Below are 57,671 nucleotides of genomic sequence, written 5' to 3' on the forward strand. Positions count from 1 at the left end.
CATTTTATTTTTGCTAAATAAGCTTTACAGGCATCATCATTGGGTAGTTCTTTTATAAAGTTTAATATATCTTGACCCTCTATTTGCTGCATATACTATGTTTTAAAGGCGTTAATATACGGCAATTAAATGACTAACTCAAAAAAATAATTTTTAATAAGCTACAGTATAAGATTTTACATTTAATTTAAACAGAATTATGAGAACTCTATTTTGAATAAAATGATCTACATAAATTACTAAATCTCCTAAAATAATACTTAATCCACAAATATTGATTCACTTCACAAACCATTAAAAACTAAAAAAGAGCTAACTCATTTATTAAAATGAATTAACTCTTTTATTGTGACCTCGAAGGGACAGAGTTCAAACTTTTTGAAGGAGGATATTGGGTTAATAATCTCTAAATCAAACCATTTGAGAATTTAGGTTTTAATTCACTATTTCAATTCCATCAACTGCCTTTAGGAATTTCACTACAGCATTAGCAAATTCTTTTTGATTTTCTTCTTCGTTGATAAATGTCCAAGCATTAGGCAGACGAGTATTCATTCTCATAACAACTGTATTGTGATGGTCATTCTTTGCTATTCCGTGATTGAAATCATAGTATTCAGGAAGTTCTTTATCTAATTGTTCCAAATTTGCTAAAGTTGAATTGAAGCGCTCTCTTGCTTTTATCGCTAATGCATCAGGTTCATTTAAGTTAGAATCAAAACTTTTATGTGGAGCTTTTATAAAATACCAACATTCATATCTAGTTTCAATACGGTAATCTTTTGCTCCTGGATGAATAGAAAAATCTAGTCTATATCTGTGCTTTGGCTTTTGTATGATGTAAGTCAAATTAGACTGAACTCTCTTTTGATTGTATTGAAGTTCAATCCCAGACTCTTTAGCTAATGCTATTAAAGATTTTGAAACTCGATTATTTAAACCTTTTAAGAAATGTGACTTGTGAATTTCTTTAGGTTTTACTTCTTCAATCGTGTCATCATAGCTAGTGACCGAGGCTACATCTATGGCATTACTCATTATATCTCCAACGGAAGAATCTTCTGAACTTCCAAGCGCTTCTTTTGCATTATCTTCTATCAGAGATTTAAGTGTATTAAGCAAACGTGAGATTTGCATAGCTCTAGTGCTCAAATAACTTTCTCTTTGACAAAGTTGATATAGAACCTGCTCCCATTCTTCATCAAAATATTCATTCTTACTAAGCTGTTCTTTTAACTCTTCATCTAACTTATCAATCTTAAAAGTATCTAGTAACTGCTCATCCCAATTTTCAAAATCAGGATAACGTTCTAAAGCACGATATATAAAAGGATAAGATATCTGTATACTAAAAACACCTATGTTTATGAGTTGCTGAAAATCGGATGGTTTGTTTTCCTGTTCCACCGCATACATTACATTCTTGACTAGCGATAAACTATTCAATAATCGTTTTATAGCTCTTGGATTAGAGCCTACTGTTTGGTGACTTATTTCAACAATAGATTTCCCTGTAGCTTCATCAATTTCTTTAGATTCAAAATAATTTATCTTTTGAAGCCCCTCTAAAATCAACTTATCAATTTTATATTGGCCAACTGGCATAGTAAAAGGTAACTGGATGATCTTTTCAAAGAATGACCTAAATTCTCTTTCATTTTGAGAAGTCTTTTTTCCAAACTTTGGTTCCAATCCTTTTACAACTACATCATAATCTATTGCTAAAATAAAAATACAATTCTCTAGGTCAAAGATATTTTTAAGTAACTCTAATATTTGTACAGCTACTGGCGGATTTATTCTGTCCAAGTCATCTATAAAAAACAAGAAGCCTTTTGTCTTTTCATCTTTATTTACACACGTATTTATTTGTTCTTGTAACTCTGCGTGTAAATCTCTTAATGAAGATTGTCCTGGGCTTTCTTCCCAAAGGGCATCTACTGCGTCTCCAGCAATTCCTGCTGTCGCCATATTTGTACCAGTCTTTATAAGACTTTTTGTGGCTGACATTAAGAATCGAGAAGCTTTCTTTTTTAATGCTTGTACATTTTGATTTTTATCTTTTTCTAAAATCGAAATAACAGAACCTATAACTCCTTGAATAATATTAGTCATCGTGGTGTATTCATCACTTAATAGTGAATACTCCCAAGTATTAACCCATATAGCCTGAAAGTTCTCTGAACTATCACACAAGTCGTGCTTAACAGAGTTCATCAAGGATGTCTTTCCACTTCCCCATTCGCCTTGAATAGCAATAGTTAAAGGGGTTTGTGCTGTATTTATAAAATTAGTTAAGCCATTTTTATAGGCATCTATCCCAAGCTGATCTGGCAATCCTGCTTTTTTAGGAACATCTATGATGCTTGAAGTAATCATTAGGCTACTTTACGGCTTATACGTTTACCTTTTTTATCATAGGTTTCGGCATAGTTTCCATCTTGTACAGAAAAAGTTTCACCAGAGGCTCCTAAAAAACGGTCAAAATCATTCACAAATCTTGATAAGCGCTTTAGGTTTTCATCTAGGACTTCTGTGTAATTTCCCTTCTGTAAAACTACTATCTCACTTGAATTACCTAAAAATTCGCCTTGAAAAACTGCTCTTTTTATGCGCTTTCCTTTTTCATCTAAGGTTTCAATGTAATTCCCTTTTATGCCAACACGTGCAATCATATATTTTTAATTAAATGGTTATCAGTTTTAATACGTTCACAAAATAAGAATTTTATATCGCCATTTTGTGTCGTTTTATTTTTAAATTTATATCGACATACTTTGGCGAGGTACATTTATAAATTTGAAGTATAAATAAAATGGCAAATTATAAACTATTGAAACGATTGTCCTGCATAATGCATCTTGTAACGAGTAAAAGTGGTATTTCAAAAACTGAAATGATCGACAGGTTATTTGCAGATTTTGATATTGACACAACACCTCGTACACTAGAAAGGGACTTGAAAAATTTGAAAGATGATTTTGGTATTGAGATTAATTACAGCAGATCCATACGTGGTTATGTCTTAGAAGAAGACGAGCGTCAGATAAGTAGTTTTTTGAAGTTTGCTGAGTTTTCTTCCTTAGCAGAAATGTATGAAGAAGGAATTAAAGATTATAAATCTTTTAATAAATACATCATTCCAGATGATAGTTCAGATTTCACAGGGTTGCATAATATGGCTAGGATAGTTAAGGGAATTACGCTTTCGCGAAAGCTAAAATTTACCAAAGAGAATTATTACAAAGAAACTAGAAAGACATATACAGTTACTCCATTGCGTTTAAAAGAATATTTAAACAGGTGGTACTTAATTGCAGTTCCTGAAGGAGAGAACGAGATCCGAAACTTTGGTATTGATAGAATATCAGATTTAAAATTGACAGATACTCCAAGCGATTTATCTCAAGACTTTGAAGCTCAAATTAAGCTGTATGAAGATATTGTCGGTCTTAATTACAACGAATCCAAGAAAGTTGAAAAGATAATTTTAAGTGCTGATAATAAACAATTAAAGTATTTAAGGAGTTTACCGCTTCATAAATCACAAGTTTGTGTAGACGGATTAGATGGTAAATGGGGAGAAGCAATTTTTCATATTAAGTCCAACTATGAATTTGAAACGCAAGTCTTGAAAATGGCAGGAATGGTAGCTATTAAAGAACCTATATGGCTGAGAGAAAAAATGAAAAACTACATAAAACAAATGATGCATAACTATGAATAAAACTCCTAACTTATTTCAATGGGCAACTTCTGAATTGTCTCAAGATGCTTTTTTATGTTGGTTTATAGATTGGACGCATCCAGCCTATAAAGGAGTTAATACTCTTCTGACTGATTCTGCGACAAACTTTATCAACCTAATGACTAATGGCGAAATCAAATCAATAGATAGTTTGACTATAAAACGTCAGTTCAAGAGTATTGATATTGTAATTGTAATTAACGACGAGCACGTAATCCTTATTGAAGATAAAGTTCATAGTAATGAACACGGTAATCAGTTATCCAGATATAAGAAACTCTTAGAGAATGAATATGCAGATAAAACAATTTACCCTATTTATCTTAAGACTGGAGATCAAAGTAGATACAAAAGTGCAAACGACAATGGATATAAAATTATAAGACGAAAAGACTTATTGGATGTTTTAGAGAAAGGTATTCAATCTGGTATTGATAATAATATTTATGTAGACTTCACAAACTTTTTAAAAAGGAGAAGAAGTTCTGTTCAAAGTTACTTGAAGCTTCCTTTTGCAGATTGGCATTGGGATTCTTGGAAAGGTTTTTATCAAAATATCCAAAAGGAATTTAATGACGGAACCTGGGATTATGTACCACAAAGAAATGGTGGGTTTTTAGGTTACTGGTGGCATTGGAACTCTGGAAAGATTGATGATATCTATTTTGAATATTATCTACAACTTGAACATACTAAACTATGTATTAAAATATATGTAGAAGGAACTAAGGAGAATAAGTATCACGTAAGAAATCAATTTAGACAAAAGCTATACCCATTAGCTGAAGAGCATAAAATTGACATTCATCAAAATGGACGAATAGGAAAATGGATGACAGTAGCAGCTTTGTCAAATGAGTATAGAGTAAAGAATAGCAGCGACTTTATTGATATGAGCGCAACGATAGAAAACCTTAAAAGAATTAATAATTTAATGAACGACTTAAAGTTTGACTAAACCACGCTACCTAACTAAATCCAGATTTAAGTTGGCACTTGATTGTCCAACTAAACTGTTCTATACTAGAAAGAAAGAATATGAAGATTCTAGCGAAACTGACACTTTTTTAGAAGCACTTGCGCAAGGAGGTTTTCAAGTGGAAGAATTAGCTCGTATGGAATACCCAGGTGGCATTGCTATTCTTGGTGAGGATTCGAATTATCAAAAACTTGCAGATAAAACAAGTGAGTTATTACACAATGAGAATGTTGTAATCTTTGAAGCAGCATTCTTATTTGAAGGGCTATTCATTAGAACAGATATACTTGTAAAGCAGGGCAATAAAATCAAATTAATTGAGGTGAAAGCTAAATCTATAGATAGTGCTCATCACGATAGTTTTATCAATTCAAGAGGTGGTTTAGGTTGGTCTGATTATTTATATGATGTCGCATTTCAGAAATATGTAACCCAAAGTTGTCATCCTGAATGGAACATTACACCCTATCTTAATCTTGTAGATAAATCCAAAAAGACTACTGTTGATGGCTTAAATCAACATTTCAAAATAGCTCAAAATAGCGATTTAAGAACAGGAATAATAACAACACCTGGTCTTACTAAACAGCACATAGGTGATTCAATTCTTTGTAACATTAATGTGGATACCGAAGTGAATTTAATTCACAATGAGAATCCACTTTTTGAAGCCCAATCATTTGAAGATTGTGTTTTGTTTTTTAGAGATAGCTATAAAAATGACATCCGCTTGGACACGCCTATCGGCAGGCATTGCAAAGGCTGTGAATACAGAGTTGATGATACTGATTCAGACGTTAAAAGTGGATATCACGAATGTTGGACAAATCAGTTATCGCTTTCGCGAAAGCGTATATCTGAACCTAAAAGTTATGATGTTTGGAACTTTAGAGGTAGCGGAAATTTGTTTGAACAAGGAATTGTGTTTATGGATCAAATAGAACTGGAGCATATCAATATTCAATTAGAAGCAGATGCCATAAGTAATTCCGAAAGACGCTGGTTACAAATAGAGAAGACTAAACAAAGCGACAATACACCGCAGATCGAAATTGATGGGCTTCGTAAGGAAATGAGTAATTGGAAGTTTCCACTAAATTTTATTGATTTTGAAACTACTGCGGTGGCCATACCATTTACTGCAGGCAGGAAACCATACGAGCAACTAGCATTTCAATATAGCCATCACATTGTTTTTGAAGACGGTACTATTGAGCATTATTCAGAACACCTTGACACAAAAATCGGTCATTTCCCAAATTTCGATTTTGTGAGAGCTTTGCGAGATTCTTTATCTAAAAACGAAGGTTCAATATTTAGATACCACAATCACGAAAACACGATACTTAATAAAATCTATGGACAGTTACTAGAATCATCAGAGGACGATAAAGACGCTCTTATTTCATTCATTGAATCTATTAGTCATAACACAGGAAGTTCCGCAACTACTTGGTCTGGACCAAGAGATATGATCGACCTCTTCCAAGTAGTGAAAAATTATTATTTCCATCCAGAAATGAACGGAAGCTTATCTATAAAAGCAGTACTTCCAGCAGTCTTAAATACTAGTGAAGTGATAAAGAGAAAATATGTAAAACCAATAAGTGATATCAACCTAACCTCTAAAAACTTCCCACAAGAATATGTATTTCTTCAGTTTGAAGATAGAAAAGCGATTAGTCCATATAAGGCATTACCATCTGTTTATGAAAATTGGTCACAAGAACAATTAGATAATGCATTAGCAAACATAGGAGACATTGCAGATGGAGGAACGGCTCTAACAGCATACGCAAAATTGCAGTTTGAAGATGTGACAGAAGAGGAACGTGATGCACTTGAAAGTGCGCTACTTAGATATTGCGAGCTAGACACGCTTGCGATGGTAATGATATATGAGCATTTTAAAGAATTAATAGAATCATAATTGAATGTTTGAAATAGAAGACATTAAAAATATATTAAAAGATTCGCCGAGCATAAACTTACTTAAGTTAAGAAAGTTAGATGTAGTCGTAGCGTTTTTATATACTGCATTTAGTCAAGATAGAAGTTCTATACTTTCTGATGATTTTCATAGAAGGCTTGAAGATTATTTAGATCATTTTGAAGTTGATTTCGATGAAGAAAGTGACATACAACAAACATTTGACACTAATGAAGTAAAGGCTAAGAGGTCTATCAAAAAATGGACTGATAGCGGGTTTTTAAGTAATTATTATAACGAGAATGGAGATATCGTGTATCAATTATCTCCTTATACTATTAAAACCCTAAACTGGATAGAAACGCTTAAGAAGAAAGATTTTATAGGTGCGGAATCTAAATTTAAGGATATCTTCAATCAATTGCAAGAGCTAGTTGAGCATACAAATGAAGACGTAAATAAGAGAATTAAGAATCTGGAACGAAAAAAAGCAGAGCTTGATGAACAGATTCAGGATTTAAAAATGGGTAAAGAAGTAGAAATACTTGAAGATTTCCAGATAATACCAAGATTTGAAAGACTTAACACTACTGCAAGAGAATTGCTTTCAGATTTTAAAGAGGTAGAAGATAACTTCAAAAAAATTACAAATGAAATTTATCAAAAACACCTCGATAAATCTTTATCAAAGAGCGATGTCTTAGATTTTACTTTTGATGCACTTGATAAACTAAAAGAAAGTCATCAAGGAAAAAGTTTCTATGCATTTTGGGAGTTTTTGATGGATCGTTCGCTTCAAGATCAATGGAAAGAACTTACAGAAGAACTTTACAGTAAACTAGATGAAAAAGGGATAAAGAATGATGATACTTTTCTAAAAGGGATAAAACGATATCTTTTTAAATCAGGAAAAAGGGTTTATGAAGCCAATGATAAAATGGCTGAGAAGCTAAGTAGAATAATAAGAGAAGGGAATGCAGTTGACAAAGTATTAGTCAAAAATCTCATTCAAGATATCAAGAAGAGTTTATCCATAATAAGTCAAGATAGAATTAGTCCAGACCTATCTATGCAACTTGAAACTGGAATAGATTTTAATGTTCCATTTGAACGAAGACTAACTTACGAAAAGAAAGAAAATCACGTATATCAAGTTAAACCTGAGCGAGCAGATAATGACTTTACCCAAGCTGATGACTTTAAAGATGTTGTCACTCGAAAAACAATAAACAAAAAGAAGCTCAAGTCTAATATCAAAAGTATTTTGATTAATAAAAATCAAACAACACTAATAGAAGTAATTAACGAAACTGGTGGTATTTCTGAAGGCTTACCAGAACTCTTTGGTTACTTTGAAGTTTTGCAAGATTTCACCCACGAGTTTAATGATAAACAGTTAGATACCGTATTCTTTGATAAGAAGCAGAGTAAATCAATACAAATACCAGAAATTATAATAATAAAATGAGTTTAATAGAAAAAATACAGCCTTATTCCAAAGCAGTTGTGAGACTTCTGAAAGGCACGGTAAATAAAAAGGATAGTACCTGGCAAGATACATTACTTTATAAAAAAGAGATTGCTGAATATATTAGTGTAATAGGTTTAGAATTAATAATTCAAGAAGAAGATGGTTATGCATTTGTCAAGCAGTTCATAATAGATGAAGATGATAATACTTTAGGCTTAGTAAGCAGACGAGCTATAGGTTTTGAAGTTTCAGTTGTGTTGGTCATACTTCGACAAATGCTCGAAGAATTTGAAAACAATCCTATTGAAATTCAAGGGACAATTAAATACATTCTTAAGGAAGATCTTAAGGCTGAAATAGAACGCTTCTTACCTCAAAAATATAACACGGTTCAGTTTTTAAAAGACCTAGATTCTCATATTAATAAAATTATAGATTTGCGTTATTTAAAAGAGGTAAGCGAGAACGACGAAGAACCAAAATACATTATTCATAAAATCATTAAAGACAAGGTTTCTCTTGACATATTAAATGATTTCAAAAATCAATTAGAAGCCTATGTCGAGTCTATTTAGCACAGTGTCAGGAGAAGCAGGATTCAGGCTTCAATATATGGAAGTTCTTAACTGGGGAACATTTGATGAAAATGTTTTTAGAATAGATCCAAAAGGAAACAATTCTTTGCTTACTGGCGCAAATGGTTCTGGTAAAACCACCTTTATAGATGCGCTACTAACATTAATTGTACCTCTTAAAAACAGTCGTTTTTATAATCAATCTTCCGGTGTAGAGAAAAAAGGAGATCGTACGGAGCTTAGCTATGTTTTAGGTCACTATGGCGATATTCAAAAAGATGGAGAGTTAAGTACTACCACTCAAAGTTTAAGAGATAAAAGTTGTTACTCAATACTGTTAGCTAATTTTGAAAATAAAGATGGAAAGTCAATTACATTATTTCAGGTAAGATGGTTTTCAGGTAATGAGATGAAGCGAACCTTTGGACTGGCTTACCAACCTCTTGAAATTGAGAAAGATTTTACATTATTTGATGGTGGTGGAGTTTGGAAAAAATTGTTAGAAACTAAATACAATCAAAATAGTACAAGACGTAAAATTGAATTTTTTGAAGGGCCGACTAAATACGCAGAACGTATCACCAAATTATTTGGAATGCGCTCTGTAAAAGCATTAAACCTTTTCAATCAACTAGTAGGAATAAAAGTATTAGGAGATCTTGATGCATTTATTAGAAATGAAATGTTAGAGTTTAAGGAAGCAGAAGATGAATACAAGGCTTTAGAAGAGAGCTTCGTTACCTTAATGGACGCTAAGAATAATATTGAGAAGGCTAAAGAACAAATTGAACAATTAGAACCAATTAATAAGTTAGCAGATCAATTAAATGCCGCAAAAGAAGACTTAAAAAAACTAGAATACAATAGAGATACTGCTCTTTATTGGTTTGCTGAAAAAGGTAAAGAGCTTTCAGGTTTAGAGAAAAATCGATTAAACGGTATAATAGAGGCCAGCAATGCTAGAATTAAAGTTTTAAAAACAGATGAAGGTAATCTAAGAGACAAAATCTCTACAGTTAAGACTCAAATAGAGAATGATGAAGTAGGAAAACAAATTGAAGATTTAAAAACAGAAAAAGCTCAAGTTGATGTAGATACGACTAATAGAAAAACTAGATTAGAGGCATACAACGGAACTGCCTCTTCTACAGGTTTAGCTAAAGATCCTTCAAAAAAAATATTCCAAGAATCTTTTGAAAAGGCAGGCAAAGAAATTAAATCAATAGATTTAAAACTCCCTAGTGAAAGGCAAAAATTCTATAGCATAGAGTCTGAAATCACAGGAAAAGGTAAACAAATAATTGAAGGAGTTGAAACTGTAAAAAGCTTAATCAATAACGGAAATAATATTACTGGTAGAGTTTCAGAGATACGAGATGAATTGATTGAGGCAATTGGAGCGACAAAAGAAGATATCCCTTTTGTTGGAGAATTAATTGCTATTAAAGAGACCGAAACAGCTTGGGAACTGGCTATTGAAAAAGCATTGCATAGTTTTGGATTAAAACTATTAGTACCTGATGAGTACTATGATGCTGTTAATGAATATGTCAATAAAACGCGATTAAATGGGAGAATATCTTATGAGCGTATTAGATCTTCTTTTTCTATAAAGGCATTGTCTCAACAAGGCTTCGATGACAATTACCTAGTAAGCAAACTGGATTTTAAAACCACAAGTCAATACCAAGAATGGGTAGAACAAAATGTTACATCACGATTTAACTTCCTTTGTACAGATGATATGTCTGCTTTCGCGAAAGCAGAGAAAGCAATTACAACTAAAGGATTAACAAAATTTGGTAAAGGTAGACACGAAAAAGATGATAGAAAGTTCTCGCTTTCTAAGGAACGATATGTGCTTGGATGGGATAATTCTTCTAAAATTAGTTATTGGAAAAATCAAGTCCAAGAACTTAGAAAAGATAAAGAATCCTTAGAATCTCAATACAATGTAATTGAGATTAATATACAAGAACTAGATACCCAAAAAAACAACTTAAATGATTTAATAAAGTTGTTTCCTTCATTTGATTTAATAGACTGGAGTTCATCTGCTAAAAAATCTGAAGCTCTTAAAAAACGAATAGAAAATTTAAAAGATTCTAACGATAAAATAAAAGCGCTGGAAGAAGAAAAAGATATTCTTGATGGCAAGCTAAACTCTAATACCGAAGAACGTGACAAAGTATTAATTCAAATTGGTAAAATTGAAGCTAATGTTGATGATGCCAACAAAATATATAACGAAAATTCTATATTATTAGAATCAATACCCAATCATCAGATAGACATATCTAGTTTCGGAATAACTAATAGTAATTTAGAAAATATTTCATATACCAATTTCGCATCAAATAAAGAGTCTTTTCAAAAAGAAAATAATCTTGAAATTTCAAAATTAACAGAATCACTGAATAGGCTAAAAAAGTCATTAGGAGATAAAATGAGGGCTTTTAAAATCCCATCAGAAAAGATAAGAGAACGATTCCCTTCTTGGGAATCAGAGGTGAGTAATTTGAGCTTAAACGTTGATTTAGCATCTGCTTTTCAAGAAAAATACATCTCATTAACCAAAGACGATCTGCCTAAGTACAAAAAGCGCTTTGATAATTATCTGGAAGAGACATTGACAAATAAAGTTGGAGAGTTTAATGAGTTCTTTGATTCTTGGTCTGAGGAAATCAAGGAAAACGTATCAGCCTTAAATGAATCTTTAAAGAAAATAGATTTTGAGACTGTACCACAAACGACATACATCCAGTTAATTGCTAAATCCAAAAAGAATGAATTAATTAATGAATTCAAAGAATACCTCTTACAAGCTATTCCAAATTTTAAAGAAATGCATAGTACAGTTGACGGTAAACGTGTTCATTTTGAAAATGCAATAGAACCATTTATTAAAAAGCTTCGTGATTTCGAATGGAGAAATAAAGTGATGGATGTACGTACTTGGTATGAATACAAGGCAGAAGAGTTCTATAAAGAAGATGATTCAAAAAAGAAGACCTATGAAGGTATGGGGCAACTCTCTGGAGGAGAAAAAGCGCAGTTGACTTATACTGTATTAGGATCTGCAATTGCATACCAGTTCGGCTTAACAAAAACAGGAACCGAAAGCGATTCATTTAGATTTATTGCTATTGATGAAGCATTCAAAGCACAAGATAGTAAGAAGGCAAATTATCTAATTAACCTCTGTAAACAGTTACATCTTCAACTACTTGTTGTTACTCCTAGTGATAATATTGATATTGTTGAAGACCATATCTCATTCGTGCATTTTGCTTCAAGAAAAAATGACCGCAATAGTTGGTTATATGATATGACTATAGAACAATTTCAAGAAGAACGTGAAAAATATGTTACTGAAGAAGTATGATTGCACCAGAAGAAATTTTTAAAAAGGCCAATAAAAAATACATCTCTTACTTACAAAGTAAAAAAAATGGAGATGTGTTTTTTCCATTGACTATACCAGGGAATAAAATACCTAGCAAAAACACTTCAGGTTATAGTCAAGAGATTAAAAGACTCTATCTCGATTCAAAAGAGAAAAAGGGATATGGTTATGAGATTGTCTATACGCAAAAACGAAAAAAAGGTTTAGGTCTACAAAGTATTCCCTCGCAATTTGTTTTCGACAATGAGCTCGATTTTCTAAAATATCTTCATAAAGAAAAAGAAGTTATCCAATTTGATAATGCTTGTGAAGTCACTTTTGAAATTTTTCCAGAACTGAAGGAAGTCATTTTTAATAAGCCGGCTATTTTATTAAGTAACTTGGGCAAGTGGGAAGACCTATTGAAAGTATGTACATATTTTAAAAGCAACCCTCAACCTGATTTATACATAAGAGAATTGCCTATTAATGTGCATACCAAGTTTGTAGAAAAGAATCAATCCGTATTAACTACACTTCTTGAAACTATTTTAAATTCAGAAGATATTTTGTCAGATAAAAGATTTGAAAAAAAGTTTGGTTTAAAATATTCAGAACCTCTAGTCCGATTCAAAATACTCGATCAAGATATTGCAGATATTTCGTTTTCGGGAATCAGTGATTTAGCATTACCACTAAGTCATTTTAATCAGCTTAATCTTAATATTTCAAAAGTAATTATTGTTGAAAATAAGACATCCCTTTACACGACGTTAACTCTTCCAAATATGACTAATACTATAGCTGTTTTTGGTCAAGGATTTGGGGTGTCTAATCTTAAAAACATAGAATGGCTCAGCACTAAAGAGATACTATATTGGGGAGATTTCGACGCTCACGGTTTTGAAATTCTATCTCAAGTAAGAGGATATTACCCTCAAACTAAAAGCGTACTAATGGATAAAAACACCTTTAATAAGTTCTTTGAGAATGACAATGGAGCTGAATCTAAAGTGTCTCAATTAGATAATCTCACGGAAGCTGAAACTGAATTACATAGATTCTTATTGGAGAATAATTACAGGCTTGAACAAGAGAAGATTCCTAATGATTTTGTTATCAAGTACTTTGTTTCATAGCTTCAGAAAATATAATATTCTGTAATATATTATAAAAAATATAATATATTGTCTTCTTTAATTAAATTGAAACTTACAACCTACTGGCTTTTAGCACTTCTTTTTTGTGGCATTTAATTGGCTTATCAGCTTATTAAATAACAAAAAATGAAAATACTAAACTATCAATTAACGTCGCACTTTGAAGAACGAATGAAAATAAGACATATACCAGAGTTCTTAATTTCACTTTGCCTTGTAAAAGGAGAAATTAAAACTACTACTAAAAACAAAAAAGAATATAGCTTGAATCAAAATTACATTTTAGAGGCTGTTAGTCAAGGTTACTTGACTATAGCAGAATGCCTTTGTATAAAGAAGATTGTTGTTGTAGCAAAAAAGAACATTCTTATTACCACGTATGCTACTTATGGAGATACAGGAATAAACTATAGCAACTAAACTATGAGATCTGAACCAAAAAGAACTCTTAGGCAACTTAATGCTTTTAACAGAGAACATCAAGACGAGTACCGAGTTAATAAACTTTTAGATGGCGTTTTTCACGGTATTAGGGATTCTCAAGATTATTTAAGAAGTGCGAAAGAAGTTATCCAAAATCAAAATGCAGTAGCCATACCAGTTCAATTAGAAACTTTTGAGGAAGAAATTGAAAAAGGTAAAAAAGGAAAAACTATTCTATGGAGATATCATCTACTTAAAATGGATAAGATGAGAGATAAAGAATCTTCTGTAATAACCAATTACCTCTTTAAAAATGAACAAGAAATAATCTATTCGGTTAAGCCTACTGGAAATCATAAATCAGATAGAGCAAATGAAATTAAAATAAGTGACCGCAGCGAGGAAGAACTATACTTAGACTTTGATAAAGATCCTCAAATTGATAACACAATATATCTAAAAGCAAATGATTATCAAATCAGAATGCAAGAAAAAGCATTGATAACATTAAATAAGAACCCTGAAAGCCATCACACACCACTTTTGAGATTATTTGATTTACCCATTAAAAGTAACAGGTATTTTGAAGAGAATTACGACTTAAACTTAGCGGAGAACATTGATTTTAAAATCCTAAATAACACCAATATTGATGGCGCAACAGAACAACAAGAATTTGTTAAAAAAGCTTTAGCATCTAGAGACTTTGCCCTTTTAGAAGGTCCGCCAGGTTCTGGCAAGACCACAGCTATTATAGAATTAATCATTCAATGTGTTTTACAAGGACAGCGCGTGTTGTTAGTTTCCTCTACACACGTTGCAGTAGATAATGTTATTGATAGGATAATAGGCAAGTATAAAAAACATACAGAAGGTTTAGTAAGTCCTATGCGTATAGCATCAAGCCCTGGAGTCATAAGAAAAGAAAGTGTCGAGCCATATCATTTAAAGCAGCTTATCAAGCATACCAAAAAAGAAATGCTCAGTAACTTGAATAAGAAACAAGATTCTATTGGAATAAAAGCTCTAAAGGAAAGCCTCAACTCTAAGGATTCAAGTTCTAACTTCGATCAAATTATATTGGATTCAGCAAATCTGGTAGGTGGCACAGCAATTGGAATATTACAACATCCTGGAATTAAGTCTGGAGTAGGTAAACCTTTTGATGTAATGATTGTAGATGAGGCTTCAAAAGTTACATTTCTAGATTTCCTAGTTCCAGCACTGCACGCAAAAAAATGGATTTTGGTAGGTGATGTAAATCAACTCTCCCCATACACAGAAGGAGATATTGTTACAGAGCATCTTAATAAATTACTAGATAAAGACCAACAAAATCTTATAGCTGAGACCTTTGAGCTTCAAAAGGATCTGAAATTGAGAAACAAAGAAAAAGTAGTTAATGTATTATTTACTAAAAGAGATCAGGAGCATTTCAGTAATTTAAAAGAAAGCAACTTAGAAGTATTTCATTTAGACGCCCAGAAATCTTCTCTATCAACTAATTCTGGACACTGGTTATTAAATAGTGTAGATGTAATAATAGCACAGCCTTCAATAGAAAATGAAACGCTCCTTGCTCAACACTTAAAATTTAAAGCAAAGTTCTACGGTAATAGTCCTAAAAACGCACTACTAATCCATCATCAAAACCATTGTCACAAAGTCAAAAACGGAAGAAAAACTTGGATTAACAACTATTCTTATAAACTAGATAAAGATCAGAACTGGGGCGAATTAGTAGGTAGGAGCCTTGAGCAGATGTATCAATACCGTTTTGAGCCAGAGCTAGAAAAGAATAAGAAAATAGAATATGACATACTAGTTCCTTCTTCTATTGAGCAGAGAGTAGAAGGCCTAAGACGAGTCGCCCTGCCTTCTATACTTGAACTCTTGCAAATAGGTGTAGGAGAAAAAGATCGCACCACAAAAGACGGTAAAACTTATAATGTAGAGAAAATACTTTATTCTGGTTTTGACAATATGACCAAAGTGAAAGAATTGAAGTTTCAATCCTTAAGCTATCAGCATCGTATGGAAGATGATATTGCCAGATACTCTCGAGAACATTTTTATGACGGTAATAACCTAGTGACTGCAAATACTGTATTACAAATTAGAGATAATCCACTTAGAGAATATAATAAAAGTGAAAATTCTGTTATGTGGATGCCAAATGGATATCAAATTAAATATAACAATAAAGGCAAACAACGTATTACTAATCCAGAAGAAGTAAATCACATAAAACAAGAACTAATTTCTTTTCACGCTTTCGCGAAAGCGAGGTCAGAACAAGTATATGAAGTAGCAGTACTTTCTTTCTACAATGATCAAGTTGCTAAACTAAAAGAAATGCTTAAAGAGCTTACGAAGCAATATCGAAAAAATAAGTTTTTCACATTAGGAAATATTAAAATAACCCTGTGCACGGTAGATAAATTTCAAGGTGACGAGGCAGATATGGTGTTATTGTCTTTTGCAAAGGCTACAGCAGGCGCTCACTATAACAGCCCTAATCGATTGAATGTGGCCATTACTCGAGCACGTTATAAACTTGTGCTATTTGGCAATCCAGAACGATTAAAAAAGGGAGCAGGTCTTCCAGCTCTCCAAAAGATGGCAACGGAGATTAATACAAGATTAACGAGTCACAAATCAAGAAACTAAAGCAATGAAACTTACACAACATACATCTACCATAACCTATCAAGTACTTACGGACTATACAGAAATTAGTAAAGAATCGCCACTTATTTCTATTTTAAAAGTTTGCAAAGAGATTGACGTTTTTAATGTTTCAGAATTACAAGACTTCTTGAAACCATTAAATAATAACGCTGTATCGAATTTACTATTTAGATTAGAAAGTCTTGATTATTTGAAAAGCATCGAAAAAGAAGCTGATGACTGGATATTTTCAAACAATGAGACGTCTTATGAGTTAACCCAAATGGGACTTAATGTTTGTCTTGAAGGAAAAATTGAAGAAGAAAAAAGAGGTATCATAGCAATGACCATTGCTTATCCTAAAAATGCAGATCCAATAATCGTAAAATTAGAGCCTTTAAGCAAAGACGAATTTCAAGATCAAGAAAACACTAAAAGTAATGCTAAACGCGAATTCAATAATTTCATTAATGAAAGTCAGCATTTAAAGAATGGCACTTTTAAATTAAAACATATTGAAAACACTTATGCTCTTGATGAAGAAAAAGAGCAAGATTACACCTTTAATTTCAGTGAGGAGAGTTATACATCTCAACTACTAGATTTTTCAAAAACAGTTAAAATTTCTAAAAGCAAAGTGATAGCAGAACTTTTGATTAATAAATACCAGAGTGCTTATGATGAAGAACAACAATTAATTAGGATGCCTTTTAACCATACAGACCTCTCATTAAAAAGAAATATTTCTATAGATAATCCACAATATGACGGTCTTTACTTTAATAAAATTGAACTCGAAGAACCTGTACAAATAAGTCCATTGGATGATCAGGAAGCAGCACAATGGTTTACTGCACTAGTAGTTTCACGTATTCAAAATTATTTTTTCTCTGATGAAGAGTTTAATGTTTATACAAAAGAGATTGCTGAAAAGTTTGTTGAGTATAAGCAAGGTTTAACTAACTCAATATCCAGAATGGAGTTAATAAATAAATTACATAACAAGCCCGCTGGTTTTTATATCAAAGCAAAACTAGACACCATCAATTACCTTAATTATTAAAGACTATCAAATGCATACTATAAATTTCAAACAAACATTCCGTAATGAAGAGATTCTTGATAATGTCTTTATACTAACTACTAACCAATGGCAAAGCACAGAAGAGCAGCAGTTATCAGTAATTGAATCAGGACCAAAACAAGTGCTTTTTCACAACATCATAGAGCACATCCAGCAAGCTGAAGAGATGATTTGCTTACAATCTTTTCTTATTCAAGATACAAGTATCATAGACGCATTAGTTGAAGCAAGTCAAAGAGATGTTAAGGTTTTTATCCTAGATGCTGCAGAGACACGATTAAAAACACAAGCTTACCCAGAGGATGATAATTTTATTACTGATGAGTATAAAGAAATGATAAACAAGAAGTTTAGAAGACATTTTGTACATCGTCAAGCAGAAAATCTACACGCAAAATTTATTTTGATTGATCCAAAATCAAACAATGCCAATGGATTTCTATTTACAGGTAACTTTAATGAAAAGCCTTTTAAAGAAAACCCAGAATTAGGTGTTGAACTTGATGAGATACAAACTAATGAGCTATTTAAGTTATTTGTATATCATTTTTGGGAACATACTACAGATGAGCAGAATGACACCGAAACATTTGATAAAGTTCGACCAGCAAATAAATTCCAAGCACCACAACTAGATCACATTCTTTGCACATCTCCAAATGCGGGCTTGTCTAATCTAAAGAGCACGTTAATTACCAGCATTAGTAATACTCAAGAGAGTATATCATTTTCAACTTTTGGTTTAGATATTGAGCACGAGTTAGCGAAAGAGATCTTAAGTAAAATTAAATCAGGGATTGAAGTGACCATCTTCTGTAGACCAAGAGAAAAAACTATTGTAAATCATATTTCGGAATTACAAAAAGCTGGCGCAAAAGTATTCTGCCATCCATTAATACACGCTAAAAGTATTATTGTGGACGATAAAGAAGCGTATGTTTTTACAGCAAACTTTGAAAAGCACGGAATGGATAATGGATTTGAGGTTGGTATGCTTCTTAGTAATAGACAAACCAAAGATTTGATAGGAATACAGAATAAATGGAAACAGGATTTTCCGTTGACATTTCACTCTCAAAAAAGTGTACAAGAAATTAGCAACTACAATACGTTCAAAAACAAAGCACTAGTAACTGATAAAATTTCAGAAACTAAAAAAGTCAATCTGAAAAAAGAGATTACGAAACTATTAGACTTAGCTACTTTTTTTAAGGATACTAATGGAACAAATAATTTTGAAAAACATAAAAATTTAGAAGTCGATAAAGTCGCTACATTAAAAGGATTTGTAGAAAACGAATCAGAGAGATTAGAACCTATTGACGAAGTACTTTCTAAGGTATTGATTAAAAAAGTGAACACTTCAAAAATGAAGAAGGGAGAAAAGAAACCTCAAGAATCAGAGATTAAATGGATAGCTACCAATAAGACAGTTATTAATGTCGATTGGGTAAAGTCAAATAAAGAAGAGCTACTGCAATACATTAATTCAAAATGGTCTGAATATAAAAATATGGAGCTTTATGGAAACTAAAAACTGTCTTTTAACCTGGGATTCCTACAATCACGGTTTCATTGTTACTGCTAGAACTATTCTTGGTTTATTGGAGAATGAAAATATTTTGATAAATGAAGTCTTGTATTTGCATAACCAGCCATTAACTGATCTAAACATAGCAGAAAGAAAGGTATTCTTCAAAGAAGAGCTAGATGCTAAAATTCTGATTGATAAGGACAGATTAGCCAAAGTAAAAAGGGTAAGAGATCAATTTGAACTACAAGAAAGACCGTTCCCTATATTCAGAAATAAGGGAATCACAATAAAAAGTGTGACACATTACCAATCCATATATGATGGATTGGTACAATTACTTAAATCTGATTTCAGTACCTATTCAGGTAATTTACATATTAATGTTTCTCCAGGAACACCTCAAATGCACGTAGTATGGCTAATGCTCAATGCGAGTGGTTATCTTCCAGAGAACACTAGACTATGGTCTAGTCAATGGTCGAAAGCAGATGATAGTTATGCAATAAATGAAATAAAATTTAAGCCTAAAACGTACCTAAGTGAAGTTCTCAAACGTAGGTTTAATGACGTATTTACTCCGCTAATAAATCCTAATGACACTCAATCTGGATTACGAAGGGAAGCAGAGAAACGTATTGAAGTTTTTGCGCATCTATTAAATGTTCCTATAATGCTTTTAGGCGAACGTGGAACAGGAAAGTCCACTTATGTCAGAGAGGTGATTGCTCCTTTACATACTAATTTACCTTATAAAGAATTGGCTTGCGGAACTTTTAACGAAGAACTACTTAGAGGAGAACTTTTTGGATATATCAAAGGCGCATTTACAGGAGCAAATCAGGACAAAGACGGCATATTAGCTGAGTTTGAAAAAGGAGGTGTTCTATTTTTGGATGAAATTCAAGATTTATCAAAACCTTTACAACGTCAGCTTATTCAAGTTTTACAAACTGGTCAGTACTATCCTCTAGGATCTAATGAACCTAAAATCGCCAAATTCAGATTGATTACTGCTAGTAACAAGAGCTTTCAAGAATTAAACGACACTTACTTAGATTTAGATTTTACAGACAGAATAGCTCGTTTTATAGTGGAGATACCGCCACTTAGAAAGTCAAGAGAAGATCTATCAAGATTTTGGAATGAAGCTTGGAAAAGCGTTCATAATAGCGATGATGGTCTAAAATTGATTAATACAACCGCGCTTGATAAGTTTTTAGCTGAAGATCAGCTTTTCGGAAACTTTAGAGATTTACAACGACTTGCAGCACTTGTAGGTGCGTTTTATTTATCACATAAGAATCAAAAAGTTGCCGTAAAGGAGGCTATTTCAGAATTCAAAAAATGGTCAACTAAACAGCAACCAAACAAATCGAGTGATACTTTCTTTATAGATGGTAAAGATTATAATCACATTATTGCTCATTTTAATAAGGAACTAGTTCTCTGGGCTGAATCTAACTATGGTTCACTTCAGGAAGCAAGTAGAGTTCTAAAACGTTCAGAAAGCGCCCTAAGAAAGGATAAAAGTATGGAACGGTTGTTTAAGAGGTAAGTGTCAAACAAAAGGATTAACCTCCGCAGGCGTCCCACTTGGATATCCCCAAGCAACATACTGCGACTTAAGATCATCCGTATCAAGATGTACAAAGGTTCTACCTACTCCAATGCGTTTAAATCCAACATCACGAGCCACAGAAACTAAGTGATTTCGGATAAATGTAGTTTGAGCCTTTATATCTACAGCTTTACAGGTAGGGATTTTATGGGACGAACTGGAAACGCCGCCCACTTTTTTGTTGTGTGATGGGCTACGAGCTCCAGAGTTGATCCATTGAAAAATGGGATAGCCTGTTCTGGCTTCCAGTTGCTGAAGCATAAAAATTAATTGCCTATCCATACAATTACCAGAACCAGGAATATCTGGACTGTCAAAAACCGACAAGTCGATAGGACGTCGATAGATTTGTACCACTTGATTTTTAACTGACTTTACTTTTGATTTTCTGTAAATAACAAAAGCACCTATCATCAAAATTGACAAGGTGCCTAATCCAACATAGATATGTTGATTGTTACTTTTTACCACAACCACATCCTTTTGCAGACTCTTTGCTTTTCTTGTATCTCAAGAATAGGTCGGAACTTATTTTTACAGCGCTTAATAGTATAAACGCTCCAAAAATATAGTTCAATGTATTATTTCCTTTATCTACGTTCATTGCTTTTTTGCTTATTAAAAATTTGAATTTCTTCTTCTAACTGCTCGATATACTTTTCAAGATCAGTGATACGATCTCGTTGTTTAGTTATCGTTTTATTCATCAAGGTATTCTTGCTCTCCAGTTGTTTTAAACGCTTTTCCATATTCTCAGACCATAGCTTATAGTTTTCCACTACAAGACTATTGGCCTGGACGTTCAGGTTACGTATTTCAGCACTTTTAAGACGTCTTTGCGTCCCATATTGCAATAGCACTTCAATGAGTTTCCAAAACCCAGTAGCACCCAGTACAATTGCAAGTATTTTGATTAAATCCATTACTTTTTAGATTACGTTTTCGCGAAAGCATCATTATTTTTATTACAGCGTTTTAGAAACTCGTGTTCTTCTTACAATTACTGGCTCAGATTCTTCGATTTCATCTCTCTCGATGACATCTGGAGGCAATACAAATATTCCACCTGAGAACGGTCTGAATTTCAGTGGAAGCTCAGCCACATAAGGGTTAACATTAAAGATGATTTCATCTTCTGGATCGTTAAAAATGCCACTTACAAATACACGACCGTCATCATCTATTGCATAGTAAAATGGTTTTCCTTGACGGCTCAAAAGTGTTCCTGTATGCTCGCCTTGTTGGTTTTTGTTGATTGGTGCTGGTAGACTCAACTGCCAGCCCGCAATTTCCTTTCTTCCAGATCTGGAGCGCAATCTAATGTCTTTGCCAATGACGATATTCTCGTTAATCACTGCATAAATATTACGTCCAGGTGAGTGCAACATATCTGCATTTAATTGATTAGATGGCACACTCAGCTCACGCTGAGTGTTTGCTATTAATCCGCCACGTTGTGTTTTGATTATTACATTACTTTGATATCCTACTATACTCATTATTGTGCTATTATTATTCCGGTTAGTATGAGTAAGCCTCCGCCAAAAAACCAGCGCTCCAGCTTACCTCTTTTTATTTGTTTGTGCTGTCTTTTAATGGTCAAGTTCAGCTCTTGAATATGTGACTCATCATTATCTTGAATGATAACAAGGTTTTCAACTTTACGCTCCAACTTAAATATGATCGTATCCTTTTTTTGAGTGAGATACTGCCATCTATAGTTCCGTAATTGCAGCGTGTCTATAATACTATCTTGGTAAACACTGAACTCTAATCGCTTTGCCAGATACTTGGATTGTGACAAATCAAAACAGAAGTATTTTTCACTCTTTATATCTTGTACTATCGGCTGTAAATCCTGAGAAATACTCATACAAGTCCATAGCAGACATCCTATCAATAGTATTAATTTTTTCATCCAGTGCATTTTGTAAATTTTCTATCGTTTTATGGCTTGAGACTATTTTACCAGTTAAGCTATCCGTTTGCTTTTTTAGCCTTTTTATTTCTTCATCAAGGGTTACATTCTCAATTGAGAGTAGTTCGTTTTCCTCTTCTAATTTCTGAATAGTGTCATTGTTCAAAGCTTCTTCGTGCGGAATGATGTAAAAGATGAGCAAGACAATAATCCCTGCAATCCAAAGCACTAATAAAAAAGGTTTCCAAAACTTCATTACTCTTTGGGTTTCGTTTGAAATAGCTTGTTCAAAAACTTCTCTAATAAGAGTTTATGAAAGACCAATGCAAAAGCAAAAGACTGTAATAAACACTCAATCATTTTTATTTGATAACCTCTCAAGAAAAACAGCGCAACGCCGTAAATAATGCCAATTATGAGCACACGATAACGAGTCGCAATTTTGAGCTTAAAGACTTCATAGAAAAAGTTGGTTGAGCGGTAATGATTGAGACCATAAGCAATCACTATAAAGGTGAGTATATAAGCCCAGTCCAGACTGTTTAAATAATTGGATATGTGTGCTAAAATTTCTATCATTTTAATTGTGTTTTAAGGGTTGATTTTATGCTTTTAATATCTGCTTGTAACGCCACTATTTGATGATTAGGAAATAGATTCTTAGTCAAATGTGCTACTAAAACTATGGTTGCTCCAGAAGCTAATAGCGCAAGAATTATCTTGGTTAATGTTTGATTGGTAAGTGTGACTGTAACTTCTGTTTTGATACCATCTTTATCTACCAGACCGTCTATTAAATCTTTAATGCTTCTCTTTTCTGCCATCTTTTTGTTGCTTTTTTATCTTACCCATTTTTCGTTCGTTAAATAGCTGTTCTGACACTTCTTTTACTTTGTAAAGTCTTAAAACACGTTCTTCAGTAATGGCATCAAACTCATCAGTAATTATGCCTTTTGCTGCTCCGTGATTTTTCAAGAGATACACACGTAGTTGATAGACGCGTTCTCCTTTGCTTCCTGATTTTAAAGGGAAATCATCATTGGGTTCTGGCAGTACTTCGGGCTTATTGACAATTGCTTTCTTTTCTTTTTCTAAGGAAACAATAGGCTTTATTTCTACAACAGGAATCACTTTTTTAACAGGTGTAGGTTTATCTTCGTTTTCAGATTTTGATTCCTCAACAATGGTAAATTCAGTATCCTCAACAGTTTCTTCTTTATCTCTAAAGAGGACGTAACCCAATAATCCTAATCCCAAAAGCCCACCTGCGATAAGTAATCCTTTTTGCATCGTTTGTTCGCTCATTATTTCCCAAGACTTGACAACGCTTTTCGCATTCCTGCGATATCGGCTTGCGTGAATACTGTTTTCTTTAATCGTTTTTGCGCAGCTCGTGAAGTTTTAGGACCAAACTGTCCATCAACACCATCTCGTTTTGGTCCCGTTTTACCTAAATCTTCTTTGTAGATTTTCAGGTAACGCTGTAATATTTTCACATCAGGATGACGGCTTCCATATTTGATAGGATAGCCTGTTTTAGTAATAACTGGTTTCGTACTTGAACCTGATGATGTTGAAGAACTTGGAATAAACGGTGGTGTTTGATAGCTGGACGAACCGCTTGCAACCGTTGTAACTCCAGAAGAAGCACTTGCTAATTCAGCTTCTTTTTTCTCTTTCTTCTTTGTCATAAAATAATACGCAGTAGCAGCTCCTGCGAGTACCACGATAACACCACCTACCACTATAAGGTCTTTATTTTTCGTCATAAATGATGGATTTGCTGTTGTTGATTTCTGTTTCATTGGTTCGATTTATGATTGATAATTTGGAAGGCGTTGTACATATTTTGAAACATATTCCTTCATTTCACTTTGACTCAAAAAGCTATTTAAGTGTTGCCACATATCTTTTTTATAGAGCTGGTAATAAGCTTTTGAAAGACTTGCGATTTGTGTTTTATCACGCAGCTTTTTACCGAAAACATCTTTTATAACCTCTTCATCGTCATTAAAAGCGCCTTTAGCATCTTTAATGATTTTAGCGAGCTTTTTAGCAGAGGCATCGTCAAGTACTTGAATGCTTTTTGGCGCTACCCATTTCTGCACATCTGTGAGGTAGTTCATATCAAATGGACTGTTCCAATTTGGCTCTTGCTTGGTAGATCCTACATTTCCAGTAGTGACTTGCACACCAGTTCCTATAGAAGCCGTTGTTGTAGATTGTAGAGATTGTTGCTTTGTACGCTTTCGCGAAAGCGTAACAAAAACACCGATACCGACAACGCCAAGTCCTGCGCCACCTATCATCCACCATCCTGTTTTTGATATTTCCATATTAAGCTGTTCTGTAATTAGGTAGTGCTTTTACAATGTTGAGCACTATGGTTATTTCTTCTTTGTCAAAGCGATCTTTGAGCGTGTCAATAAGGTTTTTAGAGTAGGTTTCTTGATAAGCTTTTGCTACTTGTGACACCTGAACTTTATCCTTCATTTTTCGGATCACACCATAAACTTGTTCTTCATCATCGCCACCTTGATACCAGCTTCCCCAAGCTTTATGAATCTGGTCTGCATAGCGAGAAGCAGCACTTGTTTTTAACACCAACACTTCGCGATTTACTGTTTGTAATACCTTATTCAGAAAATGAATGTCAAAAGCATTTTGTGAGGTTAGTCCACTTGAAATAGGCTGGATCTGTGCTTGAATAGCAGTTAGCAATTTACTGGTGCGTAGGTCACGACTGCGCTTTCTCATTGAGAAAAACGTCGTTCCTATAAAGAGCGTTCCCACACTTGCGCCTATGATTTTATACGTCATACTCATTTGCCTAATAATTTTAAGCCACGACCTGCAGGTGTAAGCATTGCCAAATCGGATACATCTGCGTTTTTTGCTGAATTTTTAAGAAGTACGATAACACCAACCAATACGACTGCCAATATCACAGGTACTCCAATGGATAATACTTTTGTCAAATTCTTTCCCAAACCAAAAATATTGCCACCTATTTCCGATAAATCGGCAATGGTTCTGGTGGCCATATTAGACACATCAAGGTTGTTTTGATTCAACCATTTATTAAAGTTTGGACTTGTAGTACAGGATGCTGCACCATTAGATTTCCAAGTAATGAGCCATATCATTTTTGCATTCTCTTGACCTAATTCGCTTTTAAGTTTTGCGAAATAGCTTGTCCAGAAGTCACACGGATCGTCTGCTTCTGGAACCAAAAAAATGCGGTTATCTATGTTTACTTGTATCGCCATTAATTGCTTCTGAAAATGGTATTACTGTGTTTTTTACTATCGGTTTTACTGAAATCGTTTTGTTCTAAAAATTGCTGAAGACGTGCTTTGAGTTGTGCTTCTTTTCTTAAAGCGGTACGCTTATCATAATTGATATACAGCTGCCTACCCAACCAAAAACCAACACCTAATGTCAAAATCGTTTTCATCTACTTTCTCTTGTAAATATTACGCTCGGGAATGTCTAATTCTCTGAGCCATTCTGCTACTTCAAATCCTGGACTATCTTCATCAGCTTTGGCAGGGATTTCATTAAAACCTGCGATAATGATATCTGGAAAGCGCAGTATATAGAACTTTACAATCGCTTCAAGTGCCGCTTTTTGTTCATCGGTACGTGTGTCTTTATCCCAAGCTTCTTTAAGAGTTCTACCACCAACATAGGCGATGTGTTTTGCAATTCCTGTGATTCCATTTTTTCCGTGAGAGATTCCCCATAAATCTGTAGTTGTTGGGCTGTCTTCACTAATGATGGTTTGTAAAACACCATCTTGAAGCACGAGGTAATCAATGCCCGGACGGTTCCAACCAAAACCACCTTTATCTTTAGGGAGCGTATGTTGATTGATAATAATTTCCTTACCGAAGTCTTTCGCTTCGCTGGTGTCGGTACTTTGTATAATGAGATAATCTACTTTTTGCATCTATTGTGATTTAAGAATTTGTAGCTGATAAGCGTCTAAAGCCCAATAAGCGATAGACAGGATACTTCTTGATGTTGACTTGATTGCTTTGATTACCACCCAAGACATAGATGTATTTTTTGTCTTCAGAATAGCTAATGAATAGTCCTACGTGACCTTTCCAACTGGATTTTTTACTTCGCCAGAAAACAACAACATCGTTGAGTTTGGGTTCTTTGATTTCGGTACCAACTTGTAACCAAGAACGAGCGGTTAGCTTATTACTTCGTTCTACTTTCGCCTTGAGCGCTACCCAATTGATAAACGCAGAGCACCACGCAGTTTCATCTGTAGTGACCCAAGTGTGTCCTATTTCTTTGAAGTAATTTAGAACAATGGGATTGTGCTCTTTGCCTACAATTTCGGTTACACCGTATTGGCTTAAGGCTATATTAATAAGTTGTGGCATTAGGTGGCTCGTCTTTAGGGTTATCGAGCCACGATACTGGAATGCCCTTACTCATTTGGACACCAGTAGATATTCTTGATTTTTCGGGAAGCATATTATACATCTCGATTTGATTGTAATAAATTAAAAAGCTGACTTGTTGTAATGGATTGATTTTAAAACACCAGGTCACGTGTCCATCTATCAAATTACCATCAAAGTCAAATACTTCTGAAACATTTGCAAAGTTTTGCGGACTCTGACTATTACTTAAAGAGATGGTTTTACAAATCTCTGTTCCAGTTACAGACTTTTCTGTAATCTGAAGTGCATTGATGCGGTCTTCTCCCGAAGCGACTAACTTCACGTGACCAACCATCGCAGGATTATGCTGAAAATCTTCTCGGTCTTCATAATACTCTTCGTTTACGGTTACGGTAGGGCCAGATTGTAAACCTGAAATACTAACCGTATCATCTGAAGCGTTACTTAAACCTATTATTTCATCTTTAGAACTAATCGCTAAGCCAAGTCCAAAACTTCCAGTTTTATTGGTATCTACTACTTGATGTTTCGAATTAATTCTGCTAAACGTTTGATCGCCTCGATTCCCAACGTACATTAAGCCATTATGAGGGTTATAAGCAATAGCAACAGGATCTTTTCCAACCCTTAATTTAGTGATGGCTCCAAATCTTACCGTGTCTAAAACAGCAATAGAATTTGAACTATTAAGCACCATATACATATTCTTGGTTACTGGATGAAAGAGGAATGAAACAATATCTGCCACTACAGAACCTACACTTCCTTTTAGATTACCTTGAATATCATACACATTGATCTCGCCATCCAAAATATTATGAATGTATAAATCGCCTGAATCGGTATCAACTCCAAGTGTTCTTGCACTAGGCACTAAAGGCAGATTATTTACTCTGCGATTGATGCAAATTTTAGAAATTGTTCCAGAAACTAAATTTGCTGTATAATAACATTGATCTACTGGATTATAAACAATATCAACGGGACGATTACCAACAGATTCTCTTCTCAAAATTGAAAAATCTCTATTGATAAAAACGACTTCATTTGAGACGGAGCAGGCTACCGCAATCACGCCGTATTCATCATTATCAGTAGATGTGTTTACGGCTAAAGCAACTGGACTAATACTTCCAGGAACTTTTAAAGTCGTTGGATTATAAGCTCTTCTTTCACTAACTCTTAATGAGTCTCCAGCTTGAGAATCATCTTGTGATAAATCAATAGTAGTAACAAGTTCTCCAGAAGGATTAACCACAGAAACGGAATCTCCTAATTGATTAACCACATAAAATAAGTCTGTAACAAGATTATAGATCAGCTCTTGTGGTTGCTTATCTACAACTACACTTTTTGTACCTTCTTCATTTATAAACATAGGATCAGTAAGCGGTGTGCACGCAATTGCACCCCAAAGACATACTTTTCTAATATCCTTGGTATGGTTTGTAACCGTTACTTGAAGAACATCGTTATCATTCTGAAGCTGTGCATAGAAACGCTTCAAGCTTGCTTGTTTGTCTAACCAATGATATGTTGATTTACTCATTTGCTTTGTAATTTTCTATAAAACTGATGACATCTTTGGTGCGCTCAATTTGTGATGCACCAACCATTTCTGGGTTTTTTCCGAACACTTTTGTTACTGCATAAACAGCTTCAATCGTCGGGAAGCCATAATCGAGGTATTGTTTCATTCCGCATAAATCTGCAGTAGTTTGGCTACGTGTATTTAAAAACCAATGACAACCTTCGTGCGCTAAAATTGCCACACGAATAGGAATCGTGTAGGATTTAAACAAACGTTGCGATATTTGAACTCTCGGCATTTTCCGATGCGTTCTTGCTGGTGTGATAAGCTCTGCGCCAAAAGGATCAGTGATTTTATCTAAATATTGAAACAGAAATTCGTTGTCCTTACTTTCATAAAAACCAGGAGGCACATAACCTGCTTTTTGCGCAAACTGTATCGCAAATTCTAAAAAGCGATGTTGATCATCAGTTGCCCAGACAGCAAGTGCTGGCATCTTTTCTATTTTCACATTAACGATTTCAAAAGCATCATCATCTACATCGTTTTTATCGAAGACTTCCATTTCCAGCACTTCAGGAGAGACAGGTAATGCGATAATAAACTCTCGTTTTGAGTTCGCTTTCGCGAAAGCGGCTTTTCTCCTAAAATAATAGCTATTAGGATGCTCAGGATCATACACACGAATACCCAAATCAAATGGCATTAAAGCCATAATGGTCAGTTTTAACTGAAAACGTTCTCTATTTGATGGAATGGTTGTTATCACTGAGGATATTGTTGGTATTGCTTATTCTTAGAACTACTCATTACTGCAAGTCCGATTACACCGACAACTACAACACCGCCTAAAATGTATACGACTGTTGGAATACCTTTTTTCTCTTCTTCAGTCTCTGCATCTGCACCTAAACCTATTGAAAAGTCAGAAGGCAGTTCTGTGCTTGCACCATAGGCGTCTAAAGGTTTTGGCTTCGTAAAAGAATCGATTGCTTGACTTATTGCAGTTGCGCCACCAGCTTCTTTATAAATCTGTCCTACATCCTTAAAGAACTTTGTACGTTTTGCTTTGCGTTCAATTCGTTTTGGAGCAGATCTTCTCACAGTTCGTCTGGCAACACGTTTCGCTTTTCGCTTTGCACGTTTTGCTTTTCGTTTCTTTTTATTTCCAAAAAAGTCATCGTAATCGTCATCTTGTAGATGGCGACTTAAAATACTTTCTGTTTCTCCTAAGATCATAAATGGGTATTAGATAATTTGCATTATTCTTAATGTAGTGCCACTGGTATCGTAGGCGATACGCTTATAACCTTTGCCTACAAAAGGATAGCCTTTTGCTTCTCCAGGATCAAGAGTAACTCCGTTTACGGTTGCTTTTTCTGTGCCAACATTCTTAATAGAGGCCACTAAAAAACCGTCAGGTAATTCTCCTGGGCGTTCTACATCAATTTCATTTACTTGTGCTAATATGTCCATTTTTCAATTTTTTGTTTTGAATGAATTTATAAATCCCAAATCCTGTAGCTCCTACGACTCCCACGATAGCGATTACTTTAACCACTTTACTAACCTTACTATCAGACTTCATCGCCTTTTTACTGGCTTCTACCTGTGCGGTTTGCAATTGTTTGACTTCGGCTTTTGTAATAGCTGATAATGGAGTTTTGACCACCGTAGGATTTGATTTTTTGATCAAGTGGCTTATTGGTGTCTTTGCTTTTACTTGAGGCTTTATAGTCCTGATGACTGCTTTTTTCGGGATTACTGTTTTCTTACGAATCACAGGAACCGTCTTCACGCGAATAGGTGGTAATTTCATAGGGCGACCACGAACTACTTTAGGACGACTGCGCATAGGTGGTCTACTCAACTTTGGCTTAGAAGATCGTCTTCGTTTTAATAGTCTTTTGGTACGACGTTTCTTTCTGCGACGACGACGTCTATCTCCGAAGTTATCGTAGTCTTCCTCTTGATAAACATCATAATCTGTAAGTGCGTAAGTATTAGTCATTGTTATCTCGGCATTGGCATCGGTGGTTGTCCGTAAGGCATTGGTGGACGTCCCGATTTCATTAATACTACCGCTCCGATTCCTAAGACGACCACACCGCCACCTATCATCAGCATCATATTGGTTTTCTTTTTAGCTGCTTCAGCTTTCTTTTTTTCCTCGATACGTCTGCGCTCTTCTTCCTGTCTGCGTCTTTCTTCTGCTTCACGTTGTTTGCGTTCTTGCTCTTCACGCATACGTTGCATTCGCATTTCCATATCTCTTTTTGCGGCTGCTGCTTGTGCAGCTGCTTGTGCTGCGCCATTATTTGCAGTACTACCGCTACGTTTCTTCTTTTTAAATAATCCGCCCAGAATACCGACCGCACCTTTAGCTATCGCTCCCCAAAACTGATCATTATCCTGTGATGAAAAGCGAGCAATTAGATTTTCTAACGCTTTCGCGAAAGCGGAATCTCCATCTTTTAATAGGTCAACTACTTCATTAATGAGTTGTTCTCGTGAAGGTTTTCCTTGAAAGAATACATTATTTTGAGCCAGTAGTTCTTGAACAGGCTTAGGGTAGTGCAGTACCAGATAGGTAAGGTTATTTATTGCCTGATTGTATTGTGACTGTTTGTTATTTGCCATTTGCCATATTGAATTTTAAACCGTGCCCGACCAATGCGCCTGCGATGAAAACCACTCCAAAAAGTAGGAGTTCATCTTTAGTCACGCTAAAGGATTTATGAGGTTGTGGTTTAGGTTCTTCTACTTTTTTCTTTGCTTCTTTACGAATGCGTACTTCGTTCCAAACCATTTGTACTTCCTGCGCAAGATTCTTGTCCTCAGCTTGTGCGTTAGATCGTTTTACGATGGTCTGGTAATAGCGCTCTAAGTCTTTATCTGAATAACTCTCGAACTGATTGAGAAAACTGTCTTCATCTCCTGTGCCTGAATAATTAGAGTGCCCACACGCTTTGCAGAAATTACTTTCTGTATTGTAAGAGTCGTTGCTACAAGCACCACAAAAATTGTCTTCTTTGGGTTGACTAAGCTTTAAAATAGCATCCTTATCGGGATGTAATTGTATGAGCTCTTTAATAACCTTCCGACCTTTTTTGCGAGCAAGTTCTTTTATGGCTTCTGCGAGGTGTTTAGGGTCTTCGGGCGCTTCAAAACCATACTCAAATAACAATTTTGCAACATCATCTGTATTGTGATAGACGATATAATCGATTCTATTTTGAGCTAGTGAAGGTGTTTGTTTTGAGTTTTTCATCTTGATTTTAATAAAAACAGCCAGAGTGTATGGTTTAGGGGAAAACCGACTCTGGCTGTCTGGTATTAGGTACAAAGTCTGGACGAGTTCCTTATTGCAGGACTATCGTCTACGACGTCTTACCAATCGAGAAACTGGACGTCTCGCCACCGGTTTTCTGACTAGTCTACGACGTTTTACAACTCTACGAGTAGGACGTCTCACCACTCTACGTCTAGGACGCACACCTAATGCTGTTGGTCTTTTTCTACGGATTAAATCTAACTGTGGAAGCCCAGTAGTTCGTGGTGCTCTTGAAAGCTCTGCTACGTTTGTACCTTTTAAAAGGTTACCCAGATTTGCTCTGGCTTTAATCGTAAATGTGAATACCGCCGTTACACCATCTTCTACAGATACACGTAAGGAATCCTGACCTGTAACATCCATCTCAAAGTTATCGTCATCGATAAGTTGCTGGGTAAAGTTTTGAGGTGATGTCGCATTACGTGGTTGATACACTCTGGTTGTTTTAGACCCAGAAGCGGTTCTACGATCAATACGAAGTACATTATCAAATTGCAGTGCGTTACTCACAGAGTATTTCATTCCCGCAATCTTAAACGGATTTGATTTACTCTCTTCACGCACTTCCTTGTGACTGGACTCTTCAATCTCAACGGTTAGTCCGTTAGGTTGTGCAGCTTCGGCATTACCCCCAAAGATGACTGCCTCGGCACGTGCGCCAGACTTGTTAGTCACGACTACCGTAAGGGTTCTATCGTTAGGATCTATCTTGCCGATGCTCGATTTTGTATAATCGTCATAGGCATCATCGTCGTACTCGCCTTCATCAGCGTAGTCGTCGTAATCGTCATATTCATCTTCGTACTCTTCGTCATAACCGTCTTCTAAACCTTCAAATCCAGTATCGAAGTCGTCTTCTTCATCGTCGTACATCTCGTCGTTATCGTAGTCGTCATACTGATCCTCAGCAGCTTCTTCGTAACGCATTAATTCGTCGTTATAATCTTTCATTTGTTTTCATTGTTTGCCTGTTAGAATAACAGGATGATACTTTTGTTTTGGTGCCCAAAAGTGTCTCTAAACACTATTTTTTAGTTGGGCTTGCAGTTGCTGGTTTCTTTGCTTCAGCTAGTTTTTTAGCTTTCATTTTTTGCATCATCGGAGCGATTAAAAATGTTCCTAATGCGATTCCAGCGACGCCTGCTCCCACACAATATAGAATTGGTGTCCAGGCGATGTCGTTCTTATTTGCCATTCGTTTAATTATTGATTGATTTCATTTTTGAATTACTTGGCGAGGTCTCTAAACCTTGATTGACTGCGAAGTTGAGAAGAGATGGCTGTTTTACCGCTGTGCAGAAAGGGACTTTGGGACGGAGAATACAGATTGAATAAAAGGTTTTATTATCTTGTAAGAAAAAAAAATGCGAGTAGTACAGCGACTAGAATTTGATAATGTGTTTCCAGAAGAAGAGCCTAAAGAGATAATGGAATATTTGGTTAATATTTCACGTGAAATTCTACTCAAATTCATTGGATTCTGTACGCGAAGAGAGCAACCTAATTACACAAACATATTTTCTAATCTCGAAACTCAAGCTGAAATTGACAGACGAGTCGCAGATTATGGGCGAACTTATAATTTACCTGAAAGACCTATTCTTATTTCAAGAGAAGCAAGTTTAATGTTTGCAGAAATTGTCCTAGCTAATAGAGACGAGCTACTTAAAGAAACTGATGAGCGCAATGTGGATGACGAAGAGCTTAATCTCTTCAAGGCATATTTGTTAGTGAATAAGAACGCTAATGAGAAACAGAATCTAGGTAGTGCAGAAGATAATATAGATCGCATAGCAGATATGTTTATGGCAATGGGTTTTGCCTCTGGAGATATCGGAAATTATGAGAATGTTGATTTAGAGTTTGCCAAAGTACTATATGCAATGCTAGTTAAATTTGAGTACCTAATAGAATTTGTTCAGCGAGAAGAGAACACATATATGGCTCAAGCATTGATTGATACTTTTGGACAGGAGGATTTAGATGGTCTAAATTATCAAGTTAAAACTTTAGTGGCTCAACTACTAAGACTAAAACACGAAGATGCCTATATCGTAAGTCCAGAGAGACAGGATCACATCAATTTTTTGAAGAGCTTAACTTCATCAAAAATTGAACCTTCCGCAGATTTTACTAATCTGAAAATTTTTCCAATTTATGAAATAGAGGAAGGACGCTTTTCTTTAGTGGACTATTTTTATGTAGTAGATAAGTTCTTTAAAAGTATCAAATTCACACTTAAAGCAGCTTTTATAAAGCATCACAATCTAAAACTTAATGACAGTTCTTTTTTTAGTTATTACAATCTTCATTTTTCCGAAGATGTGGTAATGAAAAATGTTTTGGATGAGATCTTTCATTGGCAATACCAAGAGAAAAGACAAGTAGCAGATACAAATGATAGTGAGCCAGATTATTATGTAAGACACAATAACAGAGTTTATTTATTTGAAAACAAAGATATTCTTGTAGCTGCTGATATTAAAAGTTCTTCAGATATTGACGAAATCGACAAGCTATTAAAAAAGAAGTTTGTTCACGATGGCGATAGGCACGTTGGTATAGGACAGTTGATTACATCAATTAAACAAATTGTAGATAATAAATTCCCATACGATGATTACGTAAACAACAAGAAGAACGTAATTATCTATCCCATTTTATTGGTAAGTGACCGCATATTTGAAATCCCAGGAATGAATTACAAGCTGAACAAATGGTATACAGAATTAGTTAAAGAACGGTTAGGCGATGCTTATAATCCCAACTTCATTAGACCATTAACCTTTATAGATATGGACACTCTAATTTACTGGACACCCTATTTAGTGAAAAAAGATAAATATTTTAGAGAAATCATTGAAGATCATCACAAGGCTATGAACCGTGTAACTGTAATAAATAATCCAGATCCATTGCAAGGTAGAATTCAAGCGCAAAAAGCTATTTCAAATCGTTTATCAGCAATAAGTTACCGAGAGCAGAAGTTTAAATTTCCAGTTGATTTGCTAGTAGATAAATTTAGGGATATTCTGCCAGATTAAAGTTTATTTTAAATCGGACTACTCAACCCATCCTTGTGGTAACGTAACTTCTCAGAAATCATTTTTACAATAGCTTCATTTTTGGTTTTGTAAATGTTGTTTCCATCAAAATCTTGTTCGTTTAAAAGCATCTTTACTTTTCTACTTTCTTCCTGGTCGATAAACTTTTTACAAGCTCTTATAAAGGCTGCGCGACTGCAACCTTTAATGCGTTGCTCTCGCATATTTACATACACGAAAAAACTCTTCTGGATTTTATATTCAAGCTCAGTAATCTTGCCCATTGCAAAAGCATTGGAACATAGTTCGTATTGTTCATCTACGATAAGCTGACCTATGCGAACCATTTGATACTTAGGAATACGCTCCCGATAGCGCGTCACGTCATCTACCTGATGATGTAAACGCAACCAGGTGCAGTTTTGCCATTCAGAGGTTGTGATTTTTGCCACCGACTGGTGTGTGAGCACAATATCAATTCCTTTGTGACGCACAGTACAAAGGGCACCAATCATAGATTGCCCTTTTGCTCCTGTCATATAATGGTCAATGTCGTCCAGAACGACGAGACCATTTTTATAGTGCTTCATAATCTTGGTGATGACTTCTTTTTTTTCGTCATTATCCATAGGCGAACCGTCTGCATTGAAAGGACGGATGCGTCTTGAAGATACTTTTGTAAGCGCTTTTAAATGATTCGGGCTCACGGTTCTAAATTGTGGATAATCATCATCATTCGTATCAAAAGCTAGTACTTTACGACCTTTCTTTCCCATTACAAGATGATCCATCATATAATGTTTGATCTCTTGTTTGTTGCGATAGGTTTTACCAACACCAGTTTCGCCGCAAACCAACATAATCATTGGTTGACGCTCTAAATCTTCTTTCTTATAGCTTATCGGTTTACGACCACGATTTGATGTATTTCCAGACATTACGAATTGTTTTGTGGTTCTTCAGCAACATCTATGATGGGAATGTCATCATCGACTTCTTCAACTTCTATATCTTGGATGGTTGGTTCTTTCTTAGTTACTTTTCTTTGAACTGGCTCTTGTTTTGGTTCCGCTTTAGCGCTTCGCTCTCTCTGCGGTCGTGAATCTCGCACGCTCGATTTCGCGAAAGCGGAATTAGAACTATCACTTTCATCATTATCTATGACATCTTCCTCAATATCATCAATTTCTGTCTCTCCTTTTTCTTGACGAACGATGTCGAGAATACGATTTTCAAGTAGATTATTTTCTGCACGAACTTCCATAACCACTTGTGCTTTTTTCATTAATATGGAAATAACTGCACCCATTAATTGCTGTTCTGGCGTGAGCTTTTTTGCTTTCTTACGCAGCACTTGAGCAAGTAATGGCCTAAGAAGTGCTTGGTCTTCTTTGTCAAGCTTTATGCACTCAACATTCTTATCATTCTGCTGATCTACAACTTGAATGATTTCTTCAAATTCATAAAACTCTTGATGCTTTCTGATTTTAACGAAGTAACCACCACCAACTGCAAGCACATTGTTAGACATTCCCAAAATAGCATCTGCAGCTTGATTTGCTTGTGCGAGTGGAACTTCAAAATCTTGGTCGGTTACCGTTTCATCGGCTTCTGTATCAAATCCGTTTCCATTGATATCTTGTTCTGGAGCGTCAAGTGGTTCCTGCGCTTTTTCTTTTTCGACATTAGCTTCAACGGTACTTCTAAAATCTGTTTGCGTATTCCCGCTACGTCCAGGTTCTAATTCATCTAGCGTTTTATGCTCTTGTTCTGGTTTCCAGACGTTCCAGCTTTTTTGTTTTTCCTCTTCGGTTTCAACAGGACGTTCGCCACCTATATCTTTTTCAATAACAGGTTGATTGAGCGGGCTACTATCTTCGTTTTGAAGCTGTTCAAAATTGATTTCTTCTGGACTTGCGGTAAGGGCTTCTTGCACCTCTTTTGCGATGTTATCTTGCATAGGCTTAGTTCAATTTTGCAATAAAATTGATAATGTTGTTTTCGAGGATTTTGAATTTTTCTACAAAAGGCTTGTAGAATTGTGGGATGGAAAGAATCTCATCACACTTGTGATAATTGTAAAGAATGGCACGCTTGGACTGGCTAAAGCTTTCGCCAATCTTTGCATAACTAGAATCAGTATATTTTTTGAGTAAATAGTAACAGGACATACGAGCCTCACGATACTCTTGAACGCTGCTGGTGTAGAAGTTTTCTTCTTTTAAATCAAAGACCTCAATACTCTGGGAAATGATAAAGACTAAAAGGAGTTTCACTTTCTCTTTATCCTGAGTGGTTAGCTCTGTATTGCTAGTCAAACTATCAATAACCTCAATGGTTTTTTGAAGTCCGAACTTCCCAATTAAGGAATCAATACTTTGCTGTAAGTCGTGGTAGTCGTATGCTGTCTTTTTCATTGGGCAATCGCCGAATTGTTTGACAGGCAAACTACTAAAAGTTGTTTTTCAATTTATTTACAAAAAGTTTATAGAAGATTTACATTTGTTTATTTTGGTTATTGTTTTTTTGATTAACTTAATAAAACAGTCAATCTATGGTTCTAGTATTATTCAAAAAGTTTATCATCAATTAACGGGTCAAGAGAATCAGCTTTGTTCTTCGCCCATTGAATCCATTTATTGGTATCTGAATCGATTTGATTATTCTCATTAGCCTTCGTCTCAACAGCCAGAATATAATCTCTTAAAAGATTAGCCTTATTCCATTTTTCGCTATTAGACATAAGCTTTTCAAACCTTTCATTTTCCAATTCAATTATCCGAATCTGATTAAGTTTTTTTTCATTTTCCATGTCTTGAATACACTTTTCTTCTCTTTGTTTTTTTCTGATATCGTGCCAGTATTGACAGTTTTGTTCGATCCATACTAGAATCTCAGGAATCACATCTTCTATTCTTTTGTTTTTTCCATCAACCCAATTTTTACGACTATAAGATGGTCCTGCTTGAAATTCAAGTTTATTTGTCTTTACCCATTGATTTCCTCCATATCCGTTATCATCTTTTTCTCTTATTCTATTAACCTTTTGCCTAAGGTTTATTTCTGTTGTTTGTCCAAACATTTCGACGAAACACTCACGATTCCTGAAACTTACTGAATAATTATTTTTGTAAAGATTAACAATTATTGTGTTCATAATCCTAAGAGCTCTATTTCTCAATTGTTTATCTGTATGAACAGGCAATATTTCATTGTAAATCTCTCGTTGTGCAGTATAATCAGTTTTTGATAATTTATCATAATCCTGTAATCTGCTTTTCGTTTTTATAATAAGTGGATGTGGATTTTTCAAAGTCAACGGAACTGTGAAATCAAAAGATTTATCTTTCTTTATTTCATAAATCCTTTTATGGAATGGAGACGTTAAAAACGGAATATCTTCATCTCCTTCACCTCTTTTTATTAGTTGATATACATTTTTTATTTCCTTATCACTTTCAGGTAAATCAACCACTGTAATAGGTTTATTATGTTTGATTTTTTGCCAATGCCCACTGCTGGGTTGTGGCACATTATGGTATTTGCATAATTTTCTTAAATCAGTAGTGGAAATTCGGAACTCTTTGGAAATAGCTGTAGTTGATTTAGACCAAACTAATTCGTAAAGTTCTTTTCGAGTGATTGTATGATTCTTATTCAATTTTAGTAAGCAATTGATTTTTAGCTCTTAAATATAAGTGCCCATTAGTTTTTTTACAGATTTTTACGTTTTCTGCAATAAAGTGCGTACCAACTTTATATTGTTCTCTGAATTTTTTTAGGCATTCTATAACTATTGTATCTGGCACTATTTGATTTGGTAAAGGCCGAACTCGAATTCGATTGGTTTTCTTATCTAAAAAGGATTCACACTTAATATTATCGATATATGTACCTATAATTAATTTCATTTTTTTTAATTAAACACCTTAACCTTTTTTGATATGTAAACAGTTTTATAAACACCTCCGTCATCTTCTTTTAAGTCCCTATTTAAGATCGGCGAATAAAATTCCAATTTCGCATCTTTTAGAACTTTACGAACCATTCCAAAACCCATTACTTTACTGAAAACAATGCTATTAACTAATTGAGCATTTACTTGCGTACCGCTTAAAGTGCCTTCAATTAAGATTTCTTCAAATTTTAAATACTCATTACAAAAACTCCAGTCCAACATTTTGTTAGGCAGGTCTATATTTCCAATTTGTAATGCAGACAGATTGAGAATATCATAGATATTGAGTAATACCAATTCCTTCCAGTAGGAAAATTTACTATTCCATATTAGCTTATTAATTAATTGATTACTCAGAATTATCAACTTTAATTTTTGTGATTCATCAACAGTAAATTCAAAAGATTTTAATGAAATCATAATTTGACTCAAGCCTAAATCTATAAAATCAAATAACCAACTCTTCGAGGTGTAATCTTGAATGTATTTATTTGATATAATTGAATGTCTAAAAGTTATAGGTTCTGATGGAGTATCAACTAATCTAAAGGCTTTATTACTATTTTCTACGAATAGGATAAATGTGGTTAGCAGGGCGTAATCGACATAATAGCTTACTTCATAATTTGATGAGTTGATTTGTGATTCTAAACGTTTCAACCCAAACTTACGCTCCAATTTGTGTAAATCATCTAGCTGTTTATAATGAACTTTAACTTGAGATAGTTCTTCAAGATAGACTTCGCCCCAAAAATGTAACAGAATATGAAAGCCAATAAAGAGCGCATTAAGACTTTTTTTGTTCTGTGATATTTTATTAATCCTTCGATTATCAATTAGAGTAGTAACCGCTTTAATTGTTTTCTCAATTTTACGGGCTATCCGTTGACCTTCACTCGCATTGATAAACGATTGGGTATGCTTTAAACTTGTTTCCTCATCCATGCCATCATCGCCAGCTTCAGTAGCTAGTTCTTCTGCATTGTCTGAAAGTTCTTCTGGATTCTCTCGTATTTTAAGAACGTCCAAAAACTCTTCGACCATTGAGGTTATGTTATCGCTTGTTACTCGCTCATCAAGACTAAGGCTTGCATTTTTATTGTATTCATTTTCAGAAATCACTTCGCCTTCATCTTCGGCATTTTCATTGTTTACCAATAAAGGAGCTTGTGATGCCGAGCTATCTTTAAAGACTTGTTCTTGATCTAAGAAATCTAATACCAGCTCATAATTTAAAGAACTAAATATATCTAAATGCTCAAAACTCTGTAACCTCGCAAGACGTTCATCAGGATTAGACTTTTTAAGGGCGTTGACATTTTGAATCAATCCAAAGGTTGAGATACGTTCTTCTGTAACTGAACTATATAAAGCAACCTTAAAAATGCTTTCAGTAATCTTAAGTGAGGTCTGTATCGTTTTAGAATTGAGTGATAGATTTATATTCTCAAGTAAGGTATTATTACTGTCAAACGTTTTTAATACACATTTACTGGTAAGTTTTTTACCTAATGAAATGGAAACGATACCATCACTTAACTCGACGTGTTTAATTTTCAATAGGTCTGAGGTGATTTCTAAATTGTCTGATTCTATATTTACAATCTTTTTAATATCAAGAGTTCCTTTTTTTGGAATTTGAATACCCAATTCTTTTATAAAGTCTTTCGCTTTTTCCGTTCGTATAGTAATAAGTGCTTCATCGTTTTTAAAGGCTCTATTACTTATTCCATAGGCCTCTAAGGTTGCATTTGCGCTTCCTAAAATAAATACTGTTTCACTATCATATTCGATTTGAATAATCTTTGCGTGAAGTCGCTGTATGCTTTTAGAGTTTTCTGTATTGATAACATCTTTCCAGTCGGAAAATTGACAAATACTTGATTGAAAATCTACAGGTAGAATACCATTGCTTGTATCAACAACACAATGTATTTCTTCAGGCGCCAAGTCATCAATAAGCTTTTGTAAGAACGCTCCAGACCTATTGTAATAAGGAGCAATTATTATAATGCTTTTTGGCTTTCGCGAAAGCGTATTTATAACCTCGCTATACAATGACTTGGAGTTTTTCGTATAGAACAAACTATACTCAGAATCCTTAATGGTAGCTTTACTGTCTTGACTATCCTCTAAATCTGATATCCATTGCGAATGCTGTGCTATCCAACTAATTTTAGTGAGGTTGATTCCTAAACTATGGGACGATAGTGACTGAATATACTGCCAAGCAGATTTAAAAATAGGCTGAGCATTTAATCTTTCTTTTGACGTGTAAAACGATGACCATATTTCATCATTATAGAGCAGACCACTCGAAGTGATATTACCACTTCCTATGGCTAAATATCCTTTCTCTTTTCCTGCTAAGAAAAGCATTTTAGGGTGGAAAGCTCCTGAGATACTGACAGGTGTAATACTATAATTTGCGTTGAACTTTTTAAGACTATCGCCCAAGTGTGACGCGAGATACTTTTCTAACATTGAAGCATCTACAAATAAATTTATGTTTGTAATCCCTGCACCTCGTAGTCTAGGTAATATGAGCTGTTCAAAAAAAGCAAGGTCAATGCTGTAGCTTGTAATCACACAACTATGATATTTGTTCTTTCCTGTACCTATAAGTTCTAAAATATTAGATCTTTCTATTTTCATTGGGCAAGCATTTTTAAATGTTCTTGACCTTTTTGTGTTAGTGCAGTACTATCTGCATCTATAATACTTAAATCGCGCATAAAATCAACGAGTGTATGGATTCTTGGCGAGGAGTAGTCGTACATAAAATGATCTACTAAACGTATCATACCATCCTCTCTGTAAAACTTCGCACTGTTCTGTGTTGCGTTTAATTTTCTTAGTGCTACAAAGTGATGCCTATTAATTATGTTGCGAGTAAGAAAATATCTTACAAACTCCTTGATTGTTAGGTCTTGTTTTGACTTAAAGTCATCATAAGAAACAAGAAAGCTACTGGCAGTAAGGATTTTATACTTATTTGAAATTTCTAACAAATCATCTCTACTTGTGTTATTTTCAATAACTAATTTCTGTATTGCGATAAGGGCATACTGTATTTTGACATAAGGATTTTGCTCCTTTTTTGACAAAAAAACTAACTCTTGAATTGATTGTTCAGTGAAGCTCGTTTTAAAAAATAAATCTAAATTTTCGCCAATATCATCTCCTTCAAACAAGTCAAGAACTTTTGAAATAATGTGGTCAACTAAATCAATCTCGTCTATCCAATTATTTTTAGACAGTTTATCTAAGATTTTGAGAAAAGCATCTAAGCAACCAGTACTTGATACACTCCAAAACTGTTCAACGATAAAGAAGTACCAAAGTTTTTGTGAGGTAGAGTAATCATCATTCCAACCATTACTATAAATAGAGAAAGGAACATTCAGTTGTTCGTATTTCGCATCACTATCATTCACATCTACATTAGACAGTAAAAGCTTAATAGTATCTTTTCTAAAATAAGTCTCGTCACTTTCTTTAGGACGGTCTACACCAGAAAAGAGCTGCCATAATAGCTGTTGCTCTTTACTATCAATAGGTATGTTAAGCATATTAAATTCACTACTCAATATGTCTAAGTCCGTCTTAGTAACAAAGTTGTTTTCTATCGCTTTCGCGAAAACGTGAGATGTATTAGAAATATTTAATCCAAAAGCATCCGCTAGTTGCTTGCCAGAAACTTTAGTCTCGTGCTGAAAATCGGTACGTACATACAAACCTTCCTTATCGCCTTGATCGCCAAGAATACCCATTTGTTTTATAGAACTGATATAATACTGACCCAGTACTCCTCGTGGATTTTTCCAATAAGATCCTTCGCTTTTAGATCCTTCTTGTGTTCCATTTGTCAGATCAATATTTTCGTCACTCTCGGCATAAATTGATAACGCTTTTGTAATACCAGGAACACCACTTAATTCTTTATGAGCTGCTACTAGTGATAATAGAAACTCTGCTCTTCTTAGATAGCTGTTTTGTTTGCTTCTGGATGTAGTTCTAACCTGAGAAGCATACCAATCAAAAAACCAACAATAAAAAGAATAATAGCGTATGCGACCAGTTACGTTGTTAAGCCCAGGTAATAGTAAATCAAAAATACGCTCACTTGTAAGGTTTAATCCTAGTTGGTCTAGGCCTGATATTGGGTAATGAGGTTTACCTAAAAACGGTGCTTTTACTTGTGCTGTTTCAAATTGTCGTATGCTCATAGGCTCATTTAATATCCTTTTCTTCCATAATGTTTAATCACGTCTAAGTGCTTGTTATGTAACCTTAAATAATTCTCTAAGGAATATTCAATACTACCAAACTCAGAAGCTTCAAAATGTTCTGGTAATGGTTGATATTTTTCTATTAAATCATCATAAAGTTTATCAACCGTTATAAAGTAATCTATTACATATTCGTAACCACTAATATCTAAAGTCAACTTAACGATATCTTGCTTATAATTTATGAGTGAATTAGTTTTCCAATTCTCTGGAAACTCATAATAGATAGACCCATAATGATTTTTTTGATTTTTAAAGAACCAAATCAACTTTTCACTTTCTGAAGAACAAGATTGGTAATCAATTAGACCTTCAGATGCTTGTTCTGTTGCTAAAGATATCTCAAAAACACGTTCTACTTGAGAAGTTAAATTGTAAGCTTTATTGTATAGTTTATATGCAAAGCACTCAAAAGGACCGAAACCTCTAATAGTATTGCTTAGGTAATTAAAGTTGCTGTACCAACTCTTAAAATCGTCTACTTTGACTATATTTTTGATAGAGGTAACTTCCTTAAATAAATTCTCGTATTGTTCTTGTAAAAGTGTGTATTCTTGATTTGGTTTAAAATCATAATATTCATCTTTTCCAAAACTAAAACCTAAATCCATTGATTTATCAAGATCTCTAAAGTTCGTCAACTTATTACAAACGTAGATATCATCAGCAATTTCACCGTCTTTGCTCTCTATAAAAAGGTCTAGGTAGTATCCAGAATTAGATAGAAAAGTCATCCCTTCGCAACCTTTGTTACAAGAACCACAAATACCAAAAAACACATCATCAAATGAATAGCAATCGTCACGCTTAGCTTGATTGAACTTCTTTTCCAGTTTTTCAAGAAAAAATTCTTTTGACACGTCCTGATATGTTTTGTCATCTTCGAGTAGTTCTTTTAGAGAAGCTATGTCGAAGTTTTTGATGGCTAGGGTAATGAGGTCTATTGAATTATTTGTCATTCTTTTCCTTATTCTCGTAATTCTGAATTAAAGAAGCTATAAAACTACCACCAGCAGCAGTTGCAAGCCAGCCCCAAACACCAACACCTGTTCCTAAAGCTGCAATCCCAATACCACCAGTTCCAAATATAAATAAGCCTGTAATCGCACCTAAAAAAGCTCCAATAAAAAGCTTATTGCTGGTGGATTGATCACTCCACATAATTCGCTTTATTTCTTTTGCTTTTTGCTTGGTTGTAAGGTCTGAAGACTGAACTTCTTTCACTTTCTTCAAAGTAGCCATCAGTTTTTCCTTTTTGGAACTAGATAGTTTTGAAATATAATTAAGTCCTTTTTCTAGATTACTTTTTGGCTTTCTCATTATTCAATAATCTTTTTCTTCCCATTCCTTACTAATTCCATTTGCTCTTCCTTCCATTGTTCAATTGCTATTGCAGCAACTTCAGCTTGAGCTTTTGCTATATTTTTTATTAAATCGTCGTTAGCTTTAAGTTCTTCTTCAATTTTTAATTCATTCATAGCTGTATGTACTTTTACAGATGAATTAATCTCTTGATTTATATTACTCTGTAGTAAGAGTTGCTTAACTTTTGCTTCGTGTTTAATCCTATCTAAAATATCATCGTAAGTACCACGTTCCGTCATCATTTTAAACAAAATAGGGGCTATTTCAATAAAAATAAATAGGATAGTAATGAGCCATTTTGCATACCAAACTGTAGTTTTTTGAGTCTCGTAATGACTTATAACTTGGTTTCCTTCATCATCAATTTTCATAACTGCTTTTTCTTCATAACTTAAACTACTTATTGCTGATAATTGAGCTAACAAGCCGTTACGACCTTGCATATCTGTTTCAGTTCTAGCTACAGCTTCTTTAGCATTTTTTAAATTAGCTTCTGCTTTTTCATTTAGTTCTTCAATACGCTTATAATCAGCTCTTCTTTTTTCTGAATATTCAGAATTGAGCTGGGTGAATTCCTCATTGAGTTGTGTGTATGCCGCTTTTGCCTCTCTAAACACTGGTCCTTCTCCTGGCTTTCCTGTTCCACAAGTACCGTTTAGCTCACACATATATTTATTGTAAGCTTCGTCTCTTTTTATTTTAAGACTAGCAATTTCCTCTTCGTGTTCTTTAGTTATCCTTCTTAACGTAGTAATTTCCTGTAGATCCTGTGCATTTTGAAATTGAGCAACTTCAATTGCATTGGTATTTTGCTCTTGAGTTGTAATAAGATTTTCACGAGCTATTTCTGCTTTAATTTCACTTTCAAATAACTTTAATTCTAATGGAGTCGCTATTACGAAGCCTAATATCATCGCCATAAAAAGTCTAGGAGCAGCTTCAAGAAGCTCTTGTCTAGAAATAGTCTTCTTACCATCTCCAACTCCAAACGTAGAGACTATGTATCTATCAAGGTTAAATATTAGTGCACCCCAAAACAATCCAAAAACAATTGCTAAGGTTGGATTCTTAAAAGCAGTAAAAAAAGCATAGCCTCCAGCAAAAGAAGCCATCAATGCAGTAAATAATATAGTACCACCTATTCCAAAATATTTATTGTTATCGGTTGGCGCTTGTTTCAAAATATCTAGATCTGCTCCAGAGGCCCAAAGAAAAAGGTTATTGATACTTCTGAATGGCTTATTTAGCACTCTCTTTATGTTATTAATAATACTCATTATGACTGGTGGATTATGTTTTTAATTCTTTTAAATATCGTGTGAATAGCGAAATCTTTCGAGGGCTGTTCAATCTCGTCAAAACTTTCAATCAAACTATTCTTTGTTTCAAATTTTGGTAATTCTAAGTGTTGTAACGAAGAAATACCTGCATTTAATTTTTCCAAATGAATCTCTAAAGATTTAAAGCTTTTTAAATCAACAGATTCTATTTGGGTGCTTAAATTCATTTTAGGTATTTCCACAAAGAGTTGTTTAATAACAGGCGCTGGAAATGGATGTCCTTTTAATTCTTCTGTTGTAGTAGAAAATAATCCCACTGCCAAAATTGTAAAGATGGTTTCTTCTCTTATGCGGACGTGCATTAAGCCATTAGGATCTTGAACTCCTACTTTTGGTGTTATTTGAACCTCTTTTGTGTTTTCTGTTTCCCAAATTAAATCAATATTATCAATACCTTCATTCAAGTTGATTTCCCAATCAAACCTTTTAATTCTTGGTTTAATAACATCTACAGTTAATTCTTGTTCTATAAGCTCATCAAAATAACCGTAAGCACTTATCTTATAAATGAGTTTTGTTTTAGGTAGGATATTAATTTGGGTATTACCAGAAAAATCGCCTTCAACGTTAGATATATTTACTTTCTTAACGTTCTCCGTATCCCAAGAAAGCACTAGTGGTTCCAGCGTATCTCTTAAATACTTATTAACTTTAAAATTTTTAAGTATGGGCTCGCGCTGTAATGCATTAATTTCTAAAAGCTCTTTACTGTTACCAATGAGGTTATAAGCAACTATATCAAAATTGTTCTCTTTTGTTCTGCATTTTACTTCTGCGGTTTTGTGCAAAATTGGACTATAGTAACTTTGATCGATTATTATATATCTGCAATACTCAGTTTTAAAAGTGATAGTAACGATTTCATTTTTCTCTGATATTGTTTTTTTATCAGATTCAATACTTTCAATTTGTGGTAATGTCCCCAAGGAATCTGTTAACATCATTAAGAATGAAGCCCACTGATCTGGAGAAATTCTAACGGAACTATTAGAATAACCAGCATTGAACACTTTAGAAAAATTATCGATAAGTTCTTTTAATCCAGCATCACTTAGGCTTGACATAACTGCAAGAAGATTGTTATGAACCGTTTTGTTTTCAGTTAAAAACTCTGTTGATTCATAATCTATTGCTGGCCATTCATTCTTTTTAAGGTATTTCTTTTTAGTAGCATCGTCTGAATCTTTCAGAAAAAAATAAGGCATTACGTCAAAAACCAATTCAAAAATAGCGTTAGCGAGAACCCAATATTCTTCCCTCAGTCTATCTTTAACAGAACTTACTTTATTTGCGTCGTCAGTATTTATTAGTTTTTTCCATCCTCCAGACATCCAGTGACCTATTGCCCCTAAAGTTGAAGGTTTTTCTTGTGTGTCAAAATGATATCCGCTATCATAATCAATAATAGCTAGCTGTTTCTTTTGTGGATGATACCAAATAGCTGCTTCTTTTAAGTCAGAATGTATAAATTTTAAAGAATGAAAAAAGGAAACTGTATGTGCTAATTGATGACTGATAAATACCTTATCAGGTATTTCTAATTGACGATATTTTGAGTTATCGGTATTCTCTGCGCCGTAGTCTGTAAAACCTAAAGTATTGAGATTATACATTATAAAAGCAACAACCTCAATTTCCTCAATCTCATCATAACCTTTAAAGGCTGCAAAAGGCAGACCCAATAATTCGGGACGTTCTATGTAAGTAGGTATGCCATTTTTAAGTTCATTCTTCTTTAGTTTGATATGGAGCTTTTCAATAGTATCGTATCCGTGAGATTCATTTTCTTTATCAGAAAAAATTTTGATTACATACAGATCACTTTGTACTCCATTAATACTTTTGATTGAATGTATCTTACCAAAACCGCCTGCACCCATTTCTGATTCGTCAAAATCAACGGTATTTATAGACTTTATGTTGTTAGCATTACCCTGATCTAAAATGGATAGGTCTCTGATTTTTGTTATTGTTCTAACCATTAATCTTAGATTTATAATAGTGCAAAACTTCTGGAGATATTAAGATACCTAATGCAGCATCATCTTCTAATCTACTTTCAGATTTCAGTTGTCTTAAAATTTCTTTATTGAACATAATCAGTTCCTCCTCAAAAGTTTCAGCATCTTGATTTTTAATTAAAAGAGAATCAAGACCTTCCAAAATAAGCTGAATAACCGAATTCTCATACCGCCAATACCTTTCTTCATCATCCCTTAATATGAAATTATTTTCTAAAGAACCAATACCGTCTGAAAACAACAACAAAACATCTCCTACTTCTGATATTAATTTTAATTCAATTTCTGACGCCTTTAATTCTTGCTTGCCACTATGATTTGAGATATGCTTGGTAAGTGCTCCTTCTGGGGAAATATGCGGAATCATAATATCTGAATAGCGATAAGAAATTCCAGAATTTGCATTTACAGCAAAGTCTCCTCTACATTGAATAATCCCACCATTACCGAGATATTGAATATTAGTTTTATTGTTTTTTAAATCGGTAACTAAACTTATAAGCGTTGTACCTCCTGTTATCCCTTTCTCTTTAAGACCTTTTAGCTCATTACTTAGAATTATATTTTCAGTTTTAAGCATTCGTTTATCAATAAATAGCTCTGCAACTGTCCTCGCTACGATACCAGAATCCTTAAACTCGCCAATACCATCGCAAATTATTAGTCCTTTTTGATTGTTTTCTTCATCAATAAAGAAATCTGCATAATCTTGATGAAGCTTAACATCAATATGTGCTGCGCTTAAAAACATATTAATGATTAATTTTAGAAACGGTTGATATGCTTTTAATCATATGATTTCTTATTTCGTCAGGATTAAGTGTAGAGGTAAATAAAGATTCGTCTGAAGCAAGCATTTTCATACTTTCCTTGTAGTCATCTAAATCATCTGTATCAAAACCTTCTTGCCAACTTGTACTTTCAAAAAAGATAGACGAAATGGTAATTTTATTATTAAGCTTTAGCTCATTACATTTTTTCAAGGTTAATTCATAATCAAACACAACACCATCACTTAGAACAATTATAAGTGCTTGCGCATTTTTATCTCCATTAACTCTTAAATATGCAGAACATTCCTGCTTAACTGCTTCCATCGTTTCGGCAAGCATCGTTGAGTCATAATGAGTAATGAAATTACGAGGATTGTAATCTTTTTCTAAATCTAAATCTTTTACAGACGTTTCTTTGATAACGTTTACACTTTCATTAGCATACGCATACATAGAAACGTCAAAACAATTTTTATTTTTACTCGATTGAAGGCGTTTTAAAGACTCTTTTAATGCTTCGCTTAATTCTTCTCCTTTGCTCAAACCAGTTTTACCTGGATAAGTCATAGAACCAGAGCCGTCCATAACAAAAACTACAAGTTGATAAAAAAGTCGCGGAATAGTTAGCTTAGAAAGTCCGGCTGTAAGCGCACTAGTATTAATTTTCGACAAATCAATTTTGGCGGTAGTTTTAGGAGTCGCACCTTGTGCTTTTTGTAATTTATTACTCATCTTCTGTATATTCTTTTTCTAGTGATTTATATTCTTCCTTTAAATGTGTTTTTTGTTCTTCAAAATAAATATCCCAATCTTCTATTGCGATGATCATATTGTATTGCTCAGAACAAAGTATAATTGCTAATTCATCTTTAAGACGTGTGTACTTTTCTTTTAGAGATTCAAAACGCAGTCTTAACTTCTCTAATTCATTTTCGGCAGAAAGATTAAAACTAGGGTTCTTAGAAGTAAGGTCATCGTGAATGCTGCGTACTGCATCTAAATCATTATTCTTGTAGGCATCTGTTAAGGCTGTAAAAGCGACAGAAGCTTCGTCCTTATCATCAAAAACACATTTTAAAGAATCTGGATGACAATATTTTGAAGCATCTCTATAAAGCTCCTTAATACTGCGTGTATCAGCTTCATTTAGATCTGGTATATTGATTTCCTTTTCTCGTTCATAGTCTTCATTTGTTTGATGAAACGCCTCATCTACATTTTTAAAATTCTCATCTATAAAACCAAATCGTTCTAGCTTTTTATAAATCTTACGCTTTAATTGTAAAATTTTAGAGATCAAGGGATTGAGTTCTAGAATGTATCTGTGATTAAATTGCTCTAATACGCGTTCAACATCAGCTTTTTTAACCTCTAATGATTCTAATTGAAAAGAAATTAAGTTGATTTGATTAAGTAATTGTTGTTTCTCAATTGCTGTAATGTCTACTAATACAGTGCGCTCTTTTTCAAAAGCATTCATTTTATCTACAGCCTTCTCATAATCAGCAGCTTTTAAAAGTTCTAGGATATGAGCAACATCAGGATGGTCTTCAAGTTTATAGATATAGGGTTGCATTTTAAGAGGTTCTCCTATGTCTAAAAATGCTTTTATAAGTTTAAAATGCTTATAAATTTCTTGTAAAGTAAGCGCCTCTTTAGCATCATCTGTCTTACTAGAAAGTTCTTTGAGTCGCTTGAATTCAGCTACAAATTCATTTGCTCTTTGCAAATTATCTATCACGATTGTGACCTCTTCATTATTAGTGGAAAATGCTTTTTTAGACCAATTTGCACTACCACTGACAACTGTATTAAAGTCAATAATGCAAAATTTCATATGCATTAACTTAATATCGTTTCCTACCATAGAAAAGTAACCACCATTTGTATCAATTTGAGAATAATTGTTTCTTGAATTATGATTGAACTCGTGATTAGTGATAATAACTTCTACACGCACTCCTCTTGCTTGTATCTCTATTAACTTTTTAAAAAGCTTGGTATCTGTAAACCAGGCAACCGCAACAAATACAATATCCTCGGCATTATCTAAATGTTCTAATATGATACTTTTTACATCTGTTTGCTGTGTAAAATAACTGTCTATCTGCATATTGGGTTGGTTAGCATAGTATATATTTCAAAAATGAGACATTTATTTTTAGCATCATTGAGGAAAACCGTAATTAGTTTTCATTTATTGAAATTGAAAACTTTAAGACCACAAAATAGAAATAATCTCCCACTTATTCCTTAAATTGTCCAATATTTGTCAAGTCTTTTAATGTAAAACTCCCTGAAAATGATAGGTGAACATATACGAACACTGAGAGAAGCTAATGATATCCTGCTGCGGCAACTTGCTGCAAAGCTAGATATCGATCAAGCGCTATTGAGTAAGATGGAACGCGGTGAACGCTCTTTTAGAAGAGAGGACATAGATACGCTGGCAAAAATCTTTAAACAGTCCAAGAAAGAACTAATTACAATGTGGCTGGCAGACAAGATTTTGAAAACGGTAGGAAGTGAAAAGTTCTCTAAGGAGGCATTGAGACTTGCTATTGAAAATGTATAACGACCAATAAAGTATAATTTGAATAACGATACACTAACCCAACAAACCAAAAAAGTTACTCCAGGAATTAGGATTAGCTTAAGAGGAGAAGACTTTATTGTGACAAATAGGGAACGCGACATTATTGATGTCGAAGGGATTTCTGAATTAGTCTATGGTCAAAGCTTCAAGTTTGATCTAAGATTAGAAAAAAACTATAAAGTCATCCAGCCAGAGGAGACTGAATTAAAAGCAGATACCTCTACGCATTATAGACAAACAAAACTGTTTCTTGAAACGACCTTTAGAAATTCGTCACATTATTCAGAACATATTGAAATCGCTCATAAAGCAGCCATTCGTGGCGCAAGCTATCAATATGAATCAACTATAAAAGCACTCAAATTACCACAACCTAAAATTCTAATTGCTGATGCAGTAGGTTTGGGTAAAACGGTACAAGTAGGAATCTTTCTTGCAGAATTGATAAGACGCGGAAAAGGAAAGAAAGTATTAGTAGTAACACCTAAATCTATCTTGGCTCAATTTCAACAAGAGATATGGGCACGTTTTGCAATTCCATTAGTACGATTAGATAGTCAAGGAATTGCTAGAATCAAAACAGAGATTCCATCTAACAAAAATCCATTTGATTATTATGATAAAGTAATTGTGTCGATTGACACCCTTAAAAACAATGCAAAGTTTAGGCATTATTTAGAGCGTGTAAAATGGGATATAGTTGCTATTGATGAATGCCACACAGTTGCAAACGTAGCGTCTCAACGTGGTGGTTTAGCAAAGTTCTTGTCGGAACGAACAGAAGCTATGGTTTTAACATCTGCAACACCTCACAATGGTAAGCGAGAGAATTTTGCAAACCTTATTGGTATGTTAGATCCAACAGCGATTCCATTTGATGGTGAGTTTACCAAAGAAGATATCCAACCTTTATATGTTCGTAGATTTAAAAAAGATATTGAAGATGAAGTTGGCGATGCCTTTAGAGATCGTATCACGAGTAAAATAGACTGCCCATTACATCAAGATGAAGAGGAAGCGCTTAGAATCATTCAAGATTTCAAAAAAGTGGCTCAAGAAGAAAGTAATGGGAATTCCACTTTTGGAGCACTTTTATTTTCGATAGGTCTATTTAAAGCCTATATGTCTTCGCCTAAAGCTTGTTTGGAAACAGTTATCAATAGAATAGAAAAAAATCGTGATGAAGAAGGCGTTCTTGAACACCTCGATGATTTAAGAGAAATTCTTCAAAATATTGTAGACGAAAAAAGCGATTCTAAATATAATCAGCTCAAATTCAAGTTGGATCAGATGGGTTGGAAAGGAAGAAAGAATGATGAACGTATCATCATTTTTGCAGAACGTCGTGCAACCTTAAACGAACTGGAAAAGAATTTAACGGAGGACTTTGGATTAAAACCAAAAGCAGTTGTTCAGTTTAATGGAAGTTTGACCGATACGCAGCAACAAGATATACTAGAAGACTTCTCAAAAGAAGACAGTGAGATTCGTTTGTTCTTAGCTTCAGATGCAGGTAGTCAAGGTGTAAACCTTCATTATTTCTGTAATCAAATGTTTAATTATGATATCCCTTGGTCTATCATCACATTAGACCAGCGTAATGGACGTATTGACCGTTTTGGTCAAACAGAAACGCCATTTATATACTACTTGATTTCAGATTCAAAAAGTGAAGACGTGCAAGGCGATATTAGAATTGTAGAAAAACTAAAAGAGAAAGAAGAGGAAGTTCACAAGAGCTTAGGAGATGCAGGTAGTGTAATGGGTTTCTATGACCAACAACAAGAAACGAAGTTGGTAGAAAAAGCATTAGCAACTGGTGACGCTACCATTTTAGATACTAAGGATGAAGATGCGATTGACGACGACTGGCTTGCAGGACTTACAGAAGATAGTGCAACAACTAAAGCTTCTTATAAAATAGATGAAGGTTTTGCTTCATTTTACCAAGACGACTTTAGTTATTACGCTACTCTAATTGATGAATTAAAAGCAGAAGATGAGCGATTAATACCGTGCATCACTATTGATAGAGCCGATAAAGTTGTAGAGATTGAGCAATTTGAAGAATTGTCTTCTAAGGGTGTTTTATACGATATGCCTAAAGAAGCATTTCCAAAAAAGAACGAAACGTTCAACTTAACAACAGATCCCGAAATTGTTGAGCAAGCTATTATAAGAGCTAGAAAGAAACAGAATGAATGGCCTAATTTCCAGTTGTTATACGACTTGAATCCTATTGCAAAATGGATGCAGTACAAATTATTAGGTCAAGTAGATCGAGGTAAGGCGCTTGTTGCAAGATTACGAGAACCACTACCTAAAAACACTGCTTGGTTTGTGTTTCAAGGCATCACTTCTAACCAGCAAGGAAAACCTATTTTTTCAAAAACCTATGTCATCGGAAAATCTTTTGATGGTGTTAGCGTGGGAAGTCTTGAAGATTTTGAAGAGTTCTTAAATCAGTTCCGTCTCAAAGACACATTACCTGAGCTAGAAACTACCGCAGCACAACTTGACCAAATCAAAGATCTACTTCCAGAAGCGGTTAAAAGTGCAAAGCAGTTTTATGATTTCAAAATTCAAGGTGGGCTTGAAGATGAAATGGAAGAGAAATTAGAGACCTATCAAAATAAATTAAAAACTTGGCTCACAGCTTCAGAAGCACAGATGGAAATCAAATTTGGTGATGAAGATACAGGTGGCAGCTCTTTCCATAAGAAAAAACGACAACGCGAGGTAAATTATGTTAAAGAGCAAATGGACGAATTCTACAATGAGTTTTTCCAATTAGAAAACGAACCTTTTTTAAGAGTACTAGCAGTATTTTATAATGCATAACGAGTAATGATAGAATTTTTAGAAAATATAGGCGATTACTTTTCCCAGCATTTCTTTGATGAAGATTTTCCAAAGAAAGTGTTTGATAAATCTGGTTATAGCGCAGACCACATTAAAGAGTTCACTAGCAAGGTGGCCCCTTTAAGTGAGAAGTATTACAAGTTTAAGAACGACTACTTAAACCTACGTAGAACCAAGGATAAAGTAAAAAGAACCCACGATTTCCATACAGAACTGTTACAAGCATTGGGCTACATTAATGGCGTGCGTGCTTATGATGAACCTGTAGTAATGGACGATAAAAAAATCATTCCAGTACGTTACAGATTCAACAAGAACGACAAGCCTTACCTGTACATAATGGAGATGCAACCTATGATTCAAGTAGGTGATGTAGATGCAGACGGATTGTATGAGCAAAGCTATATGAAGGACGATTGGGAGAAAGTTCTTCCTGACTCTTGGGATGGTTATGACATACGACCAGAGGTTATAAAAGAAGCGCTTTCAGAACTGTTTTTACTTCCAGAAGAAGAACGTCCTGTGTATTTGATAATGCTTGCTGGACCTAAAATATTTTTGATTCAGTATGAAAAGTGGAAGTTTGATAGTTATTTACTTTTTGACTTAGAAGAGCTTTTTACAGTAACTAAAACAGCTTCAAACAGAAATTTATTAGCCTTATTCTATGCGCTATTAGCCAAGAAGCAATTCATTTCAGAAACCGAAAGCATACTCGTTGGTCTTGAAGAAGATGCACATAAAGCGAGTTATGGCGTTACTGTTACCTTAAAAAGTGCCGTAATCTATGCGGTAGAAGAACTGGCAAACGAAGCTATTTATTACAAGTCATCACAAGCCAAAACCCTAGAAGCAAAAAAGGAAATCGTTACGTTACTCGACAATGAGAACTTTGCCAGAGAGCTTAAAGATGAATGCCTAGAAATGGTGTATCGTCTCCTGTTCTTATTCTATGCAGAGTCCCGAGCAGATCTTGAGATATTGCCTATAAAAGATAGCACGTATCAAAAAGGGTACAGTCTAGAAATGTTACGCGATCTTGAAATGGTAGCCTTAACTACAGACTCGTCTCGTAATGGTTATTTCTTTTCAGAAAGTTTATGGAAACTCTTTGATTTTCTGCATACAGGATCAGACTTAAAAGATGGTTTCCAGATGCGACCATTAGATTCTCCATTGTTTGATAATTCATCTTTAAAGCAGTTAAAAGGGATACAATTTCGCAATAAGATATTACAAGAAATTGTGGTGCGGTTATCACTTTCTGAACGCACAAAAAATAAAGGACGTGGTAGAATATCCTACTCTAATCTGGGTATTAACCAGTTGGGTAGTGTGTACGAAAGTTTACTATCGTACTCTGGTTTCTTTGCAAGAGAAGATCTCATTGAAGTTAAAAATGCAAAAGATAAAAACGGCTCTGAGGGCACATTCTTAGTACCTAAAATCAGACGTGATGATTTCAAGGAATCAGAGATTTTAAAGCACGAAGAATATCCAGATCAAGACATTATCATACCTAAAGGACATTTTGTATATCGCCTTAATGGTCGTGACCGTAAAAACTCAGCCTCGTATTATACGCCAGAAGTACTCACACAAACTACCGTAAAATATACACTTAAAGGTATTATTGAGCGTCTTAAATCTACTCAAGCTATTGTAGATGGCACAATTACAGGTGAGGCTTGTGCCGATGAGATTTTAAAACTTAAAATCCTGGAACCAGCAATGGGAGCAGCAGCCTTCCATAATGAGGTAATTAACCAACTAGCAGTTGCATATTTAGAGTTAAAAGAAAATGAAGAACAAGCAGCTGGTCGCAAGCGCATTACACCAGGTGTTTATAAAGACGAGTTGCAAAAGGTAAAAGCATACATCGCTGCAAATAATGTCTATGGTGTTGATTTAAACCCAACTGCAGTAGAGCTGGGTAAACTCTCTTTATGGCTTAACTGTATGCATCAGCATATGGAAACACCATTCTTTGCACACCGCCTTGGTGCTGGTAACGCAGTTGTTGGTGCTTGGTTAAAGGTTTATAACAGTAAAGATTGTTTAGAAGAATTTCCTGTATTAGCAAATGGTAAAATAGCAAAGAAACCTATCTCTAAACAATGGTGGGATAAAGCGCCTAAACGTGTAACGTGGAATAAAAAGGGTACGCTTTCGCGAAAGCAAAACCAAATCTATCATTTTCTATTACCAGATGATAATATGGTGCCGAGTTATGGTATCAAATTATTAAAAAATGAATTAACCGAAGTTGAAATAATTGCTTTTAAAGACTGGCGTAATGACTTTAAAAAACCATTAACCAGAGTTGAGTTAAATCGACTAGAAAAGATAAGTAATGTTATAGATTATTTACTGGAAGAACATTACAAACAGCAAATGGGTATGGTTAAAGATACTGCATCTGTGTACCAAGTATATGGGCAGCCTAATCCTCAAACGACCACTAAAGGCTATGACGAAAAAGAGCGATTAACAGATTCTCGTAAAGACCGTTCTGCTCCTTACTTTAAGTTAAAAATGATTTTAGACTACTGGTGTAGTTTATGGTTTTGGGATGTGCGCGATATTAGATTGTTACCTAATCGTACAGAATGGTATAACGAGGTAGAATCTATATTACAAATAGACAGTAACGAGCTGTTGGCTGATGGGGCTGCACAAGACATCAAAGACCAAATACGTAAAAAAGCAAAAGCAGGAACCCTATTTGACAATAGCGACCGCATTGAGAATATTGAACAGCTAGCACAACAGCATCGCTTTTTTCATAACGAGATTGAGTTTATAGAAGTCTTCTATGACCGTGGCGGTTTTGACGTTATCGTTGGCAATCCACCTTGGTTAAAACTACAGTTTGAAGAAAAAGGAATAATGGGTGAATCATTTCCTGAGTTAGAGATACGAAAAGTTGCTGCACCTAAAGTTAGAAAGCTGCAGGAGGAATTTCTGAATAATGAAATTCAAAAAGAAGCTTATTTCTCTGAATATATTGCAATAGAATCTGCTGCTAATTTTATGAATGGGTTTCAAAACTACCCTTTGTTGAAAGGTCAGCAAACTAATCTTTATAAATGCATCCTTGAAAATAATTTTGGTATGATTTCCAGTAACGGTTTTTTAGGAATCATTCATCCTGTAGATATTTTTAATGATCCAAAAGGAGAAAGATTTAGAGAGAAGGCTAATAAAAGATTAAGGTATTATTTTAACTTCCGTAATGAACTAATGCTTTTTTCAGAAGTATCTCATACTAGATTCTACGGAATTTGTATTTATGGAAATATCCAGAAAACACCAGATTTTTATGCAATAAACAACCTTTTTCATCCTTCAACTATTACATCCTCATTTTCTCATAGTGGAACTGGTCTTGTGCACGGTATGAAGGTAAGAGATGAAATATCAAGTAATTTTACTTGGAATACATTACCTCACAAGTCGCGTATTATTAATTTTAAGGAAAGAGAATTAAGAATTCTTGCTAAAACATTTGAGAATAGTAATGTTTGGGCAGGAACAAAGCTAGTGAGCGTTCATTCTCAAGAGTTAATCGAAATCTTTGATAAAATAGGAGAATTCAAAAGAACCGTAGACGATTATAAACATAAAACTAGTGAG

General features: G+C 34.4%; 56 protein-coding genes and 1 pseudogene (1 of these 57 running past the window's edge). 16 read left to right on the forward strand and 41 right to left on the reverse strand.

Annotation, left to right across the window (positions count from 1 at the left end; translation table 11 throughout):
• The 3 genes and pseudogenes from Q0838_RS05635 to Q0838_RS05645 all read right to left on the reverse strand — a co-directional run.
• Window positions 1–92 (reverse strand): annotated as a pseudogene (locus tag Q0838_RS05635) (IS1595 family transposase); the annotation flags it as partial.
• A gap of 343 nt (window positions 93–435) precedes the next feature.
• Window positions 436–2,379, reverse strand: coding sequence for a P-loop NTPase fold protein (locus tag Q0838_RS05640; protein ID WP_298952248.1), 1,944 nt, complete (start codon window positions 2,377–2,379; stop codon window positions 436–438).
• The gene (locus Q0838_RS05645; RefSeq protein ID WP_298952250.1) at window positions 2,379–2,675 is read right to left on the reverse strand and encodes a hypothetical protein; all 297 of its coding nucleotides are present in this window, start codon (window positions 2,673–2,675) and stop codon (window positions 2,379–2,381) included. Before Q0838_RS05645 ends, Q0838_RS05640 begins: the two co-directional genes overlap by 1 nt.
• 140 nt (window positions 2,676–2,815) lie before the next feature.
• On the opposite strand from Q0838_RS05645, the gene Q0838_RS05650 reads away from it, so the two are divergent.
• The 12 genes from Q0838_RS05650 (at window position 2,816) to Q0838_RS05705 (ending at window position 20,514) form a co-directional block, all read left to right on the forward strand.
• Window positions 2,816–3,727 carry a WYL domain-containing protein gene (locus Q0838_RS05650; RefSeq protein WP_298952253.1) on the forward strand — a complete coding sequence of 304 codons (912 nt, stop codon included), beginning with the start codon at window positions 2,816–2,818 and terminating at the stop codon, window positions 3,725–3,727.
• Entirely contained in the window at window positions 3,720–4,706 is a 987-nt protein-coding gene (locus Q0838_RS05655) for a PD-(D/E)XK nuclease family protein (RefSeq protein ID WP_298952255.1), read from the forward strand. Before Q0838_RS05650 ends, Q0838_RS05655 begins: the two co-directional genes overlap by 8 nt.
• Window positions 4,699–6,657 carry a DUF2779 domain-containing protein gene (locus tag Q0838_RS05660; protein ID WP_298952257.1) on the forward strand — a complete coding sequence of 653 codons (1,959 nt, stop codon included), beginning with the start codon at window positions 4,699–4,701 and terminating at the stop codon, window positions 6,655–6,657. The genes Q0838_RS05655 and Q0838_RS05660 overlap by 8 nt, the downstream gene beginning before the upstream one ends.
• Window positions 6,658–6,661: 4 nt before the next feature.
• Window positions 6,662–8,125, forward strand: a complete 1,464-nt coding sequence (locus Q0838_RS05665; protein WP_298952259.1) for a DUF3375 domain-containing protein — start codon at window positions 6,662–6,664, stop codon at window positions 8,123–8,125.
• Window positions 8,122–8,703 carry a DUF4194 domain-containing protein gene (locus tag Q0838_RS05670; protein ID WP_298952261.1) on the forward strand — a complete coding sequence of 194 codons (582 nt, stop codon included), beginning with the start codon at window positions 8,122–8,124 and terminating at the stop codon, window positions 8,701–8,703. Before Q0838_RS05665 ends, Q0838_RS05670 begins: the two co-directional genes overlap by 4 nt.
• A gap of 4 nt (window positions 8,704–8,707) precedes the next feature.
• Window positions 8,708–12,088 (forward strand): ATP-binding protein, encoded by a 3,381-nt coding sequence (locus tag Q0838_RS05675; RefSeq protein ID WP_298952263.1) that lies wholly within the window; start codon window positions 8,708–8,710, stop codon window positions 12,086–12,088.
• Window positions 12,085–13,227, forward strand: coding sequence for a Wadjet anti-phage system protein JetD domain-containing protein (locus Q0838_RS05680; protein ID WP_298952264.1), 1,143 nt, complete (start codon window positions 12,085–12,087; stop codon window positions 13,225–13,227). Before Q0838_RS05675 ends, Q0838_RS05680 begins: the two co-directional genes overlap by 4 nt.
• A gap of 147 nt (window positions 13,228–13,374) precedes the next feature.
• Entirely contained in the window at window positions 13,375–13,668 is a 294-nt protein-coding gene (locus Q0838_RS05685) for a hypothetical protein (protein WP_298952266.1), read from the forward strand.
• A gap of 3 nt (window positions 13,669–13,671) precedes the next feature.
• On the forward strand, window positions 13,672–16,341 hold the full coding sequence (locus Q0838_RS05690; RefSeq protein WP_298952267.1) for an ATP-binding protein: 2,670 nt from the start codon (window positions 13,672–13,674) through the stop codon (window positions 16,339–16,341).
• A gap of 4 nt (window positions 16,342–16,345) precedes the next feature.
• Entirely contained in the window at window positions 16,346–17,404 is a 1,059-nt protein-coding gene (locus Q0838_RS05695) for a hypothetical protein (protein WP_298952268.1), read from the forward strand.
• Between the two features lie 10 nt (window positions 17,405–17,414).
• On the forward strand, window positions 17,415–18,959 hold the full coding sequence (locus tag Q0838_RS05700; protein ID WP_298952269.1) for a phosphatidylserine/phosphatidylglycerophosphate/cardiolipin synthase family protein: 1,545 nt from the start codon (window positions 17,415–17,417) through the stop codon (window positions 18,957–18,959).
• A complete protein-coding gene (locus Q0838_RS05705; protein WP_298952270.1) occupies window positions 18,949–20,514 on the forward strand; it encodes a sigma 54-interacting transcriptional regulator in 1,566 nt (521 codons plus the stop codon). The genes Q0838_RS05700 and Q0838_RS05705 overlap by 11 nt, the downstream gene beginning before the upstream one ends.
• A gap of 3 nt (window positions 20,515–20,517) precedes the next feature.
• Here the strand turns inward: Q0838_RS05705 and Q0838_RS05710 are convergent, their stop codons facing one another.
• The 24 genes from Q0838_RS05710 to Q0838_RS05825 form a co-directional block, all read right to left on the reverse strand.
• On the reverse strand, window positions 20,518–21,048 hold the full coding sequence (locus Q0838_RS05710; protein WP_298952271.1) for a D-Ala-D-Ala carboxypeptidase family metallohydrolase: 531 nt from the start codon (window positions 21,046–21,048) through the stop codon (window positions 20,518–20,520).
• A gap of 119 nt (window positions 21,049–21,167) precedes the next feature.
• On the reverse strand, window positions 21,168–21,500 hold the full coding sequence (locus Q0838_RS05715; protein ID WP_178989471.1) for a hypothetical protein: 333 nt from the start codon (window positions 21,498–21,500) through the stop codon (window positions 21,168–21,170).
• Between the two features lie 42 nt (window positions 21,501–21,542).
• Window positions 21,543–22,076: a hypothetical protein gene (locus tag Q0838_RS05720; RefSeq protein ID WP_298952276.1), complete on the reverse strand. Its 534-nt coding sequence runs from the start codon at window positions 22,074–22,076 to the stop codon at window positions 21,543–21,545.
• On the reverse strand, window positions 22,076–22,450 hold the full coding sequence (locus tag Q0838_RS05725; protein ID WP_298952278.1) for a hypothetical protein: 375 nt from the start codon (window positions 22,448–22,450) through the stop codon (window positions 22,076–22,078). Before Q0838_RS05725 ends, Q0838_RS05720 begins: the two co-directional genes overlap by 1 nt.
• Window positions 22,401–22,751 carry a hypothetical protein gene (locus tag Q0838_RS05730; protein ID WP_298952280.1) on the reverse strand — a complete coding sequence of 117 codons (351 nt, stop codon included), beginning with the start codon at window positions 22,749–22,751 and terminating at the stop codon, window positions 22,401–22,403. The genes Q0838_RS05725 and Q0838_RS05730 overlap by 50 nt, the downstream gene beginning before the upstream one ends.
• Window positions 22,751–23,074, reverse strand: coding sequence for a hypothetical protein (locus tag Q0838_RS05735; protein WP_042269923.1), 324 nt, complete (start codon window positions 23,072–23,074; stop codon window positions 22,751–22,753). The genes Q0838_RS05730 and Q0838_RS05735 overlap by 1 nt, the downstream gene beginning before the upstream one ends.
• Entirely contained in the window at window positions 23,071–23,319 is a 249-nt protein-coding gene (locus Q0838_RS05740; protein WP_042269925.1) for a hypothetical protein, read from the reverse strand. Before Q0838_RS05740 ends, Q0838_RS05735 begins: the two co-directional genes overlap by 4 nt.
• The gene (locus Q0838_RS05745) at window positions 23,297–23,800 is read right to left on the reverse strand and encodes a hypothetical protein (protein WP_298952283.1); all 504 of its coding nucleotides are present in this window, start codon (window positions 23,798–23,800) and stop codon (window positions 23,297–23,299) included. Before Q0838_RS05745 ends, Q0838_RS05740 begins: the two co-directional genes overlap by 23 nt.
• Window positions 23,800–24,300, reverse strand: coding sequence for a peptidoglycan-binding domain-containing protein (locus tag Q0838_RS05750; protein ID WP_298952285.1), 501 nt, complete (start codon window positions 24,298–24,300; stop codon window positions 23,800–23,802). Before Q0838_RS05750 ends, Q0838_RS05745 begins: the two co-directional genes overlap by 1 nt.
• Before the next feature lie 9 nt (window positions 24,301–24,309).
• The gene (locus Q0838_RS05755; protein ID WP_298952287.1) at window positions 24,310–24,831 is read right to left on the reverse strand and encodes a hypothetical protein; all 522 of its coding nucleotides are present in this window, start codon (window positions 24,829–24,831) and stop codon (window positions 24,310–24,312) included.
• A gap of 1 nt (window position 24,832) precedes the next feature.
• Window positions 24,833–25,321, reverse strand: a complete 489-nt coding sequence (locus Q0838_RS05760) for a hypothetical protein (protein WP_298952289.1) — start codon at window positions 25,319–25,321, stop codon at window positions 24,833–24,835.
• The gene (locus tag Q0838_RS05765; RefSeq protein ID WP_151674549.1) at window positions 25,318–25,764 is read right to left on the reverse strand and encodes a hypothetical protein; all 447 of its coding nucleotides are present in this window, start codon (window positions 25,762–25,764) and stop codon (window positions 25,318–25,320) included. The genes Q0838_RS05760 and Q0838_RS05765 overlap by 4 nt, the downstream gene beginning before the upstream one ends.
• A complete protein-coding gene (locus Q0838_RS05770) occupies window positions 25,764–25,952 on the reverse strand; it encodes a hypothetical protein (protein ID WP_145000658.1) in 189 nt (62 codons plus the stop codon). Before Q0838_RS05770 ends, Q0838_RS05765 begins: the two co-directional genes overlap by 1 nt.
• Window positions 25,953–26,447 (reverse strand): N-acetylmuramoyl-L-alanine amidase, encoded by a 495-nt coding sequence (locus Q0838_RS05775; protein WP_298952292.1) that lies wholly within the window; start codon window positions 26,445–26,447, stop codon window positions 25,953–25,955.
• Window positions 26,448–26,457: 10 nt separating this feature from the next.
• Complete coding sequence (locus Q0838_RS05780; protein ID WP_298952294.1) at window positions 26,458–26,895, reverse strand: TIGR02594 family protein; 438 nt, start codon at window positions 26,893–26,895, stop codon at window positions 26,458–26,460.
• Window positions 26,879–28,426: a YncE family protein gene (locus Q0838_RS05785; RefSeq protein ID WP_298952296.1), complete on the reverse strand. Its 1,548-nt coding sequence runs from the start codon at window positions 28,424–28,426 to the stop codon at window positions 26,879–26,881. The genes Q0838_RS05780 and Q0838_RS05785 overlap by 17 nt, the downstream gene beginning before the upstream one ends.
• A gap of 34 nt (window positions 28,427–28,460) precedes the next feature.
• Window positions 28,461–29,165: a hypothetical protein gene (locus Q0838_RS05790; protein WP_298952298.1), complete on the reverse strand. Its 705-nt coding sequence runs from the start codon at window positions 29,163–29,165 to the stop codon at window positions 28,461–28,463.
• 50 nt (window positions 29,166–29,215) lie between these two features.
• A complete protein-coding gene (locus tag Q0838_RS05795; protein ID WP_298952299.1) occupies window positions 29,216–29,689 on the reverse strand; it encodes a hypothetical protein in 474 nt (157 codons plus the stop codon).
• Window positions 29,690–29,698: 9 nt separating this feature from the next.
• A complete protein-coding gene (locus tag Q0838_RS05800) occupies window positions 29,699–29,926 on the reverse strand; it encodes a hypothetical protein (RefSeq protein WP_042295564.1) in 228 nt (75 codons plus the stop codon).
• Window positions 29,901–30,461, reverse strand: a complete 561-nt coding sequence (locus Q0838_RS05805; RefSeq protein WP_298952302.1) for a hypothetical protein — start codon at window positions 30,459–30,461, stop codon at window positions 29,901–29,903. The genes Q0838_RS05800 and Q0838_RS05805 overlap by 26 nt, the downstream gene beginning before the upstream one ends.
• Window positions 30,462–30,463: 2 nt before the next feature.
• Window positions 30,464–31,090, reverse strand: a complete 627-nt coding sequence (locus Q0838_RS05810) for a hypothetical protein (protein WP_298952304.1) — start codon at window positions 31,088–31,090, stop codon at window positions 30,464–30,466.
• A complete protein-coding gene (locus Q0838_RS05815; RefSeq protein ID WP_298952306.1) occupies window positions 31,080–31,721 on the reverse strand; it encodes a hypothetical protein in 642 nt (213 codons plus the stop codon). Before Q0838_RS05815 ends, Q0838_RS05810 begins: the two co-directional genes overlap by 11 nt.
• Window positions 31,722–31,823: 102 nt before the next feature.
• Window positions 31,824–32,735, reverse strand: a complete 912-nt coding sequence (locus tag Q0838_RS05820) for a hypothetical protein (protein WP_042269951.1) — start codon at window positions 32,733–32,735, stop codon at window positions 31,824–31,826.
• Window positions 32,736–32,808: 73 nt separating this feature from the next.
• Window positions 32,809–32,979 (reverse strand): hypothetical protein, encoded by a 171-nt coding sequence (locus tag Q0838_RS05825; RefSeq protein WP_162851989.1) that lies wholly within the window; start codon window positions 32,977–32,979, stop codon window positions 32,809–32,811.
• A 169-nt stretch (window positions 32,980–33,148) separates the two neighbouring features.
• Between Q0838_RS05825 and Q0838_RS05830 the strand changes: the two genes are divergently transcribed.
• Window positions 33,149–34,828 carry a hypothetical protein gene (locus tag Q0838_RS05830; RefSeq protein WP_298952311.1) on the forward strand — a complete coding sequence of 560 codons (1,680 nt, stop codon included), beginning with the start codon at window positions 33,149–33,151 and terminating at the stop codon, window positions 34,826–34,828.
• A gap of 8 nt (window positions 34,829–34,836) precedes the next feature.
• On the opposite strand, the gene Q0838_RS05835 is transcribed toward Q0838_RS05830, so the two are convergent.
• The 14 genes from Q0838_RS05835 to Q0838_RS05900 form a co-directional block, all read right to left on the reverse strand.
• Window positions 34,837–35,766 (reverse strand): zonular occludens toxin domain-containing protein, encoded by a 930-nt coding sequence (locus tag Q0838_RS05835; RefSeq protein WP_298952313.1) that lies wholly within the window; start codon window positions 35,764–35,766, stop codon window positions 34,837–34,839.
• On the reverse strand, window positions 35,766–36,788 hold the full coding sequence (locus Q0838_RS05840; RefSeq protein WP_298952315.1) for a hypothetical protein: 1,023 nt from the start codon (window positions 36,786–36,788) through the stop codon (window positions 35,766–35,768). Before Q0838_RS05840 ends, Q0838_RS05835 begins: the two co-directional genes overlap by 1 nt.
• Before the next feature lie 4 nt (window positions 36,789–36,792).
• Entirely contained in the window at window positions 36,793–37,245 is a 453-nt protein-coding gene (locus Q0838_RS05845) for a hypothetical protein (protein WP_042295699.1), read from the reverse strand.
• A 149-nt stretch (window positions 37,246–37,394) separates the two neighbouring features.
• Complete coding sequence (locus Q0838_RS05850) at window positions 37,395–38,489, reverse strand: hypothetical protein (RefSeq protein ID WP_298952320.1); 1,095 nt, start codon at window positions 38,487–38,489, stop codon at window positions 37,395–37,397.
• Window positions 38,482–38,739, reverse strand: a complete 258-nt coding sequence (locus Q0838_RS05855; RefSeq protein ID WP_298952321.1) for a hypothetical protein — start codon at window positions 38,737–38,739, stop codon at window positions 38,482–38,484. The genes Q0838_RS05850 and Q0838_RS05855 overlap by 8 nt, the downstream gene beginning before the upstream one ends.
• Window positions 38,740–38,744: 5 nt before the next feature.
• Window positions 38,745–41,441: a hypothetical protein gene (locus tag Q0838_RS05860; protein WP_298952324.1), complete on the reverse strand. Its 2,697-nt coding sequence runs from the start codon at window positions 41,439–41,441 to the stop codon at window positions 38,745–38,747.
• The gene (locus Q0838_RS05865) at window positions 41,438–43,015 is read right to left on the reverse strand and encodes a hypothetical protein (protein WP_298952326.1); all 1,578 of its coding nucleotides are present in this window, start codon (window positions 43,013–43,015) and stop codon (window positions 41,438–41,440) included. Before Q0838_RS05865 ends, Q0838_RS05860 begins: the two co-directional genes overlap by 4 nt.
• An 8-nt stretch (window positions 43,016–43,023) precedes the next feature.
• Entirely contained in the window at window positions 43,024–44,037 is a 1,014-nt protein-coding gene (locus Q0838_RS05870) for a hypothetical protein (RefSeq protein WP_298952328.1), read from the reverse strand.
• Window positions 44,027–44,398 (reverse strand): hypothetical protein, encoded by a 372-nt coding sequence (locus tag Q0838_RS05875; RefSeq protein WP_298952330.1) that lies wholly within the window; start codon window positions 44,396–44,398, stop codon window positions 44,027–44,029. Before Q0838_RS05875 ends, Q0838_RS05870 begins: the two co-directional genes overlap by 11 nt.
• Entirely contained in the window at window positions 44,398–45,720 is a 1,323-nt protein-coding gene (locus Q0838_RS05880; RefSeq protein WP_298952332.1) for a DUF4407 domain-containing protein, read from the reverse strand. Before Q0838_RS05880 ends, Q0838_RS05875 begins: the two co-directional genes overlap by 1 nt.
• Entirely contained in the window at window positions 45,720–47,765 is a 2,046-nt protein-coding gene (locus Q0838_RS05885; RefSeq protein ID WP_298952334.1) for a hypothetical protein, read from the reverse strand. The genes Q0838_RS05880 and Q0838_RS05885 overlap by 1 nt, the downstream gene beginning before the upstream one ends.
• Window positions 47,758–48,555, reverse strand: coding sequence for a hypothetical protein (locus Q0838_RS05890; protein ID WP_298952335.1), 798 nt, complete (start codon window positions 48,553–48,555; stop codon window positions 47,758–47,760). The genes Q0838_RS05885 and Q0838_RS05890 overlap by 8 nt, the downstream gene beginning before the upstream one ends.
• Window position 48,556: 1 nt before the next feature.
• On the reverse strand, window positions 48,557–49,309 hold the full coding sequence (locus Q0838_RS05895) for a vWA domain-containing protein (protein ID WP_298952337.1): 753 nt from the start codon (window positions 49,307–49,309) through the stop codon (window positions 48,557–48,559).
• Entirely contained in the window at window positions 49,302–50,690 is a 1,389-nt protein-coding gene (locus tag Q0838_RS05900) for a phospholipase D-like domain-containing protein (protein ID WP_298952339.1), read from the reverse strand. Before Q0838_RS05900 ends, Q0838_RS05895 begins: the two co-directional genes overlap by 8 nt.
• A gap of 189 nt (window positions 50,691–50,879) precedes the next feature.
• Between Q0838_RS05900 and Q0838_RS05905 the strand changes: the two genes are divergently transcribed.
• The 3 genes in view from Q0838_RS05905 to Q0838_RS05915 are tightly spaced (at most 18 nt apart) and all read left to right on the forward strand, a layout consistent with a single transcriptional unit that may run on beyond the window.
• Window positions 50,880–51,152: a helix-turn-helix transcriptional regulator gene (locus tag Q0838_RS05905; RefSeq protein WP_298952340.1), complete on the forward strand. Its 273-nt coding sequence runs from the start codon at window positions 50,880–50,882 to the stop codon at window positions 51,150–51,152.
• Window positions 51,153–51,170: 18 nt separating this feature from the next.
• Window positions 51,171–54,014 (forward strand): DEAD/DEAH box helicase, encoded by a 2,844-nt coding sequence (locus tag Q0838_RS05910; protein ID WP_298952343.1) that lies wholly within the window; start codon window positions 51,171–51,173, stop codon window positions 54,012–54,014.
• 6 nt (window positions 54,015–54,020) lie between these two features.
• Window positions 54,021–57,671, forward strand: partial view of a hypothetical protein gene (locus tag Q0838_RS05915; RefSeq protein WP_298952345.1) — the 5' portion only. 1,143 nt of this gene lie beyond the right edge of the window; only the first 3,651 of its 4,794 coding nucleotides appear in the window; the start codon lies at window positions 54,021–54,023; the stop codon falls past the right edge of the window.

This window comes from uncultured Nonlabens sp. (assembly GCF_947495285.1).
Classification (GTDB): domain Bacteria; phylum Bacteroidota; class Bacteroidia; order Flavobacteriales; family Flavobacteriaceae; genus Nonlabens.

What these genes read in the sequence shown, in the direction of transcription:
- Q0838_RS05905 (WP_298952340.1), top strand. Translation starts at nt 50,880, where the DNA reads ATGATAGGTGAACATATACGAACACTGAGAGAAGCTAATGATATCCTG.
- Q0838_RS05720 (WP_298952276.1), bottom strand. Translation starts at nt 22,076, where the DNA reads ATGAGTATAGTAGGATATCAAAGTAATGTAATAATCAAAACACAACGT.
- Q0838_RS05750 (WP_298952285.1), bottom strand. Translation starts at nt 24,300, where the DNA reads ATGAAACAGAAATCAACAACAGCAAATCCATCATTTATGACGAAAAAT.
- Q0838_RS05835 (WP_298952313.1), bottom strand. Translation starts at nt 35,766, where the DNA reads ATGTCTGGAAATACATCAAATCGTGGTCGTAAACCGATAAGCTATAAG.
- Q0838_RS05840 (WP_298952315.1), bottom strand. Translation starts at nt 36,788, where the DNA reads ATGCAAGATAACATCGCAAAAGAGGTGCAAGAAGCCCTTACCGCAAGT.
- Q0838_RS05755 (WP_298952287.1), bottom strand. Translation starts at nt 24,831, where the DNA reads ATGGAAATATCAAAAACAGGATGGTGGATGATAGGTGGCGCAGGACTT.
- Q0838_RS05695 (WP_298952268.1), top strand. Translation starts at nt 16,346, where the DNA reads ATGAAACTTACACAACATACATCTACCATAACCTATCAAGTACTTACG.
- Q0838_RS05870 (WP_298952328.1), bottom strand. Translation starts at nt 44,037, where the DNA reads ATGACAAATAATTCAATAGACCTCATTACCCTAGCCATCAAAAACTTC.
- Q0838_RS05810 (WP_298952304.1), bottom strand. Translation starts at nt 31,090, where the DNA reads ATGGCAAATAACAAACAGTCACAATACAATCAGGCAATAAATAACCTT.
- Q0838_RS05640 (WP_298952248.1), bottom strand. Translation starts at nt 2,379, where the DNA reads ATGATTACTTCAAGCATCATAGATGTTCCTAAAAAAGCAGGATTGCCA.
- Q0838_RS05655 (WP_298952255.1), top strand. Translation starts at nt 3,720, where the DNA reads ATGAATAAAACTCCTAACTTATTTCAATGGGCAACTTCTGAATTGTCT.
- Q0838_RS05730 (WP_298952280.1), bottom strand. Translation starts at nt 22,751, where the DNA reads ATGAAGTTTTGGAAACCTTTTTTATTAGTGCTTTGGATTGCAGGGATT.
- Q0838_RS05745 (WP_298952283.1), bottom strand. Translation starts at nt 23,800, where the DNA reads ATGAGCGAACAAACGATGCAAAAAGGATTACTTATCGCAGGTGGGCTT.
- Q0838_RS05775 (WP_298952292.1), bottom strand. Translation starts at nt 26,447, where the DNA reads ATGCAAAAAGTAGATTATCTCATTATACAAAGTACCGACACCAGCGAA.
- Q0838_RS05860 (WP_298952324.1), bottom strand. Translation starts at nt 41,441, where the DNA reads ATGAAAATAGAAAGATCTAATATTTTAGAACTTATAGGTACAGGAAAG.
- Q0838_RS05880 (WP_298952332.1), bottom strand. Translation starts at nt 45,720, where the DNA reads ATGAGTATTATTAATAACATAAAGAGAGTGCTAAATAAGCCATTCAGA.
- Q0838_RS05680 (WP_298952264.1), top strand. Translation starts at nt 12,085, where the DNA reads ATGATTGCACCAGAAGAAATTTTTAAAAAGGCCAATAAAAAATACATC.
- Q0838_RS05865 (WP_298952326.1), bottom strand. Translation starts at nt 43,015, where the DNA reads ATGAGCATACGACAATTTGAAACAGCACAAGTAAAAGCACCGTTTTTA.
- Q0838_RS05845 (WP_042295699.1), bottom strand. Translation starts at nt 37,245, where the DNA reads ATGAAAAAGACAGCATACGACTACCACGACTTACAGCAAAGTATTGAT.
- Q0838_RS05670 (WP_298952261.1), top strand. Translation starts at nt 8,122, where the DNA reads ATGAGTTTAATAGAAAAAATACAGCCTTATTCCAAAGCAGTTGTGAGA.
- Q0838_RS05765 (WP_151674549.1), bottom strand. Translation starts at nt 25,764, where the DNA reads ATGGCGATACAAGTAAACATAGATAACCGCATTTTTTTGGTTCCAGAA.
- Q0838_RS05855 (WP_298952321.1), bottom strand. Translation starts at nt 38,739, where the DNA reads ATGAAATTAATTATAGGTACATATATCGATAATATTAAGTGTGAATCC.
- Q0838_RS05875 (WP_298952330.1), bottom strand. Translation starts at nt 44,398, where the DNA reads ATGAGAAAGCCAAAAAGTAATCTAGAAAAAGGACTTAATTATATTTCA.
- Q0838_RS05890 (WP_298952335.1), bottom strand. Translation starts at nt 48,555, where the DNA reads ATGTTTTTAAGCGCAGCACATATTGATGTTAAGCTTCATCAAGATTAT.
- Q0838_RS05770 (WP_145000658.1), bottom strand. Translation starts at nt 25,952, where the DNA reads ATGAAAACGATTTTGACATTAGGTGTTGGTTTTTGGTTGGGTAGGCAG.
- Q0838_RS05700 (WP_298952269.1), top strand. Translation starts at nt 17,415, where the DNA reads ATGCATACTATAAATTTCAAACAAACATTCCGTAATGAAGAGATTCTT.
- Q0838_RS05715 (WP_178989471.1), bottom strand. Translation starts at nt 21,500, where the DNA reads ATGGATTTAATCAAAATACTTGCAATTGTACTGGGTGCTACTGGGTTT.
- Q0838_RS05895 (WP_298952337.1), bottom strand. Translation starts at nt 49,309, where the DNA reads ATGAGTAATAAATTACAAAAAGCACAAGGTGCGACTCCTAAAACTACC.
- Q0838_RS05790 (WP_298952298.1), bottom strand. Translation starts at nt 29,165, where the DNA reads ATGGCTTTAATGCCATTTGATTTGGGTATTCGTGTGTATGATCCTGAG.
- Q0838_RS05725 (WP_298952278.1), bottom strand. Translation starts at nt 22,450, where the DNA reads ATGAGTATTTCTCAGGATTTACAGCCGATAGTACAAGATATAAAGAGT.
- Q0838_RS05815 (WP_298952306.1), bottom strand. Translation starts at nt 31,721, where the DNA reads ATGAAAAACTCAAAACAAACACCTTCACTAGCTCAAAATAGAATCGAT.
- Q0838_RS05885 (WP_298952334.1), bottom strand. Translation starts at nt 47,765, where the DNA reads ATGGTTAGAACAATAACAAAAATCAGAGACCTATCCATTTTAGATCAG.
- Q0838_RS05800 (WP_042295564.1), bottom strand. Translation starts at nt 29,926, where the DNA reads ATGGACATATTAGCACAAGTAAATGAAATTGATGTAGAACGCCCAGGA.
- Q0838_RS05705 (WP_298952270.1), top strand. Translation starts at nt 18,949, where the DNA reads ATGGAAACTAAAAACTGTCTTTTAACCTGGGATTCCTACAATCACGGT.
- Q0838_RS05760 (WP_298952289.1), bottom strand. Translation starts at nt 25,321, where the DNA reads ATGAGTATGACGTATAAAATCATAGGCGCAAGTGTGGGAACGCTCTTT.
- Q0838_RS05780 (WP_298952294.1), bottom strand. Translation starts at nt 26,895, where the DNA reads ATGCCACAACTTATTAATATAGCCTTAAGCCAATACGGTGTAACCGAA.
- Q0838_RS05685 (WP_298952266.1), top strand. Translation starts at nt 13,375, where the DNA reads ATGAAAATACTAAACTATCAATTAACGTCGCACTTTGAAGAACGAATG.
- Q0838_RS05820 (WP_042269951.1), bottom strand. Translation starts at nt 32,735, where the DNA reads ATGAAAGATTATAACGACGAATTAATGCGTTACGAAGAAGCTGCTGAG.
- Q0838_RS05665 (WP_298952259.1), top strand. Translation starts at nt 6,662, where the DNA reads ATGTTTGAAATAGAAGACATTAAAAATATATTAAAAGATTCGCCGAGC.
- Q0838_RS05650 (WP_298952253.1), top strand. Translation starts at nt 2,816, where the DNA reads ATGGCAAATTATAAACTATTGAAACGATTGTCCTGCATAATGCATCTT.
- Q0838_RS05795 (WP_298952299.1), bottom strand. Translation starts at nt 29,689, where the DNA reads ATGATCTTAGGAGAAACAGAAAGTATTTTAAGTCGCCATCTACAAGAT.
- Q0838_RS05740 (WP_042269925.1), bottom strand. Translation starts at nt 23,319, where the DNA reads ATGGCAGAAAAGAGAAGCATTAAAGATTTAATAGACGGTCTGGTAGAT.
- Q0838_RS05830 (WP_298952311.1), top strand. Translation starts at nt 33,149, where the DNA reads ATGCGAGTAGTACAGCGACTAGAATTTGATAATGTGTTTCCAGAAGAA.
- Q0838_RS05645 (WP_298952250.1), bottom strand. Translation starts at nt 2,675, where the DNA reads ATGATTGCACGTGTTGGCATAAAAGGGAATTACATTGAAACCTTAGAT.
- Q0838_RS05805 (WP_298952302.1), bottom strand. Translation starts at nt 30,461, where the DNA reads ATGACTAATACTTACGCACTTACAGATTATGATGTTTATCAAGAGGAA.
- Q0838_RS05900 (WP_298952339.1), bottom strand. Translation starts at nt 50,690, where the DNA reads ATGCAGATAGACAGTTATTTTACACAGCAAACAGATGTAAAAAGTATC.
- Q0838_RS05735 (WP_042269923.1), bottom strand. Translation starts at nt 23,074, where the DNA reads ATGATAGAAATTTTAGCACACATATCCAATTATTTAAACAGTCTGGAC.
- Q0838_RS05690 (WP_298952267.1), top strand. Translation starts at nt 13,672, where the DNA reads ATGAGATCTGAACCAAAAAGAACTCTTAGGCAACTTAATGCTTTTAAC.
- Q0838_RS05825 (WP_162851989.1), bottom strand. Translation starts at nt 32,979, where the DNA reads ATGGCAAATAAGAACGACATCGCCTGGACACCAATTCTATATTGTGTG.